Origin of the sequence: Ideonella sp. (assembly GCF_044358605.1) — a bacterium.
Classification (GTDB): Bacteria; Pseudomonadota; Gammaproteobacteria; order Burkholderiales; family Burkholderiaceae_C; genus Ideonella.
In genome coordinates, this window is the sequence record NZ_JBIKNQ010000027.1 from 1 (window position 1) to 55,316 (window position 55,316).

51 protein-coding genes and 1 pseudogene (1 of these 52 running past the window's edge) are annotated in these 55,316 nt (G+C 63.7%); 38 read left to right on the forward strand and 14 right to left on the reverse strand.

Going from position 1 to position 55,316, the window contains the following annotated elements:
• Positions 1-194 precede the first annotated feature (194 nt).
• Positions 195-1,448, reverse strand: a complete 1,254-nt coding sequence (locus tag ACIQ3Q_RS11135; protein WP_396269148.1) for a YcaO-like family protein — start codon at positions 1,446-1,448, stop codon at positions 195-197.
• Positions 1,449-2,523: 1,075 nt separating this feature from the next.
• Here ACIQ3Q_RS11135 and ACIQ3Q_RS11140 point away from each other — a divergent pair.
• The 5 genes from ACIQ3Q_RS11140 (at position 2,524) to ACIQ3Q_RS11160 (ending at position 7,704) form a co-directional block, all read left to right on the forward strand.
• Entirely contained in the window at positions 2,524-3,252 is a 729-nt protein-coding gene (locus ACIQ3Q_RS11140; protein WP_396269149.1) for a response regulator, read from the forward strand.
• The gene (locus tag ACIQ3Q_RS11145; RefSeq protein ID WP_396269150.1) at positions 3,249-4,565 is read left to right on the forward strand and encodes an ATP-binding protein; all 1,317 of its coding nucleotides are present in this window, start codon (positions 3,249-3,251) and stop codon (positions 4,563-4,565) included. Before ACIQ3Q_RS11140 ends, ACIQ3Q_RS11145 begins: the two co-directional genes overlap by 4 nt.
• A gap of 313 nt (positions 4,566-4,878) precedes the next feature.
• Positions 4,879-5,529, forward strand: coding sequence for a hypothetical protein (locus tag ACIQ3Q_RS11150; RefSeq protein WP_396269151.1), 651 nt, complete (start codon positions 4,879-4,881; stop codon positions 5,527-5,529).
• Between the two features lie 45 nt (positions 5,530-5,574).
• Complete coding sequence (locus tag ACIQ3Q_RS11155) at positions 5,575-6,213, forward strand: MBL fold metallo-hydrolase (protein ID WP_396269152.1); 639 nt, start codon at positions 5,575-5,577, stop codon at positions 6,211-6,213.
• 144 nt (positions 6,214-6,357) lie between these two features.
• On the forward strand, positions 6,358-7,704 hold the full coding sequence (locus ACIQ3Q_RS11160) for an aminotransferase class I/II-fold pyridoxal phosphate-dependent enzyme (RefSeq protein ID WP_396269153.1): 1,347 nt from the start codon (positions 6,358-6,360) through the stop codon (positions 7,702-7,704).
• Here the strand turns inward: ACIQ3Q_RS11160 and ACIQ3Q_RS11165 are convergent.
• Together ACIQ3Q_RS11165 and ACIQ3Q_RS11170 are read right to left on the reverse strand one after the other, a co-directional pair.
• Positions 7,667-8,545 (reverse strand): M48 family metallopeptidase, encoded by an 879-nt coding sequence (locus ACIQ3Q_RS11165; protein ID WP_396269200.1) that lies wholly within the window; start codon positions 8,543-8,545, stop codon positions 7,667-7,669. The genes ACIQ3Q_RS11160 and ACIQ3Q_RS11165 overlap by 38 nt on opposite strands.
• Before the next feature lie 156 nt (positions 8,546-8,701).
• Positions 8,702-10,294, reverse strand: a complete 1,593-nt coding sequence (locus ACIQ3Q_RS11170; protein WP_396269154.1) for an AmpG family muropeptide MFS transporter — start codon at positions 10,292-10,294, stop codon at positions 8,702-8,704.
• Between the two features lie 206 nt (positions 10,295-10,500).
• Here ACIQ3Q_RS11170 and ACIQ3Q_RS11175 point away from each other — a divergent pair, with 206 nt between their 5' ends.
• From ACIQ3Q_RS11175 to ACIQ3Q_RS11195, 5 genes are all read left to right on the forward strand, one after another.
• Positions 10,501-11,178, forward strand: a complete 678-nt coding sequence (locus ACIQ3Q_RS11175) for a hypothetical protein (protein ID WP_396269155.1) — start codon at positions 10,501-10,503, stop codon at positions 11,176-11,178.
• 378 nt (positions 11,179-11,556) lie between these two features.
• Positions 11,557-12,489: a LysR family transcriptional regulator gene (locus ACIQ3Q_RS11180; protein WP_396269156.1), complete on the forward strand. Its 933-nt coding sequence runs from the start codon at positions 11,557-11,559 to the stop codon at positions 12,487-12,489.
• 69 nt (positions 12,490-12,558) lie between these two features.
• Entirely contained in the window at positions 12,559-13,032 is a 474-nt protein-coding gene (locus tag ACIQ3Q_RS11185; RefSeq protein ID WP_396269157.1) for a (2Fe-2S)-binding protein, read from the forward strand.
• A complete protein-coding gene (locus ACIQ3Q_RS11190; RefSeq protein WP_396269158.1) occupies positions 13,029-15,323 on the forward strand; it encodes a molybdopterin cofactor-binding domain-containing protein in 2,295 nt (764 codons plus the stop codon). Before ACIQ3Q_RS11185 ends, ACIQ3Q_RS11190 begins: the two co-directional genes overlap by 4 nt.
• Positions 15,324-15,384: 61 nt before the next feature.
• Positions 15,385-16,833 carry a Gfo/Idh/MocA family protein gene (locus ACIQ3Q_RS11195; RefSeq protein ID WP_396269159.1) on the forward strand — a complete coding sequence of 483 codons (1,449 nt, stop codon included), beginning with the start codon at positions 15,385-15,387 and terminating at the stop codon, positions 16,831-16,833.
• On the opposite strand, the gene ACIQ3Q_RS11200 is transcribed toward ACIQ3Q_RS11195, so the two are convergent.
• The 3 genes from ACIQ3Q_RS11200 to purB form a co-directional block, all read right to left on the reverse strand.
• Complete coding sequence (locus tag ACIQ3Q_RS11200) at positions 16,830-19,766, reverse strand: PAS domain S-box protein (protein ID WP_396269160.1); 2,937 nt, start codon at positions 19,764-19,766, stop codon at positions 16,830-16,832. The genes ACIQ3Q_RS11195 and ACIQ3Q_RS11200 overlap by 4 nt on opposite strands.
• A gap of 163 nt (positions 19,767-19,929) precedes the next feature.
• The gene (gene pyrF / locus ACIQ3Q_RS11205; RefSeq protein WP_396269161.1) at positions 19,930-20,754 is read right to left on the reverse strand and encodes an orotidine-5'-phosphate decarboxylase; all 825 of its coding nucleotides are present in this window, start codon (positions 20,752-20,754) and stop codon (positions 19,930-19,932) included.
• Between the two features lie 21 nt (positions 20,755-20,775).
• On the reverse strand, positions 20,776-22,155 hold the full coding sequence (gene purB / locus ACIQ3Q_RS11210) for an adenylosuccinate lyase (protein WP_396269162.1): 1,380 nt from the start codon (positions 22,153-22,155) through the stop codon (positions 20,776-20,778).
• A 268-nt stretch (positions 22,156-22,423) separates the two neighbouring features.
• Between purB and ACIQ3Q_RS11215 the strand changes: the two genes are divergently transcribed.
• Complete coding sequence (locus ACIQ3Q_RS11215; RefSeq protein ID WP_396269163.1) at positions 22,424-23,038, forward strand: glutathione S-transferase family protein; 615 nt, start codon at positions 22,424-22,426, stop codon at positions 23,036-23,038.
• On the opposite strand, the gene ACIQ3Q_RS11220 is transcribed toward ACIQ3Q_RS11215, so the two are convergent.
• A complete protein-coding gene (locus ACIQ3Q_RS11220) occupies positions 22,984-24,702 on the reverse strand; it encodes an FMN-binding glutamate synthase family protein (RefSeq protein WP_396269164.1) in 1,719 nt (572 codons plus the stop codon). The two genes, ACIQ3Q_RS11215 and ACIQ3Q_RS11220, sit on opposite strands and share 55 nt — an antisense overlap.
• A 160-nt stretch (positions 24,703-24,862) precedes the next feature.
• Between ACIQ3Q_RS11220 and ACIQ3Q_RS11225 the strand changes: the two genes are divergently transcribed.
• From ACIQ3Q_RS11225 to ACIQ3Q_RS11235, 3 genes are all read left to right on the forward strand, one after another.
• The gene (locus ACIQ3Q_RS11225) at positions 24,863-27,352 is read left to right on the forward strand and encodes a PBP1A family penicillin-binding protein (RefSeq protein WP_396269165.1); all 2,490 of its coding nucleotides are present in this window, start codon (positions 24,863-24,865) and stop codon (positions 27,350-27,352) included.
• 10 nt (positions 27,353-27,362) lie between these two features.
• Positions 27,363-27,656 (forward strand): YciI family protein, encoded by a 294-nt coding sequence (locus tag ACIQ3Q_RS11230; RefSeq protein WP_396269166.1) that lies wholly within the window; start codon positions 27,363-27,365, stop codon positions 27,654-27,656.
• A gap of 413 nt (positions 27,657-28,069) precedes the next feature.
• Positions 28,070-28,687 carry an HD family hydrolase gene (locus ACIQ3Q_RS11235; RefSeq protein ID WP_396269167.1) on the forward strand — a complete coding sequence of 206 codons (618 nt, stop codon included), beginning with the start codon at positions 28,070-28,072 and terminating at the stop codon, positions 28,685-28,687.
• A gap of 482 nt (positions 28,688-29,169) precedes the next feature.
• Here ACIQ3Q_RS11235 and ACIQ3Q_RS11240 read toward each other — a convergent pair whose 3' ends face one another.
• The 4 genes from ACIQ3Q_RS11240 to ACIQ3Q_RS11255 are packed head-to-tail and all read right to left on the reverse strand — an operon-like array spanning position 29,170 to position 32,483.
• On the reverse strand, positions 29,170-29,625 hold the full coding sequence (locus tag ACIQ3Q_RS11240) for a YciI family protein (protein ID WP_396269168.1): 456 nt from the start codon (positions 29,623-29,625) through the stop codon (positions 29,170-29,172).
• A complete protein-coding gene (locus ACIQ3Q_RS11245; RefSeq protein ID WP_396269169.1) occupies positions 29,622-29,903 on the reverse strand; it encodes a TfoX/Sxy family protein in 282 nt (93 codons plus the stop codon). Before ACIQ3Q_RS11245 ends, ACIQ3Q_RS11240 begins: the two co-directional genes overlap by 4 nt.
• Positions 29,896-30,519 carry a class I SAM-dependent methyltransferase gene (locus ACIQ3Q_RS11250; protein ID WP_396269170.1) on the reverse strand — a complete coding sequence of 208 codons (624 nt, stop codon included), beginning with the start codon at positions 30,517-30,519 and terminating at the stop codon, positions 29,896-29,898. Before ACIQ3Q_RS11250 ends, ACIQ3Q_RS11245 begins: the two co-directional genes overlap by 8 nt.
• 23 nt (positions 30,520-30,542) lie before the next feature.
• Positions 30,543-32,483, reverse strand: coding sequence for an NAD(P)-binding protein (locus tag ACIQ3Q_RS11255; protein WP_396269171.1), 1,941 nt, complete (start codon positions 32,481-32,483; stop codon positions 30,543-30,545).
• Between the two features lie 62 nt (positions 32,484-32,545).
• Here ACIQ3Q_RS11255 and ACIQ3Q_RS11260 point away from each other — a divergent pair, with 62 nt between their 5' ends.
• From ACIQ3Q_RS11260 to ACIQ3Q_RS11270, 3 genes are all read left to right on the forward strand, one after another.
• Positions 32,546-33,103 carry a hemerythrin domain-containing protein gene (locus ACIQ3Q_RS11260; RefSeq protein WP_396269172.1) on the forward strand — a complete coding sequence of 186 codons (558 nt, stop codon included), beginning with the start codon at positions 32,546-32,548 and terminating at the stop codon, positions 33,101-33,103.
• 80 nt (positions 33,104-33,183) lie between these two features.
• Positions 33,184-33,756: a thioredoxin fold domain-containing protein gene (locus ACIQ3Q_RS11265; RefSeq protein ID WP_396269173.1), complete on the forward strand. Its 573-nt coding sequence runs from the start codon at positions 33,184-33,186 to the stop codon at positions 33,754-33,756.
• Positions 33,753-33,926 carry a hypothetical protein gene (locus ACIQ3Q_RS11270; protein ID WP_396269174.1) on the forward strand — a complete coding sequence of 58 codons (174 nt, stop codon included), beginning with the start codon at positions 33,753-33,755 and terminating at the stop codon, positions 33,924-33,926. Before ACIQ3Q_RS11265 ends, ACIQ3Q_RS11270 begins: the two co-directional genes overlap by 4 nt.
• On the opposite strand, the gene mnmA is transcribed toward ACIQ3Q_RS11270, so the two are convergent.
• Positions 33,910-35,025, reverse strand: coding sequence for a tRNA 2-thiouridine(34) synthase MnmA (gene mnmA, locus ACIQ3Q_RS11275; RefSeq protein WP_396269175.1), 1,116 nt, complete (start codon positions 35,023-35,025; stop codon positions 33,910-33,912). The genes ACIQ3Q_RS11270 and mnmA overlap by 17 nt on opposite strands.
• 86 nt (positions 35,026-35,111) lie before the next feature.
• Here mnmA and ACIQ3Q_RS11280 point away from each other — a divergent pair, with 86 nt between their 5' ends.
• Together ACIQ3Q_RS11280 and ACIQ3Q_RS11285 are read left to right on the forward strand one after the other, a co-directional pair.
• Complete coding sequence (locus ACIQ3Q_RS11280) at positions 35,112-36,278, forward strand: FIST signal transduction protein (RefSeq protein WP_396269176.1); 1,167 nt, start codon at positions 35,112-35,114, stop codon at positions 36,276-36,278.
• A complete protein-coding gene (locus tag ACIQ3Q_RS11285) occupies positions 36,278-37,708 on the forward strand; it encodes an ATP-binding protein (RefSeq protein WP_396269177.1) in 1,431 nt (476 codons plus the stop codon). The genes ACIQ3Q_RS11280 and ACIQ3Q_RS11285 overlap by 1 nt, the downstream gene beginning before the upstream one ends.
• Before the next feature lie 49 nt (positions 37,709-37,757).
• Here ACIQ3Q_RS11285 and ACIQ3Q_RS11290 read toward each other — a convergent pair whose 3' ends face one another.
• The gene (locus ACIQ3Q_RS11290; protein ID WP_396269178.1) at positions 37,758-38,246 is read right to left on the reverse strand and encodes an NUDIX hydrolase; all 489 of its coding nucleotides are present in this window, start codon (positions 38,244-38,246) and stop codon (positions 37,758-37,760) included.
• A gap of 161 nt (positions 38,247-38,407) precedes the next feature.
• Between ACIQ3Q_RS11290 and ACIQ3Q_RS11295 the strand changes: the two genes are divergently transcribed.
• The 17 genes and pseudogenes from ACIQ3Q_RS11295 to ACIQ3Q_RS11375 all read left to right on the forward strand — a co-directional run bounded on the left by ACIQ3Q_RS11295 (position 38,408) and on the right by ACIQ3Q_RS11375 (position 53,429).
• Positions 38,408-39,538, forward strand: coding sequence for an NAD(P) transhydrogenase subunit alpha (locus ACIQ3Q_RS11295; RefSeq protein ID WP_396269179.1), 1,131 nt, complete (start codon positions 38,408-38,410; stop codon positions 39,536-39,538).
• Positions 39,539-39,575: 37 nt separating this feature from the next.
• Positions 39,576-39,911, forward strand: coding sequence for an NAD(P) transhydrogenase subunit alpha (locus ACIQ3Q_RS11300; RefSeq protein WP_396269180.1), 336 nt, complete (start codon positions 39,576-39,578; stop codon positions 39,909-39,911).
• Positions 39,911-41,332: an NAD(P)(+) transhydrogenase (Re/Si-specific) subunit beta gene (locus ACIQ3Q_RS11305; protein WP_396269181.1), complete on the forward strand. Its 1,422-nt coding sequence runs from the start codon at positions 39,911-39,913 to the stop codon at positions 41,330-41,332. The genes ACIQ3Q_RS11300 and ACIQ3Q_RS11305 overlap by 1 nt, the downstream gene beginning before the upstream one ends.
• A gap of 40 nt (positions 41,333-41,372) precedes the next feature.
• The gene (locus tag ACIQ3Q_RS11310) at positions 41,373-42,296 is read left to right on the forward strand and encodes a DUF1176 domain-containing protein (RefSeq protein ID WP_396269182.1); all 924 of its coding nucleotides are present in this window, start codon (positions 41,373-41,375) and stop codon (positions 42,294-42,296) included.
• Positions 42,296-43,039: a 5'-methylthioadenosine/adenosylhomocysteine nucleosidase gene (locus ACIQ3Q_RS11315; protein ID WP_396269183.1), complete on the forward strand. Its 744-nt coding sequence runs from the start codon at positions 42,296-42,298 to the stop codon at positions 43,037-43,039. The genes ACIQ3Q_RS11310 and ACIQ3Q_RS11315 overlap by 1 nt, the downstream gene beginning before the upstream one ends.
• Positions 43,040-43,130: 91 nt before the next feature.
• On the forward strand, positions 43,131-44,813 hold the full coding sequence (locus tag ACIQ3Q_RS11320; RefSeq protein ID WP_396269184.1) for a long-chain-fatty-acid--CoA ligase: 1,683 nt from the start codon (positions 43,131-43,133) through the stop codon (positions 44,811-44,813).
• Between the two features lie 65 nt (positions 44,814-44,878).
• Entirely contained in the window at positions 44,879-45,367 is a 489-nt protein-coding gene (locus ACIQ3Q_RS11325; RefSeq protein ID WP_396269185.1) for a hypothetical protein, read from the forward strand.
• A 15-nt stretch (positions 45,368-45,382) separates the two neighbouring features.
• The gene (locus tag ACIQ3Q_RS11330) at positions 45,383-46,120 is read left to right on the forward strand and encodes a 16S rRNA (uracil(1498)-N(3))-methyltransferase (protein ID WP_396269186.1); all 738 of its coding nucleotides are present in this window, start codon (positions 45,383-45,385) and stop codon (positions 46,118-46,120) included.
• A 233-nt stretch (positions 46,121-46,353) separates the two neighbouring features.
• Positions 46,354-46,626, forward strand: coding sequence for a YidB family protein (locus ACIQ3Q_RS11335; protein ID WP_396269187.1), 273 nt, complete (start codon positions 46,354-46,356; stop codon positions 46,624-46,626).
• Positions 46,627-46,786: 160 nt separating this feature from the next.
• The gene (locus tag ACIQ3Q_RS11340; RefSeq protein WP_396269188.1) at positions 46,787-47,962 is read left to right on the forward strand and encodes an amine dehydrogenase large subunit; all 1,176 of its coding nucleotides are present in this window, start codon (positions 46,787-46,789) and stop codon (positions 47,960-47,962) included.
• Positions 47,962-48,504, forward strand: coding sequence for a MauE/DoxX family redox-associated membrane protein (locus tag ACIQ3Q_RS11345; RefSeq protein WP_396269189.1), 543 nt, complete (start codon positions 47,962-47,964; stop codon positions 48,502-48,504). The genes ACIQ3Q_RS11340 and ACIQ3Q_RS11345 overlap by 1 nt, the downstream gene beginning before the upstream one ends.
• Entirely contained in the window at positions 48,504-49,100 is a 597-nt protein-coding gene (mauD, locus tag ACIQ3Q_RS11350) for a methylamine dehydrogenase accessory protein MauD (RefSeq protein ID WP_396269190.1), read from the forward strand. The genes ACIQ3Q_RS11345 and mauD overlap by 1 nt, the downstream gene beginning before the upstream one ends.
• A 10-nt stretch (positions 49,101-49,110) precedes the next feature.
• Positions 49,111-49,665, forward strand: coding sequence for a methylamine dehydrogenase light chain (locus ACIQ3Q_RS11355; RefSeq protein ID WP_396269191.1), 555 nt, complete (start codon positions 49,111-49,113; stop codon positions 49,663-49,665).
• Positions 49,662-50,090 carry a c-type cytochrome gene (locus ACIQ3Q_RS11360; protein ID WP_396269192.1) on the forward strand — a complete coding sequence of 143 codons (429 nt, stop codon included), beginning with the start codon at positions 49,662-49,664 and terminating at the stop codon, positions 50,088-50,090. Before ACIQ3Q_RS11355 ends, ACIQ3Q_RS11360 begins: the two co-directional genes overlap by 4 nt.
• Before the next feature lie 23 nt (positions 50,091-50,113).
• On the forward strand, positions 50,114-50,617 hold the full coding sequence (locus ACIQ3Q_RS11365) for a c-type cytochrome (RefSeq protein ID WP_396269193.1): 504 nt from the start codon (positions 50,114-50,116) through the stop codon (positions 50,615-50,617).
• A gap of 118 nt (positions 50,618-50,735) precedes the next feature.
• A complete protein-coding gene (locus ACIQ3Q_RS11370; RefSeq protein WP_396269194.1) occupies positions 50,736-51,713 on the forward strand; it encodes a helix-turn-helix domain-containing protein in 978 nt (325 codons plus the stop codon).
• Positions 51,714-51,727: 14 nt separating this feature from the next.
• Positions 51,728-53,429 (forward strand): annotated as a pseudogene (locus ACIQ3Q_RS11375) (AMP-binding protein).
• On the opposite strand, the gene ACIQ3Q_RS11380 reads toward ACIQ3Q_RS11375, so the two are convergent.
• The gene (locus ACIQ3Q_RS11380; RefSeq protein WP_396269195.1) at positions 53,430-54,254 is read right to left on the reverse strand and encodes a GAF domain-containing protein; all 825 of its coding nucleotides are present in this window, start codon (positions 54,252-54,254) and stop codon (positions 53,430-53,432) included.
• Between the two features lie 166 nt (positions 54,255-54,420).
• Between ACIQ3Q_RS11380 and ACIQ3Q_RS11385 the strand changes: the two genes are divergently transcribed.
• Positions 54,421-54,813 (forward strand): hypothetical protein, encoded by a 393-nt coding sequence (locus tag ACIQ3Q_RS11385; RefSeq protein ID WP_396269196.1) that lies wholly within the window; start codon positions 54,421-54,423, stop codon positions 54,811-54,813.
• 111 nt (positions 54,814-54,924) lie between these two features.
• Positions 54,925-55,316: the 5' end (the start) of an aldehyde dehydrogenase family protein gene (locus ACIQ3Q_RS11390; protein WP_396269197.1), read on the forward strand. Its footprint extends 1,039 nt past the window's final position; 392 of the gene's 1,431 nt are visible here — the first part of the coding sequence; the start codon lies at positions 54,925-54,927; the stop codon falls past the right edge of the window.

Here is a 55,316-nt window from a genome sequence, read left to right on the forward strand (position 1 = left end):
CCTACAACCATCGAATTCCTCAACGCGCCCTCAACCACCAGACCCCCATCGAGGCCCTGAAAAAATGGCACGCCTCACACCCCAAGCTCTTCACAAAACGTGTGAATGATCTCCCGGGGCTTGACAATTAGCTATCTGCAAGGCCCGCGCTAGCCCGGACCAGCCTGATTTGTGCAGAGCTTCCCAAGCTCTCGCTAGATATGAATTTCAGACCAACTTTTTCTTGGCAAAACAACACCGCCAAAAGCATTCATGTAAAACTGCTCCAGTTTCGGTATCAAAACATGTCCAACTCGGAATTTATCATCGAAATTTATATTCTCTGAAAAATATACTTCGAATCCCTTTCCACTCAGATATTCAGTTAGGAATTTCGCTTGCTCGGCCACACTGCGGCCTGCCTCAAGGGAGGCGATTTCATCATACTCTACGTCAACCCCCCTGGTTCTCAGAATTGGCCCCAAATTGAACCTCACACATTGATTAATGTAGATAGGCTCAGCCCTCAAGAATCCGTCATAATATTGCTTAGTAGTTGATGGCTCATCTTGGCAAATTGCAATAAACTGGGCCAGCTCGGCAACACTGCGTTCAAGTGCATAGTCCTTGTCGGGAGAACATCCAAAACCTTTTATTGTCGGAAACCCTCCCTCACTCCAATCATCCAGATTGATTGCACAAAACACTGGTATCCCGATGCCAGGAGTCGTAAGGTCTATTATTCCTATCGCACTGCCAATGGCAACTTCTAGTGCTTTAACTCTACACTTAATATCGAGAGGCAAGCTGTTTATATTGATTGCCCTGATTGGTTGGTCACCTCTGAGAAACGTCGTCAACAAGAATATTCCGAATGCATCGCGCTCAAGGCATTCATTGATGGAATGAACGAGCACCTCATCTAAGCACGCCCCTATAGATACACCAGTTGAAGATGAATATCTCATGAGTTTAATATAATCGTAAAAATCGCCTTCGCCCCTGGCATAACGATGGTAGAAGGGCGTCGAGTATATCGTGGGATACAGCAAAGCCTTATCTTCTGTTGCATGGTTGTATTGCCTAAAGCTCATAGGGCAGTTCTTATCAGCCAGGATGCTATCCGTGAGTCGCTCGAACCGGACTGGCGTTTGATCCAAAATCGAGTGTGAGTTTAGAATTATTCTGTTGGCGGAAAAATAATCTTCAGTCAGGCTCAGGCACTCTAACGCCTCACACACGGCACCTACAATCGCAGTCTCTCGCGTGCCTTTTCCAGAGCCTTTCGCAATCGCAACTTGGCAGTCTTCCCTGTATATTTCGCAATCAGCTCTATAATAGGTCCCGATCTGGCGACCGCGCGCCTTATAATGAAGCCCTAAGTCTTCGATTAACTTGTATGCACGCGCCGTTGCGGCCTGAATAGAAATCAATCTATCAATCGGTTCCGCTATGTCAAGATTTTTCATTTCACGCATCAAAATTAATGCCGCAGCTACACAAATTTCTACTGTTTTGAGCCTTACTTGGAGTCATGCTGATATAACATTTATATCAGAATTTGGTATGAGTATATATACTGGTCGCCACCCTCTGATTCCATCTCATTATGCACAACTTATAGATTGGATTTAACCCATTTTCGAAGTCCTGCCAATTTATTGATTTACCTAAGTTTGCGTATAATTGGATGCCTTTGAACTGGCTTCATCGTCGAATCCAGCAATTCGGCCTCTGAGTTTTTGGCGAAAATGCGGGCAAGAAGAATTTCTTGCCCGCATTTCTCAATAGGCGCCCTCAGTTGCAAGGCTTCACTTACCTTTACTTCGTCTCTGGATGACCAGTTAAAGCTCCTTCGGCGATTTTTGGAGATACGCCCCCATCAGTCCCGCCATGAAACTTAATCTCCACAGATGAGACGCCAAGTTGCCTAATCTGATCGATCTCGGAACCTGACACCACATCCTCCAAATTGGACGAACTAGTTGAGAGACCAGTAATCGGCCCACAAATACAGCCCATGGTTAATCCTTCAGAATATGCATCTATGCATTGAGTGAATTTTACATTTGAATTAGTCGCAACAGATCCACTAAAACTGGTGCCACATTTACATAACCTGATGCAAGCATGGCATTTCCAACCATCGTCTGCATATTTCAGAAGCCCGTCCGAAATGAATCATCGGGACGTGTCTATGAATTTCATGGGCCAGCCGTCATGAATTTATTGCGTAGGGCTGACTCGTTTTCGAGGTGATTGTTTTTCCTGACGAGGAGTGAACCTCAGCCGAGCCCCGGATAGCACGCTGAGGCAATGCGGACGACCTAATCTCCTCGGCAGTTCGTTCGTGGTTGAGAAACTATTCTTCTGAGCTCGAACACAGTGTGTCAGCAATTCCTTCAGGTTCTCACTCGCCGAGAAGACGTCTAGTGACGTCTTGCGACAGCCCTGTCATACCCGGTCGCAGAACGTCGCAGTACGAGACCATCGAGTAGCATGCTGAGCAGTGAATGCCGCTCAAACTTTCCATTGACCTCTTTGATGACCAAACCCAGGGTGCTCATCGTCGATGACGATGCGGAGTTGTCGGCCATGATCGTTCGCCTTGTGGAGGGTGAAGGCTGGAGCGCCCGGGCGGCCTTAAGCGCTGCGCAGGCCGAGCTTTCTCTCGCGTTGGGCCTGCCGGAAGTGGTCCTGCTGGATGTGATGCTCTCCGATGCCAATGGCATGGACTTATGCCGGCGCTGGCGTCAGTCGCACCCCGAACTGGGCATCTTGATGCTGACCGCGCGAGGCGACCCCATCGACCGCGTACTCGGACTGGAGTTGGGTGCCGACGACTACCTCCCGAAGCCATTTGAGAAGCGCGAACTGGTTGCGCGGCTGCGCGCCTTGATCCGCCGCAGAATGCACACTGCCAGCAGCAGCCCCGTGCAATGGCAGTTTGGTCAGCTGTGCGTGCACCTCATTCGCCGCGAGGTGCTGGCCGGTAGCCAGGTCATCCCGCTGACCAGCATCGAGTTCAAGCTGCTGGTTGAACTGGCACGCGTACCGGGCGAGCCCATTTCACGCCAACAACTCAGCGAGACGGTGCAGGCAGGCGGCTACCGTCCCTTGGATCGGACCGTGGACGTGCAGGTGGGGCGCCTGCGCCGCCGATTGGCGCAAGCCATGCCTGGGTGCGACTGGATCCAAACCGTGCGCGGCGAGGGCTACGCCTTTGTGCCGCGTGATGACGCGGCCACACCCTCTGCTCCAACCACGCCTTGACTATCTTCAGTCGCTTTGACTCGCTGCTCTCGCGTCTGCTGCTGGCGCAGGTGGGGCTGCTGGCTTGCGCATTGATCATTTTTGGCGGGCTGTTGGTGATTGAGCGCAATGATGGACACGTGCAGTTGAACGCCTCCTTTTGGGCCAAGCACATACTGGCCATAGCGCAAGAGCCGCCTAGCACCAGCACTGCGCCCCACCAACCCAATGGCGACATCTCGCGCCATGAAGCACTGCCGCCCGGCTTCAAGCCCAGAGTCACGCTCATGCCGAACGTGGCCTATTTCATCGAAGAGATGGCTCGCTATGGTGTGACTGTCAATGATGTTCGGATCGAGACCACCCAAGGTCAGTTGGTCATATGGGTGCACATCGCCGTGGCCGACAAGCCCCCATTCTGGCTGCGCAGCAACAGCCTCGCAGGACGCCCCCATTGGCCTAGGCGCGTGTTCTATGGCTTTGGACTGCTGTGCCTGTTGGTGGCTGCGGTGAGCTGGCACTTCACGCGTCGCGTCACGCAGCCCTTGAAGGCACTGAGCCTGCACATGCAAGCACATGCAAGCCAGGGCATCCAACCGATTGAGTTGCTTCAGCCCATGCCGGGCCGCAAGGCACCGCCTGAGCTGATCGCCATTGAGACGGCCTACAGGCAGCTGTCTGAGCGACTTCAACGCAATGAGCGTGAGCGCGCATTGCTGTTGGCCGGTGTCTCGCACGACCTGCGCAGCCCACTTGCGCGCATCCGCCTGGCCGCAGAAATGCTGCCTGAGTCACCCGACAACGCCCTGGGTGTGGCATCGATCACTCGTAATGTGGACCTGGCCGATCAGCTCACCGCCAGTTTCCTCGAATTCATCCGCACCGGCTCCGTGGCCCTTGACCAGAGCGTCGACATCGCTGCCGTCGCCCGAGATGCGGTAAATGGGTTTGCACGCCCGCATCACGAACTCAGCTTGCTGGCCCCCCACAGTCTGTGCATGTCGCACGCTCACGGACTGCTGATCGAACGCTTGGTCGTCAACCTCGTGGACAACGCACTCAAACATGGCGGCCCCCCGGTCAAGGTAACTGTCTTTGAACAAGGCGATACAGCAATCTTGAGTGTCTCAGATGCGGGGCCTGGCTTCCCCCAAGGGGCCGAAGCTTCCCTTCTGGAGGCCTTTGCGAGAGGTGATGCCAGCCGCGGAGTACCCGGCTTTGGCCTGGGTCTGACCATCTCTCAGCAGATCGTACTGCGGCTACAAGGCCAGTTGTCCTTCGAACGGGTGGATGGACAGCATAGAGTCAAGGCCTGCCTTCCCTTGCGGCGATGAACACCATTGGCCGAGCACACGCATGCGGCCGCCATCTACAAACAGCAGAAGTTCAGCGACCATGCGCCGCTGACGGTGGAGTACGGTTTTTCGCTGTGAGGTGCCCAAAAAGCTTAGCTCTAGACAACCACGGGGTTTCCTAGGGGTCGGCGATACATCCACACACACCGCCGACATCCTGTGACCTTAAGGGCGTCGTATCCATGACGACTTCACGTTTTGCTACCTGAAGTGGGTCAGAAAGCGCTGCTACATTGGCCTGCAGCGCCCCCACGAGGGCGTTTTTTTTGCCACCCCATCGTTGAGGATCACCATGCAGCCCTTCTCTCGCCTTTGTGTTGCCGCCGCCGCCACACTGGCCCTCTGCGCCACCGCGTCCGCCGCGGAGCCCTATGCCGCCATTGGTGCTCCTGGTGTGATGTTGGGCATCGCCCAACCCCTCTCTGACACCGTGACCCTGCGCGCCGACCTGGCCACAATTGGCACGCGCGACAAGACTGGCACCCAGCAGGGCATCGACTACAAGGGCAACTACAAGTCCAACCGCACCGGCCTGTTTGCCGACTGGTTTGTCTCGGGTGGCTTTCGCCTGACCGGTGGCGTGACCTTGAACGACACCAAGTTCGACCTCACCGCCTTTGGTGATGGCACGCCTATCAAGATCGGTAACACCAGCTACCCCACCACCCCGGCAGACCGCTTTGTGGCCAACATCAAGTTCCCCTCAACCACGCCCTACATCGGCATTGGTTGGGGCCACAAGATGGGCAACAGCGGCTGGGGCTTTGTGGCCGACTTGGGCGCCTCTATCGGCAAAGCCACCGTCACCACCCGGGTTGAAGGGCCGCTGCTGAGCCAAGTCAGCCAAGCTGACATGGACCGCGAAACTCAAGAGTTGCGCGACGGCGTGGGCAAGGTGCGGGCGCTGCCGCAGTTGTCGATCGGGGTAAGCTACCAGTTCTGATCCTTTATCGGCCGCTGCACTTGGGCAGAGGCTGAGCCTTTGCCCATGCTGCGCTACCTCACCATCCCCGTCACCGCCTTTCAACAAAACTGCTCGCTGATCTGGTGCGACCAGACCATGGAGGGCGCCTTGATCGACCCCGGTGGTGAGGGCGAGCGCCTGAAGGCCGAAGCCCAACGCCTGGGCGTCAAGCTCACGGCCTTGTGGCTGACCCACGCGCACATCGACCATGCTGGGGCCACCGGCACGCTGGCGCGCGAATTGGGTCTGCCCATTATTGGGCCGCACCCCGGCGACCAGTTCTGGATCGACGGCCTGCCCCAGCAAAGCAAGATGTTCGGCTTTCCGCAGGCCGAGACCTTCACTCCCACCCGCTGGCTGGCTGATGGCGACAGCGTCACCCTGGGCCACTCGACGGTGGCCGTGCGGCATTGCCCCGGACACACCCCCGGGCATGTGGTCTTCCATTCGGCCGAGATGGCGCGCTGTTTTGTGGGCGATGTGCTGTTCGCGGGCTCGATTGGCCGCACCGACTTTCCCGGTGGCGACCACGACACCCTCATCCGCAGCATCACCGAGCGCCTGTGGCCCATGGGCGATGACACCATCTTCATTCCCGGCCACGGCCCGGAGAGCAGCTTTGGCCGCGAGCGCCGCAGCAACCCCTACGTGGGCAACACCTGAGAGGCCCGCGCCAGCACCTGTGTCATTTGACAGCTTGTGCAAGGGGTATGCCCTTGGCGACACTGGTGTCGCGCCAGATCTGCCAAGCCCCTGCGGCCAACATCTTCTGGCGATTCACACCACAAAACGCCGGGAGAACTCACCATGCCTTTGGATGAACCTGCAGCCCTTGCAGAAGGGTCTTCACGCCTGCCCAACTTGGAATTTGCGCTGACGGGCAGCACCGCTGATTTCTTGACCCAAGCCTCACCCGACCTGCTCAGCAAGGCGCGCGCCTTTGAGCAGTGGGAGTCCACCCGCTTGGCCCATGGCTTGCTGCCCTTTGGCCGCAGCCTGCAATCGCCACCACAGGCCCACACCACCTTGCGGGAGCAAGATGGCCGCGACCTGAGCGGTTTGAACTTTTCGTCGCAGGACTATCTGTCGCTGTCCTCTCATCCTGCGGTGCAAGAAGCGGCCCGAGAGACGCTGGGCCGCTTTGGCGTTCACAGCGCTGGCTCTTGCGTATTGGCTGGCAATGTGGGGGATGGCCTCGCCTTAGAGCAGGCCCTGGCCGAGTTCCTGGGCCTACCGCAGGTGTTGTTGTTTCCCACTGGATGGGCGGCGGGCTTTGGCGTCATCAAGGGCTTGGTCCGCCCAGACGACCATGTGGTGATCGACGTGCTGGCGCACAACTGCCTGCAAGAAGGTGCCCGGGCTGCGACGCGTCATGTTCATTTGCATCGTCATCTGGACGTAGCCCATGCGCGCCGCTTGTTGGCGCGCATCCGCCGCAGCGACAGCCGAAATGGCATCTTGCTGGTCTCCGAAGGCTGCTTCTCCATGGACGCGGACTCGCCCGACCTGGCGGCCTTGCAGGCCCTGGCGCACGAGTTCCAAGCGCTGCTGGTGGTCGACGTGGCCCACGACCTAGGTGCGCTGGGGCCGGGCGGCCAGGGCCAGATCGGTCTGCAGGGGCTGCAAGGGCAGATCGACGTGGTGATCGGCGCCTTCTCCAAAACCTTTGCGTCCAACGGAGGTTTTGTGGCGGGCCGCAGCCGCGCACTCAAAGAATATCTGCGTTACTACGCCGCCACCGCCACCTTCAGCAATGCGTTGTCACCGCTGCAAATTGCCGTGATCCACCAAAGCCTGAAGATCGTGCGCAGCGTCGAAGGCGAGTGGCGGCGCGAGCAGCTGATGCAGACCGTCCAAGCCCTGAGGCTGGCCTTGACGCAACAGGGACTGACCGTGCTGGGCCAAGCCTCACCCATCGTGCCCGTGCTGCTGGGCGAGGAGCGTTGGGCGCGGCTGGCGGTGCGTGAGATGGGCCAGCGTCACCTGCTGGCAAACTTGGTGGAGTTTCCGGCGGTGCCTCGCCACAGCGCCCGCTTGCGCATGCAGGCCATGAGCAGCCACACCCCCGCGCAAGGCCGGCAAGCCGCTGCCACGGTGGCCCAGGCCTTGGCAGACGTCAGGCCGCTGGCGGCCCAAACACCTTCGGTGGCTTAGGGGCTCGGGCGTAGAGCGGGTCAACCTTGCGCAGCACGCGTTGGATGTCTTCAATGCGGCTGTCGCCCGAAGGATGGGTCGAGAGAAACTCGGGGGGCGCCCCCTCGCTGGCCTTCATCATTTTTTGCCACAGCGTGACGCCCGACGCCGGGTTGTAGCCGGCGCGGGCGGCCAAGTCCAGGCCCACCAAGTCGGCCTCACTCTCGTCTTCTCGGCCAAAGCGCAGTGTCAATAGTTGGGCGCCCATGCTGGCCAATTCGCGGCCGGTGCCCTTGAGCCCCAACAGCGCAGCGCCGATCTCCAGGCCAATGCCGGTGGCCGCCGACTTGCCCATGCGCTCGCGGGCATGTTCACGCAAGGCATGGGCCATCTCGTGGCCCATGATCATCGCCACCTCGTCGTCCGTGAGCTGTAGACGCTGCAAGATGCCGTAGTAAAAGGCAATCTTGCCGCCGGGCATGCAAAAGGCATTGAGCTGGCTGGACCCGAACAGGCTGACTTCCCACTTCCATTGGTTGGCTCGGTCATTCCAAGGGGGCGCAAACGGGGTGATGCGGTCGGCAATGGCGCGCAGGCGTTGCACCTGGGGGTGGTCGGCCGGGGCCAGTGCCCGATTGGACGAGGCCTCACGCTGCAGTTGCAGATACTGCTGCTGAGCGGCTCGCTCCACCTGTTCTGCGGGCACCAATTTGGCCATGCGCGAAGTACGCCCTACTTCGCCTCGCACCCCTTCCTCGTCCTGCGCGAACACCGAGGTCGGCAAGACGCTGCCTGCGGCTAACCACCCTGCCACGCGGCGGCGCGCATGCAAGGGGCAGCCGCAGCTGCGCGCGTGAACCATGGCGGGCAAGGGCAGGTCAGCCGTGGTGCAAAACCCAGGTCCTCGAGAGTCGCGTGATGCAGAGGAGGGCATGTCTAGCTCCAGTTTATTTGTAGATGTCATCCCGGCCACCGGGGTCTCAACGGGCGGCATTGTGCAAGTCAACAGTGGCTGCTGTCAGTCCTCTGTGGTGCCCAGCGTGTCAGGGTCCACTTCCAAGGCCTTCACACTGTCGCGCATCGCCCACAACATCAGCAACGCAGGCACGGCCGCCACCGTGGACACGATGAAGAATGTCGGCCAGCCAATGGACTCAGCCAGCACCCCGGCCAGCGGCCCAACCCAAACCCGGCCCACCGAGGCAAAGGCGCTGAGCAAGGCAAACTGCGTGGCGGTGAAGCGCTGGTTGGTGAGGCTCATCAAAAAGGCCACAAAGGCCGCTGTGCCCATGCCGCCTGAGAGGTTCTCAAAGGCGATGACCATCAACAAGCCCCCATCCACCGGGGTGGGGTGGGCCAACTTGACAAAGCCCCAATCAAAAGCCGGTAGCAGCAAGCTGGGCAAGGCGTTCTGGCCATTCACCGCCAGCCACCAAAAGCCCAGGTTGCTGGCCGCTTGCAGCACACCAAACAGCATTAGAGACCGCCACAGCCCTAAGCGCAGCATCAAGGCCCCCCCCAACAAGGCACCCAAGATGGTCAGCCACAGGCCAATGACTTTGTTGACCACGCCGACTTCGGCTGACGCATAGGCCATGCCCTTGAGCAAAAACGGCGTCAGCAGCGAGCCCGCAAACGCATCGCCCAGCTTGTAGAGCACGATGAACAACAAGAAAGCCGCCGCCCCAGGCTGGCTGAAATACTGGCCCAGCCCCGACACCAGGGTTTCAAAACGCGCCTTCCGGGCGGCCCAGGCGGCCAGCGGCAGCGTCAAGCCCAGACCCAGCAGCAGGGTCACCAGATCCATCCAGCGCAGTTGCAGCGTGGCCGTCATGGTGCTGCCTTGCCACAGCGGGGTCATCAGCTCACGCACGACCGGGCTGATGGCCCATTGGGTGGCCATGTAGCCCGACGCCACCGCCAAGAGCACCGCCACAAAGCCGCGTAAGTCATGGCCGACCACCGACTGCGGAACCTGAGGCTTGGGCACCTTGGGCAGCAAGGTGGCGCTGATCACAGCGGCGCCCACCATCAAGGCAGCCATCAGACGATAAACCTCGGGCCAGGTCCAGCCGCCACCCTGGGCCGGGTCGGTCCAGATCATGGCCACCCCGCCCGACAGAATCATGGCCATGCGGTAGCCCATCACATTCAGCGAGGAGCCCAAACCGCGCTCGCGGGCAGGCAGCACTTCGGTGCGATAGGCGTCGTAGGCCACGTCTTGAGACGCAGACAAAAAGGCAATCGCTACGGCGATCAAGGCAAACCACTGCAAATTGCCCTTGGGCGAGGTCGCCGCCAGCAGCATCAAGGCCCCGGCCAGCAGCAATTGCGTCAACACCAACCAGCCCCGGCGACGCCCCAGCCAGGGCAGATCGAAGCGGTCCATCAGCGGTGCCCAGAGGAATTTGAAGGTGTAGGGCAAGCCCACCAGGCTCAAAAAGCCGATGGTGGCCACATCCAGGCCTTCTAAACTGAGCCAGGCCTGCAAGGCTTGGCCCGTCAGCGCCAGCGGCAATCCAGACGCAAAGCCCAGCAGGGTGATCAGCACAAAGCGATGCACACTGGCCAAACCGAAACGGGTGCCTTGCGGCAAAGGAGACTGGGACATGGGCGGATTCTAGGGAAGCCTCGCGACTTGTCCGTCAACGTGACAGACTGTGAACAAATACCAAAGGCTGTGCAGAATGCAAAACGCCCAGCCGTATTCCCTGCTGCGGCTTCCGTGACGCCGGGGCAGGAAAGTCAGACAATGCGCCACAAATCGTCATGGGTTTGGATACCCTATGACCGAACTCAAGGAGGCTGAGCGCGTTGATGGTTGATCTTCCCGGCTGGGCATGGCAGGTAGCCCTCTTCGCAGGCGGAGGTCTGGCCCTTGGCGTGGTGCTGGGCTCGGTGCTGCGGCGCAAGCCCGCCCCACCGCCAGCACCGACTCGGTCCCGAAGTGGCCAGGCCTCAGCGGATCGCGGCCAGCCCACGTCCAAACCCGCTGCGGTGGACATCCCACTTGATGACGCTCCCAGCGCTCCAGCTCCGGCCGCCCCCACAGGCACCCCTCAGCAACGTCTGCTTGAGCGCTTGCGTGAACAAAACCTGCAACTGGACGCTCAAGTCAAGAAGGCGGCCGACCACCATGCCCGCCAGATGAGCGAGCGCCAGCAGGAACAACAGGCGGAAAGCCTGCGGCGCGATCGGCAGGTGGAAGAACTGCGGCAAAACCACTCGGCCGACTTTTCTCATTTGCTGGAAGTCGTGTTTGAGCAGGTTGATCGCATGCAGGTGGCGCACAGCAACCAAGCTCAAGCCCTGTCGACAGAGTTAGAGCGCATGCGCCAGCTGGCGCAGGCTGTCGATCATGGTGGCTTGGCCGACGATGAAACCGGCCCCGACGGCCGTACCGGCCGCGAGCGCCTGGAAATGACCGCACGGGATGTGCGGCAGGCTGAATTTGCGGCGACGCGGACCCTAGAGTCTTTGCGCCAACAACGCTGAGAACAGCCTGCCGACACCGCGCTCGCTCACCGGGGTGACCTGGGAGAGTGAGCAGCCCAAAGCGTATCGGCCGCCCACGCCGCTAGCCCATCCAACGACGTACCCACTCGAGCCAAGCTTGGGCTTCCCGCCGCCTCTGAGCATGCCCTGCCGGGCGCACACGCTGCTCCCGGCGCTCCAGCATGCGCAGCGGCGGCTTGGGTGCCTCGCCGGGCAGGGGCTCCAGGGTGTCGGGGCGAAGACTTGAGCGGACCATGATCTTGGTGAAAACCAGAGAAACAGGAAGAGACGCCACTGTATGAGGCCGCACTCATGCATTCAAGATGAAATTTCGCAGACCAACTTTGCAAATTTGCATACAAGTGGCAGACTGCCGCGATGTCCCCCTTGAACTGGAGTGATCTGCGTATTGCCTTGGCCATCGGCCACACCGGCTCTCTGAGCCTGGCTGCCCGCGAGCTGAGCGTCAACCACAGCACGGTGCTGCGCCGCTTAGACGCACTAGAGGCGCGCCTGGGCACACGCTTGTTTGAGCGCCTGCGCACTGGCTATCTGCCCACCGAGTCCGGCCACGTGCTGCTGGAGCAAGCCCGCCGCATGGCCGACCAGGCCGATGAGATTGAACGCCGGGTGATGGGCCGCGACCGCGAGCTCACGGGCCTGCTGCGAGTCACCACCGCCTTTGTGGTGATGGAGCACCTGCTGCCCCAACCCCTGGCCAGCTTTGCCCGCGCCTACCCGGGCATTGAGGTCGAGGTGATGGAGAACGCCTTTCTGGTGGACCTGGCCCGCCGCCGCGCCGAAGTGGCCCAGGGCCTGCTGCAGCGCGAGGCCGATGTCGCCCTGCGCTTATCCGCCCACGTGGCCGAGCATTTGGTCGGCCGACGCCTGGGGCCTGCCCCGTGCCAGGTGTTTGCACTCAAAGGTGCGCCCGATTTGCCCCAAACCATCACCCCCTTGAGCCAATTGGTGCGCGAAGCGCCTTGGGTCGCCTTTGAGCGCGACGCCCACGCGCGGGTCTATGACCGCTGGATGCGCCAGCACCTGCAAGCCGCCCAAGTGCGCGTGCGGGTGGACATCTTCAACGCGGTGGCGGCCATGCTGCACACCGGCATTGGCGTGGGTCTGCTGCCCAGCTTCATGCAGGCCCGCCACCCGGAGCTGATTCCGGTCTCCGACCCCATCCCTGAGCTGGAAACCCCGGTCTGGATGCTGACCCACCCGGACCTGCGTGACACCGCCCGTGTGCGTGTGTTTTTGCAGCATGTGGGTGACGGGATCGCGACGATGTTGCAAGCTGCACGGCCATAGTAGGGCGCACCCAAACTCGGGGCCTGGCTTCTGCCACACTGCGCCTCACAGATTCTTAGCGAGAGCCTCATGGACCTGATGATCAACGGCCAGCGCCGACCCCTGGACACCAGCCGTGTCCCCGCCGACATGCCCCTGCTGTGGGTGCTGCGCGATGAGTTGGGCCTGACTGGCACCAAGTTTGGCTGCGGGGTGGCCGCCTGTGGGGCCTGCACCGTGCAGGTCGACGGACAAGCCGTGCGCTCTTGTGTCACCCCCGTCAGCAGCACCCAAGGCAAGGCCGTGCGCACCATTGAAGCCCTGGGCAGTGACGACAAGCCGCATGCCCTGCAGCAAGCCTGGATCGAACACCAAGTGCCGCAATGCGGCTACTGCCAAAGCGGCATGCTGATGGCCGCCGAGGCCCTGCTCCGCGCCAAGCCCAACCCCAGTGACGCCGACATCGACGCGGCCATCACCAACCTGTGCCGCTGCGGCACCTACCCGCGCGTGCGGGCCGCCATCCAGTCCGCCGCCAAGGCGCTGCGCGGGGGCAAAGCATGAAGCTCACCCGCCGAACCTTGCTGTGGAGTGGCTTGGGCGCCACCGGCGCCTTGGTGGTCGGCTGGAGCGGCATGCCGCCCCGCAGCCGCATGGGCAAGCCTGACACCCTGCCACCGGCCGAGGGCGAGGTCGGCCTGAACGGCTGGCTGAAGATCGACGCCCAAGGCCACGCGCTGCTGGCCATGCCCTATGCCGAGATGGGCCAAGGCGTGCACACCACCTTGGCCCTGCTGGTGGCTGAAGAGCTGGACCTGCGGCCCGACCAAGTGCGCCTGATTCCGGCTACTCACGATGCGCTGTATGGCAATGTGGCCGTGCTGGCCGCCAGCCTGCCCTTCCATCCCCGCGACACCGAGCCCGGCCGCGAAACCACCTCGGCCCGCCTGGGCCAGTGGATGATCCGCAAGCTCGCTCGCGAGCTGGGCCTGGTGATGACCGGCGGCTCAGCCACGATGGCCGACACCTGGGACGTGCTGCGCCTGGCCGCAGCCACCGCCCGCGCGCAACTGCTGGGGGCGGCGTCGCTGCGTTGGAAGCTGCCGGTGGCCGAGTTCAATGTGGTGCAAGGCGTGATCACCCACCCCGCCGGTGGCCACCATGCGCATTACGGCGAGTTTGCCGCTGCTGCGGCCACCACGCCACCGGGCGAAGTGCGCTTCAAGAAGCGCGATCAATGGACACTGCTGGGCAAGCCGCAAAAGCGCTTGGACATCCCCGCCCGCACCAACGGCCAAGCCCGCTATGGCATAGACACCCGGCTGCCTGGCATGGTGTTTGCCGTGGTGCGCCACGCGCCCATGTTGGGCGGCACCGTGTCCCGCATGAACAGCAATGAAGTGCTCAAGCGCTCGGGCGTAGAGCGCGTGCTGCGCCTGGGCTCGGTGGCCGGCTCGACCGAAGCCGTGGCCGTGGTCGGCATCAGCACCTGGCATGCCAAGCAGGCCAGCTTGGCGCTGGACATCGACTGGGCGGCGCCCGTGAATGGGCGGCTGGACAGCCAAGCCATTCAGCGCGCCCTGGAAGGCCAAGCCCAAGCCGCTGTCGACGCAGACGCGGGCTTCAGCTTTCACCAAGTCGGTGACGCCCCGGCCCAGCTCGCCAGCTCGCCCAAGCGCCTGAATGCCGTCTACAAAGCCCCCTACCTGGCCCATGCCACGCTGGAGCCCATGAACTGCACGGCCCAAGTCACGCCCCAAGGGGTGCTGGTCTGGGCGCCCACCCAAGTGCCGGGCCTGGCCCGCGCCGTGGCGGCACGTGTGGCCCAAGTGCCCGAGGACAAGGTCACCGTTCACATGACGCAGATCGGCGGAGGCTTTGGCCGCCGTCTTGAAGTGGACAGCGTGGCCCAGGCCGTGCGCGTGGCGCAGGAAACCGGTGGCCGCCCGGTGCAACTGGTGTGGCCGCGCGAAGAAGACTTCACCCACGACTTCTACCGCCCGGCGGGCGTGGCCGTGCTGCAAGGCGGCCTGGACGCCCAGGGCCAATTGCAAGCCCTGCGCATTGGCAGCGCGGGTGACGCCATCACCCCGCGCCACCTGGAGCGCAACGCCCCGTGGCTGGCAGGCCCCGTGGACACCCCCGACAAGACCACGGCCGAAGGCTTGTTTGACATCCCTTATGCCATCCCGCACCAATTGATGCGGCATGTGGCCACGCGCAGCGGCGTGCCGGTGGGCTACTGGCGCTCGGTCGGCCACTCTCATAACGCATTCTTCAGCGAGAGTTTCATCGACGAGCTGGCCCATCTGGGCGGGCAAGACCCGGTGGCCTTCCGGCTGGGGCTCTTGAAAGACCGGCCGCGCCATGCCGCCGTGCTCCAGCTCGCCGCCGACAAAGCCGCTTGGGGCCAAGCCCTGCCCAAGGGCCAAGCGCGTGGCGTGGCCCTGCATGAAAGCTTCGACTCCACCGTGGCCATGGTGATGGAGGTCTCGCTACAGAACAAGGTGCTCAAGATCCACCGCGTGGTCTGCGCCGTGGACTGCGGCACGGCCGTCAACCCCGCCGTGATTGCCCAGCAGGTGGAAGGCAGCGTGGTGTTTGGCTTGAGCGCAGCGCTGTATGGCCGCATTGACATCGTCAACAACGAGGTGCGCCAGAAGAACTTCCCAGACTCACCGATCCTCAGTCTGCGCGAGTGCCCCCCCATAGAGACCCACATCGTGCCCAGCACCTTGCCACCCACCGGCATGGGAGAGCCGGCCGTGCCGCCGGTGGCCCCAGCGCTGGCCAATGCCCTGTTTGCCTTGACCGGCCAGCGGCTGCGCGAGCTACCGCTGCAACTGCCGGGGTAAAGCCGGAGGCCTGCGCTGTGCGGAGAGCGGCAGAATCGCCGCTTTCTCTGCGGAGACGCTCATGAGCACAGATGTTCGCCCAGCCCACCCGGCTGCGGTGCCCTCTCCCCAAGATAGGCTGGCGACCCCGGCACGTCGTCAATTCCTAGGTGGCCTGGCCGGTGCAGCAACCGGTCTGTTGAGCACGGGCTGTGCCAGCGCAGGCGCCCTGCAGCGGCCTCTCGGGCAAGGCTCAGCCATGGGCCTGCGCGCGCACAAACTCGACACCGTTCGCTTTGGCGTGATCGGCCTGGGCCAGCGCGGTGCCTTCTTGACCCGCACCTTGATGGAGATTGAGGGCGCGGAAGTGACCGCCATTTGCGACATCGACCCACCCACCATCACCCGGGCCTTGGGCTATGCCGCCAAGGCCAAGCGCGCGGCACCGGCCGTCCATACCGGCTCGCCAGACGCCTGGAAGGCCTTGCTGGACCGCCCGGATGTGGATGCCGTGCTCATCGTCACCCCGTGGGAGCTGCACACGCCCATGGCGCTGGCCGCCATGCGGGCCGGCAAACATGCCTTTGTAGAGATCCCCGCCGCCGTCAGCCTTGAAGAGTGCTGGGCCTTGGTGAACACCGCCGAGGCGACCCAGCGCCACTGCATGATGCTGGAGAACGTCTGCTACGGCCGAGATGAGCTGATGCTGCTGAACATGGTGCGCCAAGGCCTGTTTGGCGAGCTGCTGCACGCCGAGGGCGCCTACATTCATGACCTGCGCTGGCAAATCAAAGAGATCGAGCGCAGCACGGGCTCTTGGCGCACGCTGTGGCACACCCAGCGTGACGGCAACATTTACCCCACGCATGGCCTGGGCCCGATTGCGCAGTACTTCGGCATCAACCGGGGTGACCGCTTTGACTATCTGAACGCCCAAAGCTCTCCGGCCCGCGCGTTTGCCGCCTATTCACAGCGCGAGTTCCCGCCGGACCATCCGCGCAACAAGCTCAAGTACATCAACGGTGATGTGCACACCAGCTTGATCAAGTGCGCCTCGGGCCGCACCATCATGCTGCAACATGACACCGCCACGCCGCGCCCCTACAGCCGGCTCAACACCGTGGTGGGCACCAATGGCAGCTTTGCGGGCTTCCCGAACCGCATTGCGCTGGAGCGGCATGACGGCAAGACCCTGATGCACAAGAGCGGCAAAACCGAGGCCTTTCATGAGTGGGACACGAACATGGAACCTTGGCAAAAGCGTTACGACCACCCTTTGTGGACGCGGCTGGAGGCCGAGGCCCAGCGCAATGGCGGCCACGGCGGCATGGACTATGTGATGCTGTGGCGCATGGTCTGGTGCCTGCGCGAAGGCCTGGCCTTGGACCAAGATGTGTACGACGCCGCCTCGTGGTCTGCGGTGTTCCCGCTGTCTTGCGACTCGGTGGCACAGCGCGGCAACGCCCAGTCCTTCCCCGACTTCACTCGCGGGCAGTGGCAAAGCACGCCCCCGCTGGCTATCGTCGGCTAGGGCCTGTTAACACTACCGGCCCTGATCACGATCTTGTCTTCGCGCGGTGGTGGGCCTCCTTCGCCGCGGTGGGCCAACAGGCGCACCAAGGTGTGGCGCAGGCGCTGCGAATCAATGGGCTTGGTCAGGAAGTCGTTCATGCCGGCCGCCAGTGCTTGGTTGCGCTCCGACACCAGGGCGGCTGCCGTCAAGGCAATGATGGGCAACTGCTCTTTGGAGAAGCGGCGGCGCAACAGCAGCGTCGCCTCATGGCCACCCATGCTGGGCATCTGCACATCCATCAGCACCGCATCAAAGGGGTGGCCATCATCAGCAGCCTGCTCTACCGCCTCGATGGCCGCGCGGCCATCGATGGCTTGCGCCACCTGCACACCCCACTCTTCAAGCATGGCCACCGAGATCATCATGTTGACGGGGTTGTCTTCCACCATCAGCACGCGCGCACCATTGATCGGGTCCACGCCAAAGCCGCTGGTGCCAATGTCCAGGTCATCGGCACAGCCCTGCGGCAGCGGCAGCTCGACCCAGAAGCAACTGCCCTGGTCCGCCGCGCTGCTGACCCCCACCTCACCGCCCATGGCGCGCGCCAACTGACGGCAGATCGACAGCCCCAGGCCTGTGCCACCGACACGGCGGGTGGTGGAGTTATCAGCTTGGGTGAAGGGGTTGAAGAGGCGCTCTTGAATCTCGGGCGCTATGCCGGGCCCGGTGTCGAGCACTTCAAAGCGCAAACGCTCGGCCGTCAGTGATGAGGCGCGCAAGCGGATTTGCCCGTACGAGGTGAACTTCAGCGCGTTGTTCAGGAAGTTGCTCAGGATCTGGCGCAAACGAACTGGGTCGCCCAGGACCACAGCGGGCAGGTCCACCCCGCATTCGCCGGTGAACACCAGGCCTTTGGTGTCGGCCAGCGCGCCATAGGCCTGCTCAAGGTTGCTGAGCAGTTCGTGCAAGTCGAACACGCGATGCTCAATGTGCATCTTGCCGGCTTCGATCTTGGAGAGGTCCAAGATATCGGTCAGGATGCCCGACAGCGTTTCGGCGCTTTCGCTGATCTGCTCGATATACCGCCGCCGACGGGGCTCGTCCAGCTCTGGCGAGCGTGCCAGGCGGGCCAGGCCCAGCAAGGCGTTGAGGGGGGTACGAATCTCATGGCTGGTGTTGGCCAAGAACGCACTCTTGGCGCGGTTGGCACCCTCAGCATCATCACGTGCCTTGGCCAGAGCCTGCTGCACCTGGCGCTGCTCGGTGACATCTTCGGCCAGCCACAGGGTGCCGCTCGCACCCGGCTGCAGGGGGTTGAGTGCCTTGCCAAACAAATGGCACAAGAAGCGGCTGCCATCCCGGCGTTGGAACACGCGCTCAACGTCCACCCGCTCGCCAGCACGCAGCGGCGGCGCCACCACGTGGCTCAAAGCCTCGTAGTCTTCCAGCGACGGTGCCAACACATTGGCATGCTGCCCTAGCAACTCCCCGGCAGGCCAGTTCATCATCTCTTCAAAGCGTGGATTCGCCAGCACGATGCTCTGATTCCGGGTCACAAAAATGCCAATCAACGCGGTCTGCAACACTGCCTCATGCAGCAAGCGCGCCTCCTCGGCGGCGCTGACATCACGCGAATAGATGACGAGGTAGTCACGACCCTCCATCTTGAACATCGCCGCCGACATCAGCATGGCAATGAAGCGGCCGTCCTTGGTGCGAAAGGCTGCTGCCATGCCCTGCACGCTTTGCTGCGCCTTGACCCGCTCGACCAGCAGGTCTCGGTCTTCTGTGCGCGCCCACAATTGCAGGTCTAGCGCCGTGCGTCCCAGCACCTCGTCCTCTCGGTAGCCTGTGAGGCGACAGAAGGTCGGATTCACCATGGTGAAGCGGCCGGTCTGCAAGTCGGTCAGGGTGATGACATCCGGAGCGATTTCCACCAGTTGCGACAGCAGGGCACTGGAGCGTTGCACCGCCATTTCAGCTTGCTGGCGCTGGGTGTCGTCGGTGTAGATGGACAGCGCGGCCGGCCCAGTGGGGGTTTCCACCCGCGCACTGGCCACACGCACGTGCAGTTCGCGGTCGGGGGCGGGCATCAGACGGTACTGCACGGTGGGCAAAACCTGCCCCACTGGGAGCTGCTCCAACGTCGATTGCCGAGCCTGCACCCGTGCGGCTTCTTCCGGGGGATAGGCGTGCAACAAGTGGTGCCGCTGCATGTCCGCCAAGTTGGCATGGCCAAACAGCGCCAGTGCGGCGGGGTTGGCCTCCAAGACTTGGCCACTTTGGTGCAAGACCACGGCACTGGGAATCCAGCGGAACAGGTCTTGGTAGCGCAGTTCGGTGGCATTCAGGGCTTGCCGAGCCTCGACCTCTGCCGAGGCGTCGCGCAGCACACCCCAGAAGCCCAGCACCTTGCCCGTGCCATCGTCCCGCGGCTCAATGCCCAGCATCATGGTGCGGGCCTTGGCTTGGCCGGGCAGGGTCAGGGTCAGAGAGATCTCGCGCACGGGCTCACGGGCCGCCAGCTTGGCTTGCAGGGACTCAGCGCTCTGCGGCGAGAGCTGCAAGCCCGGCCACTGCCACAGGGCGAGCTGCATGGGCACGGTCGCGTCATGAAACTGCCCACGGCTGTCGCGCAGGGCCATGCGCTTGACCAAGCCTTCGCGATCCAACTCCAGATAGCCATCAGCCGCAATGCTCAGCAGGCTGGTGAAACGCTTCTCACGCTCCAGGGCTTGGCTGCGTTGCATCTCCCAGAGTCGGTCCACCAGCACGATGATGATGGCCACGGCCACCGCCGCCACCGCCAAGACGATGACCAAGCGCCACCACCACGCCGTATCCACCGGCACACTCAGCACCAATGCTGCAGCGGCGCTGGCGACCAGCGCCACCGCCGCCTTGGTTTGCCAAGGAGCACTCAGGAAGGGGGGGGACTCGGAGGACGACACAAGCAAACTGACGCAATCGACCCCTGTATTTTGAGGGTCATTCCCCTAGTGTCGTTCAGCACGCCACAAATGGCACAGCCGGGAAACCACGCAATCACACCGCCGTGTGTAAATGCACACCCACACCCCCCAAGATAGGGGGGCCGAGCCTAAGCGCCAAACCCTATGCGAGAACGGGCTTGGCCTGAGCCAACACTTGCCGCGTGCTCAGGGCCACGGCCCTGGCTTGGCTGGCAAAGTCGTCACCACTGCCCGCATACAGCACCGCGCGGGACGAGTTGACGATGATGGGACCATCTTCGCGCCAAGCTGCGGCCACGGTGGCGGCAGCGTCGCCACCCTGGGCGCCAACCCCCGGAATCAGCAGCGGCAAGGTGGGTGCTAACTCACGCACACGGGCCAGCTCTTGAGGGAAGGTCGCGCCCACCACCAAGCCCAGGCGTTGGTCACGGTTCCAAGCGCCTGCGGCCAATTTGGCGACATGTTCGTAGAGCTTGTCGCCATTGGCCAGCACCTGCGCTTGCAGGTCCGACCCGCCCGCATTAGAGGTGCGGCACAGCAGGATCAGGCCTTTGCCGTCGTACTTGAGGTAGGGCTCGATGGAGTCAAAGCCCATGAAGGGCGACAAGGTGACGGCGTCCGCCTGGTAGCGCACAAAGGCCTCGCGGGCATATTGCTCGGCGGTGGAGCCGATGTCACCGCGCTTGGCGTCCAAGATCACAGGCACATCGGGCGCGGTGCGCCGGATATAGGCCATCAGCTCTTCGAGTTGGTCTTCGGCGCGGTGCCCGGCAAAGTAGGCGATCTGGGGCTTGAAGGCGCAGACCACGTCTTTGGTGGCGTCGACGATGCGCGCACAGAACTCAAAAATCTTGCCTGCATCACCCTTCCAGGCGCCGGGGAAGCGGCTGGGTTCAGGGTCCAGACCCACACACAACATCGAAGCGTGGCGGTCGGTGGCTTGGGCCAGCATGCGGGCAAAGTTCATGGCGTCTCTTTCAGGGTTGTGTCAGTCACCAATACGCCGGGCCAAGGCGGCCGCATCACCAATGTAGGCGCCGGGGGTCAGCGCCAGCAGGCGGGCCTTCTCGTCCTCGGGCAGGGCGAGCTTGGGGTCGTTGATAAAGCCTTGCATCAGCTCGCGCGTCATGGGCTTGCCACGGGTGTAGGCCTTGAGCTGCTCATAGGGCTGGGGCAGGCCGTGGCGGCGCATCACCGTCTGGATGGCTTCGGCCAAGACTTCCCAGGCGCCGTCCAAATCAGCCGCCAGGGCGGCCTCGTTCAGCTCCAGTTTGTCGAGGCCGCGCAGCAGCGAGTCATAGCCCAGCAGCGAGTAGCCCAAGGCCACGCCCATATTGCGCAGCACGGTGGAGTCGGTCAGGTCGCGCTGCCAGCGGCTGATGGGCAGTTTTTGGCTGAGGTGGGTCAGCAAGGCGCTGGCCATGCCGAAATTGCCCTCGGCGTTTTCAAAGTCAATCGGGTTGACTTTGTGCGGCATGGCTGAAGAGCCCACTTCGCCGTCCTTGAGCCTTTGCTTGAAAAAGCCCAGCGAGATATAGCCCCAGACATCGCGGGCCCAGTCGATCAAGATGGTGTTGGTGCGGGTCACCGCATCAAACAGCTCGGCCATGTAGTCGTGCGGCTCGATCTGGATGGTGTAGGGGTTAAACGTCAAACCCAGACGCTCCTCGACCACCTTGCGAGAGAAGCTCTCCCAGTCGGTCTCGGGGTAGGCGATGCGGTGCGCGTTGTAGTTGCCCACAGCGCCGTTCATCTTGGCCAGCAGCTTGACGCCGGCGATGCGCTCACGTGCAGGCTTGAGGCGGGCCACCACGTTGGCAATCTCCTTGCCCACGGTGGTGGGGCTGGCGGTTTGGCCATGGGTGCGGGAGAGCATGGGCACGTCGGCCAGCGCCACCGCCATGCTGGTGAGCTTGGCAATGATGCGATCAAGTTGGGGCAAGAGCACATCGTCGCGCGCGCCCTTCAACATCAGCGCATGGCTGGTGTTGTTGATGTCTTCGCTGGTGCACGCAAAGTGCACAAACTCTTGGGCCGCCACCAATTCAGGCTGGCTGGCCAGGCGTGATTTGAGCCAATACTCCACCGCCTTCACGTCATGGTTGGTGGTCTTCTCAATGTCCTTGATGCCCTGGGCGTCGGACTCACTGAAGCGGGCCACCACGCCACGCAGCAGGCCGCGCGAGGCCTCAGAGAAGGGCGCAAAGCCGGGCAAGCCCGCATCCGACAGGGCAATGAACCACTCCACCTCGACCTGCACCCGGCGGTGCATCAGGCCGAACTCAGAGAGCAAGGGGCGCAAGGCAGAAACCTTGGCGGCATAACGCCCGTCCAGGGGGGAGAGGGCCATCAGCGGGGAAAGTGTCATGCGGGGCTAGCAGCAAGAGGGAGGGGCACACCACCGTCGCCGCCAATCAGCAGGGACGATCAGGCCAAAAAACGGCATGCCAGCGGCACCAGCCTTGACGCTGCACCAGACATACCAAGAGGAGGCGCCGTATTTTAGGCCCCGCAAGCGTAGGCCCGATCTCCACGCCGACAGGCGCTTCGATAGAATCGCCGCCAGAATCAAAAAAACTCTTGGTCTTCATCCCCTCTTTGGACACTCGTTGCGGTGAACCCGCGGCGTGCATTGCATGAAACTGATCGCTTCACTCACCAGCCCCTACGTTCGCAAGGTTCGCGTTGTGCTGGCCGAGAAAAAGCTCGACTACCAGTTGGTGCTCGAGGATGTCTGGGCCACGGATGCGGTGCTGACCTCCAACCCGCTGGGCAAGGTGCCTTGCTTGGTGATGGAGGGCGGCGAAGCCATTTTTGATTCGCGCGTGATCGTGGAGTACGTCGACACCCTCTCCCCCGTGGGCAAGCTGCTGCCTGCCAGCGGGCGTGAGCGGGTCGAGGTGCGCACCTGGGAAGCCTTGGCCGACGGCCTGCTGGACGCCGCCATCCTGGCCCGCCTGGAGCAAACCTGGCCCGGCCGCAGCGAGGCCGAGCGCTCGCAAGCCTGGGTTGATCGTCAAATGAGCCGCGTACACAGCGCCTTGAAGGCCATGAGCCATGGCCTGGGCGACAAGGCCTTTTGCGTGGGCATTTACATGTCCCTGGCCGACATCTCGGTGGGTGTGGCGCTGGGCTATCTGGACTTCCGTTTCGCGCACATTGACTGGCGCAGCGACTATCCCAATCTGCAAAAGCTCTACGACAAGCTCTCGGCCAGGCCGAGCTTTGCCGACACTGCACCGCCGGTCTGAGCAACGGGCGGCTCGCCGCCATCGTCGCGCAGGGGCTGGAAGCTGTTGGCTCGAGCCAGCGGCCAGTAGCGCCGATAGACCTCATGCGACCACGGCGTCTCGCCGCGAATGGCCGCCAGCAACTCGCCCGGCTGCAAAAAGTCAAACTGGTCCTGCAGCAGCCGCACTTCGTCGTTGCCGATGCGGCGCACGATATGCCGTGCGCTCAGCTCACCGGGGTGCTTCAAGCCGGCGGCCTGCACCAGCTCTTTGAGCGCATGCAAGGTGTTGTCATGGAAGCGGTAGACCCGCTCGGTCTTGTCGCTCACCACCAGTGCGCGCTGGCGCATCGGGTCTTGGGTGGCCACCCCCGTGGGGCAGGCACCGGTGTGGCAATGCTGAGCCTGGATACAGCCCAGCGCAAACATAAAGCCGCGCGCTGAATTGCACCAGTCAGCCCCCAGCGCCATGGCGCGGGCGATGTCAAAGGCGCTGACGATCTTGCCCGAGGCGCCTAGACGAATTCGGTCTCGCAGGCCCAAACCTACCAGCGTGTTGTGCACCAGCAGCAGGCCTTCTTGCAGCGGCGCACCAATGTGGTCTGCAAACTCTACCGGGGCCGCCCCCGTGCCACCTTCGGCGCCATCCACGACGATGAAATCCGGCGTCTGGCCCGTTTCCAGCATGGCCTTGCAGAGGGCAAACCACTCCCAGGGGTGGCCCACACAGAACTTGAAGCCCACCGGCTTGCCGTTGGATAAGCGCCGCAGTCGCGTCATGAATTCAATCAACTCCAGCGGCGTGGAAAACGCCGTGTGCGCAGCGGGCGACACACAGTCTTCGCCCACCTGCACCCCACGCGCCTCCGCGATCTCTGGCGTCACCTTAGGGCCGGGCAGCACGCCGCCGTGCCCCGGCTTAGCCCCTTGAGAGAGCTTGACCTCAATGAGCTTGACCTGCGGCTCATTGGCATTGCGCACAAAGGCTTCTTCGCTGAAGTGACCTTGCGGGTCGCGACAACCAAAATAGCCCGAGCCGATCTCCCACACCAGGTCGCCGCCTGGGGCACGGTGATGTTGGCTGATCGAGCCCTCGCCCGTGTCATGCATGAAGCCGCCCTTTTTGGCGCCTGCATTGAGCGATCGGATGGCATTGGCCGATAGCGCACCGAAGCTCATGGCAGAGATATTGAACACGCTGGCGCTATAGGGTTGGGCACATGCACCACCAATGGTGATGCGAAAGTCGTGCGAGTCCAGCGTGGTGGGCGCCAACGAGTGATTGATCCACTCATAGCCCTCGCGGTGTACATCCACTTGGGTGCCAAAGGGCCGTTTGTCCGGCTCGCCTTTGGCGCGCTGATAGACCATGGAGCGCTGCTCGCGCGAGAAGGGCGCAGCCTCGTGGTCGCTCTCAATAAAGTACTGGCGAATTTCTGGCCGGATGAATTCCAGCAAATAGCGCATGTGGCCAATGACGGGGTAGTTGCGCAGCACGGCGCGCTTGCTTTGTGCCATATCCCGCAAGCCCAGCCCAAAGCCAGCCACCCCCAGCGCCATGGCCCAAAGCCCTTGGCCCCACACCACCCAGGTCACCGCACCTGCCACGGCCAGAGCGCAGAAGCTCAACATCGTGAGGTAACGGACCGGCAGGTGCCTATCCAATGCAATCAGCCAAGCAGGCATGGCGTCGTCCCCTACAAATGTAGATCGAAGGCCGATACTAGGCGGCCTCTTGTTGGCACGAGCCTTGGAGTTAGGCCCGATTTACCCCGCAAATCTGGCTTCACACCCAGCTCACAGAAGCCCACTACCATAGCGACCATCACCACCTTCAGCCTGCTGGATGCCTGCACCTTCCGCCCCCCCTGCGCCCCTGTGGCGCCGCAAGCTCAACACCCTGCTGCTGGCCGTGGGCCTGTTGGGCTTGCTGACGGTGCTGGCCATTGCCGTGGTGGCCGCCATCTACACGCCGCAACTGCCTGCGCTGGACAAAGTGACGGACTACAACCCGCAACTGCCGCTCAAGGTGCAAACGCGCGACGGTGTGGAGATCGCGCTCTTTGGCGCCGAGAAGCGGGTTTTTGTGCCGATTGCGCAGATTCCCACTCGGCTGCAAGACGCCGTACTGGCCGTCGAAGACAGCCGCTTTCGCGAGCACCGCGGCATTGACTTTCGCGGCGTGGCACGCGCCCTGTTCTCCAACCTGACCGGTGGCCTGCGCCAGGGCGCGTCCACCATCACCCAACAGGTGGCGCGCAACTTCTTTTTGACGAACCGCCGTACTCTGGAGCGCAAAATCAAAGAAGCGCTGCTGGCCTTGAAGATGGAAGAGACGCTGAGCAAGGACCAGATCCTGGAGCTCTACATGAACCAGATCTACCTGGGCCACCGCTCTTACGGCTTTGGGGCGGCCGCTCAGGTGTACTTTGGCAAAACCCTGGATCAGCTCAGCATTGCCGAATGCGCCATGCTGGCCGGACTGCCGCAAAACCCGGCCTTTCACAACCCACGCACCAACTTTGCCAAGGCCCAAAACCGCCAGCGCGTGGTGCTGATGCGCATGCGCGATACCGGCGTGATCACCGAAGAAGAGCACGCCGCCGCCCGCGCCGAGGTGCTGAAGCTGCGCTCGGCGCTAGACGTCCCGGTGCACGCCGAGTACGTGGCCGAGATGGCGCGCTTGGTCGTGGTTGAGCGCTTTGGAGAAGCGGCTTATCAGCGCGGCCTGACCGTCACCACCACCCTGGTGGCCGAAGAGCAGCGAGCGGCCTATGCGGCACTGCGCAAGTCCTTGATGGAGCACGACCGCAAACAAGCCTGGCGCGGCCCCGAGGACAGCGAAGACTTGCCCGAAGACGAAGCCGCCGCCGAGTTAGCCGCCGGCCAGTTGCTCAAAGAGCACCGCGACGACGAAGACCTGCGCGTGGCCATCGTCATGCAAGCCAGCCCGAAGGAAGTGCAAGCCCGCTTGGCCACCGGCGAGTTGCTGCGCCTGAATGGCGACGCCTTGCGCTGGGTGCAACCCGCCCTGGCCGCCAATGCCCCCAAAGCGATTGCGCTCAAGCGCGGCGCCATCATCCGCGTGGCCAAAGCGCCCAAGTCCACCCCTGAGAAGCCCCAATGGCAGGTCAGCCAGTGGCCCGATGTGCAAGGCGCTTTTGTCGCCCTGGAGCCAAACACCGGCCGCATCCGCGCCTTGGTCGGCGGCTTTGACTTTCAGCGCCAGCCCTTTAACCATGTGACCCAGGCTTGGCGTCAGCCCGGCTCCAGCTTCAAACCGCTGCTGTACTCGGCCGCGCTGGAGCAAGGCCTGATGCCGGAGACTTTGCTCAACGACATGCCGCTGGAGAACGTCGGCAACTGGGACCCTCAAAACTCCGACGGCTCCGCCGACGGCCCGGTGACGCTGCGCACTGCGCTGACCAAGTCCAAGAACCTGGTCAGCGCACGCGTGGCACAGCACATGGGCGTGGAGCCGGTGCGGCAATGGGCCGAACGCTTTGGCCTGGACGCCAAGAAGCAGCCCGACAACCTCACGGTGGCCTTGGGCGCAGGCAGCGTGACCCCGCTGCAAATGGCTCAGGCCTATGGTGTGCTGGCTAACGGCGGCTGGCGCGTCACGCCCCGCGTGATCGAGCGCATCACCGACGCCAAAGGGCAGGTGCTGTGGGAGGCCCCGGCCATCGCACCGCTGCTTGACACACCGACGGCGGCAGCTTCCTCCGCACTCTCGACGGACGGCACCGCAGAACCCGCAGCCACGGCCGCCGCCAGCAGCCCCGCCGAGCTCTACCAAGTGCCCATGCCACCGCCACCCGCTGCGGCCACCGCCGCCTCTGGCGCCGAGCAGCCCGCCGTGCGCGTGATCCCGGCCCGCAACGCCTTCATCACCAACAGCCTGCTGCAAGAGGTGACGCGCGTCGGCACCGCCGCCAAAGCCCAAGCCCAACTCAAACGGCCCGATCTCTATGGCAAAACCGGCACCACCAATGACGCGGTGGACGCCTGGTTTGTGGGCTTCCAGCCCAGCATCGCGGCGGCCGTCTGGATTGGCCACGACGAGCCCCGCAGCCTGGGCCAGCGCGAGAGCGGCGGCGGCCTGGCCCTGCCGGTGTGGATCGCCTACATGGAGAAGGCCCTGAAAACCGTGCCTGTGCAAGAGCTGAGCCCACCCGCCGGTGTGATGCGCGCCGACCACGACTGGCGCTATGTCGAGTGGGCCGAGGGCGGCTTTGTGCGCAGCGTGGGCCTGCCACCGCCCGAGCCTGCCGCCTCAGGCGCCTCTGCCCCAGCGCCTGAGGACGCACCGGCCCGCCCCGCCTCTTCCCCTTGAAAGGTCAGCCATGCGATACATGGTCGTGTTTGATGACACCCCTGAGATGGCCGCTGTGCGCCAGCGCTTGGAGCCCGAGCACCTCGCTTTTTTAGAACGTTACCGAAGCGAAATCCCCATGGCGGGCGGCCTGCGCCAAGAGCCCGGTGGCGCCTACACCGGCGGCCTCTGGGTGTTTGAAGTCAGCAGCCGAGAACGCGCCGTCGAACTGATCCAACTTGACCCCTATTACCAAGCTCATGCACGCCGCTATCGCCTGGAGTTTTGGGGCAAGGCCTTTCCTGAGGTCAGCGTGCTGATGTAGATCCGGTTTCACTTCGATTGGCGGCTCTGCTCAACGCTTGATGGCGTTGATGCGTGCAGAGGGGCTTGAGGGTGTGATTCCGCTCATGTCCCCCGGACGCTCACGCGTCCTCCTCCTTAACTTCGCTACATCACACCCCCAAGCCCCTCTGCCATTTGGTACGCTGGCGGCCTATGGTGCGGCAGGCCACAGCCGAATGACGATTGACCTTTCCCGTTCTTCCTTATGAGTGCAGCATTGAATTTGGTTGCCACCCCTTGGAGCGAGTCCGAAGGGATATGTACCTGCTGCGGAAATAGGTCCAAGACGATTTGGGGCGACCTGTCCGTCGACCAGATGGCAGTGGCTGTCTACTATGTTCAATGGACCACCGAATCTACGGAGCACTTTCCAAACTTTGACTTCGTGATCGGGTGTCCGACTTGTCTACCTCATCAAAGATTCATGTGAACGATCGTCTCAATTCAATCGTCGCGTTTCTGACCGACATTGAGCGCCTCAAGCTCGTAGAGCGGCGAGCCCTTGTGAGCAATCTTTCCCGGCGCGAGAACTCTGCGGAGCATAGTTGGCATCTTGCGATCGGGCTGCTGACGGTGGCGCGTGACTTGGGAGTGAGTCTGGATCTCCACAAGGCGCTGATCATGTCCCTGATCCACGATATCTGTGAGATCGACGCCGGGGACACGCCAGCGTATGGAACAACGCGCCCAGATCAACACGAAGCTGAACAGCAGTGCGTTGATCGCCTATCTGGCCATAATTGCACCTTTGCCTCTGAGCTTCGAGACCTGTGGGAGGAGTACGAAGCCCAAGTAACGACTGAGAGTCGATGGGTCAAGGTCCTTGACAGGTTCACGCCATTTGTCGTCAACCTAGCCTGTGGCGGTGCGAACTGGCGCGAGCAAAACGTCTCGCGCTCGCAGCTTCTACGTGTGAACGAGCCCGTGCGCCTTCATGCGCCGGAGATCTACGATTGGATGCTTCACCGGATTGAGCAATGCGTTAGAGATGGCTGGCTGCGTGATGAATAGGCCGTCAAGCTCGCAATCAAATGAGCATCGCATGGAGTGTCCGGGTCAGTCGACGGTCGTCATCATCTGAAACGTATGCGGCTCTATTTCCGGTCTCTTGCTGGTGCCAAAACCCAACTCAGTGATTGGGAATACCACTGAGTCATGGCCTTAGCGTGCCACCTCACCACCCGCCCTGGCGCGGGGTAGGCCCCGGGGCGATTTGAGAGGCGCTGAGGCGCGCAGGGATGGCCTGGGGCGCGCGCAGCGCGCATCAATGTCTAGCTTGCCGCGCTTGTTTGAGTGCAGTGAGCGCAAGCGAACGGAGCGAGTTGTGCGGCACCCAGCCCAGCGCGAGCACCGCAAGGGAGTCGGCGCAGCCGACCGCCTCTCGCATGAGCCCTGGGGCCTACCCCGCGACAGGGCCAGCCAGCACCAACCTGAAGACGTGGAAGGAAGACGCGCTCACACCGAGTCCCCTGCCGACGGACTACACCAAGGCCTCAACGCTTCAACGCCACCGCATACGGATGCAGCGTGGCCAGCATCACCCCCGCTTTGACCGCCGGATCACCCTCCATGAAGCGGCGCGCGGCGGCTTCGTCGTCGGCCTCGAAGATCACCAAGCCAAAGGTCTTGTCCAAGGGCTCGTTGGTGCGACCGGCCTGCAGCACTTGGCCCGCTTCGGTGGCTGCCTTCAGGTATTGAAAATGTGCGCCCACCAGGCCGCGCTCGCGGTCGGTCCACGCGCTGTCTTGTTGCAGGTTCAGGGCGAGGCGCAGTACATAGAGGAATGTGGGTCGGGTCATGGTTTTGGCGGGGCTGGGCGCGGTGGTGGTTGTGGACGCGGGCGCAGGCGATGTGGCTGATTGCGCTTGCACCGCGCTGGCGTACGAGAATGCCGCCGCACTCAAAACCAGCAGGGTGAGGCAGCGCAGGCGCGTTGGGGTGAGGGTCATGTAGAAGACTCTTTGGTAGACCGATATTCATGCTCTTCCAGCGCCATCAACAAGCTGGTGCGGTGCTCCCGGGCCACCTGCTGCCAGGGCAAGCCGGTGAGGGCGCCCTCCAAGGCCCACAACAAATTCAAGCTGGCTTGGGGCTGGCTTCGGCGCACTTGTGCAAAGGCGCGCACGGCCCCCAAGGCGCGCAGTTGTGCCACGTCGCTGAGGCCTGCGGCGCGCAGCATCTGTGCTGAGGCGGGGCCGAGGTTGGGGAGGCTGGCGAGATCAGGCATCGCTGGCGGCGTGCAAGACCAAACCTTGCTCTTGGTGGATGAGGTGCACATGGCTGAACCCAGCGTCACGCAGAGCCTGCGCCTGCTCGTCCACCGTCATATAGAGCTGATCATTCTGCTGCCCGCCCGGGCCGCAAAAGTGGTCGCAGACCAGGTAGACACCACGGCCGCCCAGCAAGGCGCGCACCCGCTGATGCAAGCCCAGGGCATGGCGCTTGTGCCGCAACTCATGCACAGCCTGATGCGTCAGCACCGCATCGATGCGCCCCAGGCCACTCAGTGCGTCGGCCTGGCCCATGTCGCGCAGCACAAACTCTGCACGCGCCGCCAAGGTGCCCAAGCGCTCCCGCGCCAGCTCGTGCATGGCGGAGGAGTTGTCCAGCAGCACCATCTGAAGGTCGGGGAGGGCGTTCAACACATGCTGGGCCAAGAAACCTGGGCCGCTGGCCAGCTCTAACACGCGGCAGCGGCCCGGGAAGCGCTGCCTCAAAGCCTGTGCGTGAGCCTCAAAAAACACCGGCCTGGCCGGTCGACGTTCAAGGGCCGCTGCGGCCCATTCGCGGGCGGTCTGGGGGTCTTTCAGGTCGATGGGGCTGGGGACATCAAGCGGGGTCATGGTTCATCCCATACAGGCATTGTTCAGGGGCGGTACGGCCCCGGGCGCTGGGTCCAGCGTGGCAGTTCTGCCTCGGGCAGCAGCTCGCTGATGGCGCGGGTGGCTTGATCGATGGCGCTGTGGGCGTAAGCATAGGCGCCGGCGTCGCTGTTGGCGATGGCCACGCGGCCCCAGCCCTGGCGGGCCTGTTCGCAGGGCAGCGGGCCCTGGGGCCAGAAGGCGTCGGCGCCATGCATGTATTCATAAGCATAGCCGTGAGCCCAGCGGTTGAAGGTCACCGCTTCGACATCGCTGTCCTGGAAGCCATAAGGCCCCAGGGCGCTGCGCAGCAAGTGCATGGCGGGCGCGAGCAGGTCCTCAGTGCGCCAAGCTTGCAATTGCTGGCGGCCCTGGCTGGCTTGTTGGCGCGGCGGCAGGCCTTGGGCCTCCACGGGCAACACCACTTTGGCCAGGTGCAACAAGATGGGGTGGTCCGGCCCGGGCGAGGCGCGGGCTGAGCCCAGGTTGACCGGAAAGTCCAGGCTGGCCTCGGGCCAGAAGCCGCCCACCGAGCGCAGGCCGCTCCAGCCCGCGCGGGCAAAGGGGCGCCAGTTCGACAGCAACACATTGGCATAGATCAGCGGCGTTTTGACCTGGTCCGACAGGGCTTGGCGCTGGGCTTGGGGCAGCTCATCGCACATGCGCGCCACAGCGCGGTGCCAGCAGGCCAGCACCACGCGGCGCGCCCGCACTTGGCGCCGCTGGCCTTGGGCATCGAGCATGTCTAACTGCACGGTCTGAGCGGTGGGGACCGGGCCCTCGTGCTGGACCTTCACCACGGTGTGTCGCAAACGCAGGCGCACGGCGGCAGCGGGGTCGCTCAACGCGGCCCCATTGATGGGCGTGTCCACCAAGCTCTCCAACCCTTGCCCCGGCAAGACCGCCGGGTTCAGGCTGCGCAGCAAGGCCCGGGCCACACCGTGGTTGCCATCGGGGAAGTGATAGATGTAGCGATCGCTGCTTTGCTGCAGTTGCTGCGCGCTGGGCGAGAGGCGCGGCTCGGGCTGTTCGCCCAGCGCCAGCCCGGCAAAGCCGGGCAAGCCTGCGGCCCAAGCGTCCAGGGCATTGACGCGGTCGATGCCCACGCCGAAGTAGGCCTCGGTGTCTCGCTGAAAGTACTGGGCCACTTGCGGGTGCAGGCGCCAGACGCGCAGCAAGAAGTGGCGATAGCTGATGCGCGCCAAGGTGTCGCGGCGCTGGCGGGGGCTGCGCGCTTGGGGCAGCAGGTCTTCCACACTGTTGAGCAGGCGCAGCAAGTCGGACTGGGCCTGCGGCGCCATGGGCAAGGCAGCGGCCCATAAACGCTGGGCTTGGGTGCGGCGCGGCGGCAGCACCACGGGCTGGCTGGCCACCGGCCACACGCCGGGCTCAAACACCAGGGCTTGGCCCTTCAAACCGTGGCGCTCGTGCCAGCCGTGGTCGAAAAACTCGCTATCAAAGCGCGTCAGGTCAATGCCCACCCCTTGCAGCACCGCATGCACCGCCGGTGAAAAGAGGCTCGGGCTGTCCAAGGATTGCGAGCCGCCATAGCCCACCAAACGCTGGCCGCTGCGGCTGGTGAATTCATTGCGGTGGGCATGGCCGCCCAGGTGCTCGCCGGCCTCCAGCAGCAAGATGCGCGGCTCGCGCCCTTGGCGGCGCTCATGCTGCTGGAACCACCAAGCAGCCGCCAAGCCAGACAGCCCCGCACCCACCACCACCAAGTCTTCGACGGCCTCGACGCCCGCGTCGCCCTGCTGTATCGGCTGCTGCTGGTAGGCGCTGGGGTGGTCGCGCCAGTGGTGGGCGGTAGCGCGAGCGTCGTTGGTTTGTCCTTCTTCGCGCAGCAGCGGCGCATGGGCCCCTGTGGCAGCCAGCCCTGTCGAGACGCCGCTCAGGGCCAAACCTTCCAGAAAATCTCGACGAGTGATGTGGGGCCAGCGCATGTGAGATTGTGGGCATGTTTCGGCGCAAGGCTCGCGCTGCTATTTGGGGGTATCGTGAGCACATGAGTGCCGCTCTTGACGCCCTGCAATCCAGCCCAGGCGCGGGCTTTGACCAGCCCCTGGACATGCTGGAGGCCTGCCACGAGCGCTTGCGGCGCAGCTTGGCGCTGCTCGAGCGGCTCAGCGCCCATGTCAACACCCAAGGCGCCGATCGCCCCGCCCAAGACGCCGCTCGCGATGTGCTCCGCTACTTCGACCTGGCCGCCCCTCACCACCACCGCGACGAAGAGTTGCACCTGCTGCCCCTGCTGCAAGCCGACCCAGCCACCCAGGCCTGGGCGCAGCAAGTGCTGAGTGACCATGCCCAACTGGCGCAAGCCTGGGCTGCGGCGCGCCCGGCCTTGGCGGGCCTGAGCCAAGGGCATTGGCCACCCGCCCAAGGGGCCGCTTGCGCACAAGCCCAATGGGCGCAGTGGTCGCAGGCCCTGCTGGCCCATGCTGCCTGGGAAGACGCCGTGATCTACCCTTGGGTGCGCCAGCAGGTCGGCCCCGCGGACCTGCACACCATAGGCCAGGAGATGGCACAGCGCCGTGGCGTCTCGCACGCCTCCCCAGTGTGATGGCCCACGCGCCCACCAAGGCTGATAAAGCTTGGCTACCATTGCGGTCTCGTTCCCTTGAATCCATTGAAAGCCCGCTCATGCTGCGTCGCTCCCTTGCCCTGACCTTCTTGGTGGGTCTACCCTTGATGGCCTGCTCTGACGCGGCCAACACCGCCCCCGTCGCCGCGACCGGCTCAGCGGCAGACATCGAGGCCTACCAAAAGGCCGCCAAAGCCCATGGCTTTGCCACCGGGCCTGTGATGGCCTCGCAAACCATTTATGTGTTTTTTGACCCGGCTTGCCCGCACTGCGCACAGTTGTGGATGAACGCCAAACCGCTGGTGAAGAAGCTGCGCATCGTCTGGATCCCTGTCGGCTGGCTGCGGCCCAAGTCCATCGAGGTGGGGGCTGCCATCCTCGCCGCGCCTACACCCGCCGTCGCCATGGAAGAGCACGAGAGCAAGATGCTGGCCCGCACCGGCGCGCTGGCCGTGCCCGAGAACCTGCCGGAAGACGCCAAGGCCAAAGTCAAGGCCAACACCGAGCTCTTCCTGAGCCTGCGCACAGAGAGTGTGCCGCTGACCCTTTATCGCAATGGCAAAACCGGCGCCCATGGGCGCACCGAGGGCGCCATCAGCGCCGATGAAATCTCTAACTTGGTGGGCTTATGAGACGCAATGGTGGTGTAGGTCGGGGTGCTGCGCGTGGCGCTGCACGGGGTGGGCTTAATGGCGCCCTGCGCGGCGCCATCGGCAACAAAGGCCTGGTGCAAGGCCTGTTGATGGGCGTGGTGATGGGCCTGATCCGAGGCGCCATCCGCGCCTTCATGCGGCGGCGCTGATCACCCCGCCGCCCAGGCACACCTCGCCGTCATAGAGCACGGCGGATTGGCCGGGTGTGACCGCCCATTGCGCCTGCGCAAAGTCCAGCCGGAAGTGCGGGCCAGCCGCTGCACTCAGCAGGCCCGGCGAGTCCGCCTGGCGGTAGCGGCTCTTGGTGCCGTAGCTGCCCGCCGTGGGCGGAACGCCCGCCACCCAACTGGCGTTGTCCGCCTCCAGCCATTGGTATTGCAGCGCCGGGTGGTCATGGCCTTGCACCACCACCAAGGCGTTGCGCTCTAAGTCTTTGCGCGCCACAAACCAGGGCTGGTGCTCGCCCCCGCCGCGCGGCGCTTTCTTCTCTTTGACGCCGCCAATGCCCAGGCCCTGGCGCTGGCCCAGGGTATAGAAGCTCAGGCCCACATGCTGGCCGAGTTGGCGGCCCCGCTCGTCAACGATAGGCCCCGGTTGGTGCTTGAGATAGCGGTTCAGGAACTCTCTGAAGGGCCGCTCGCCGATGAAGCAGATACCGGTCGAGTCCTTCTTCTTGGCATTGGGCAGGCCAATCTCTTCGGCCAGGCGCCGCACCTCGGTCTTGGGCAACTCGCCCACCGGAAAGAGGGTGCGCGCCAGTTGCGCCTGGTTCAGGCGGTGCAAGAAGTAGCTTTGGTCTTTCAGCGGGTCCAGGCCTTTGAGCAACTGAAACGCGCCGTCGTGCTGCCGCACCCGCGCATAGTGGCCGGTGGCAATTTTGTCGGCACCGCGTGCAAACGCATGGTCCAAAAAGGCTTTGAACTTGATCTCGGCATTGCACAGCACATCGGGGTTGGGGGTACGCCCCGCCTCGTATTCGCGCAAGAATTCCGCAAATACCCGATCTTTGTAGTCGGCTGCGAAGTTCACATGTTCGATCTCAATGCCGATGACATCTGCAACGGCTGCGGCGTCTACGAAATCGATGTTGGACGAGCAGAACTCGCTGTCGTCGTCGTCTTCCCAGTTTTTCATGAAGATGCCGACCACCTCGTGCCCCTGCTGCTTGAGCAGCCAGGCTGAGACAGCCGAGTCGACACCGCCGGAGAGTCCGACCACGACGCGTTGGTGAGAGATTTTTGGGTTCATGTAACCCGCATTTTAGGAATGCTTGACCGGCTCCCCTCTGCTAGAGTGATCATGCGGCATTGAGGGCAAAGTGCAGAGGAGTATTGATGCAAGTCGCCCAACTCAACATTTCGCCCCAAGACAGGCCAGACCCCGCCCTCTTGCGCGGGCTCATGGCAGCGCCCCCCGATCTGCTGCTGCTCTTCGGCGACGCCGCGCTGCTGCATGATGCGGCTTGGCTCGCTGCCTTGCGCGAGACCTGGCCCACCGCATCCCTGGCGGGGTGTTCTACCGCCGGGCAGATTCAGGGTGAAACCGTCCACTCTCACGGCGGCGTCTTGACCGCAGTGCGCTTTGAGCATGCCCAAGTCCAGGTCGTGCGCGTGCCGCTGAACGGCCTAGAAGGCTCTCAGGAAGCCGGCAAGGCACTGGCGCGCGCCCTCACGGCGCAGGCCGATACCTCACCCCGTGGCGTCATCGTGCTGGCACAGGGCGTCAACATCAATGGCAGTTGCTTGATCGACGGCCTGCAGTCGGGCTTGCCACCTCAGGTGGTGGTCGCCGGTGGCTTGGCGGGGGATGATGGCGCCTTTGCCCGCACCTGGGTTTTGAGCGACGAGGGCCCCAGCGCCGAGCATGTGGTGGGCATCGGCCTCTATGGCGACCAGCTCTGCTTCGGTCAGGCCGCTTACGGGGGCTGGAAGCCCTTTGGCATGGCGCGGCGGGCCACCCGCGTTGAAGGCTCGCGCCTGTATGAGCTGGATGGTGAACCGGCCTTGGAGCTGTATCGCCGCTACCTCGGCGACCATGCCAAAGACCTCCCCGCCTCGGGACTGCTGTTTCCCTTTGAAGTGCTGGACGAGCAGTTGCAGCCCACTGGCCTGGTGCGCACCATTTTGGGCATCGACGCAGACAGTGGCTCGCTGACTCTGGCCGGCGACTTGCCCCACCACAGCATGTTGCGGCTGATGTATGCCAGCACCGACGCGCTGGTGGACGGCGCACAAACCGCGGCTGAACACGTGCACCAAGCCTTGCCCGCCCCGGCTGAATTGGCCTTGCTGGTGAGCTGCGTGGGCCGCAAGCTGGTGATGGGCGAGCGGGTCGAAGAGGAGTTGGAAGCGGTGAAGGGCAGCCTCGGCGCTCATGCAGCGTTGATGGGCTTTTACTCCTATGGCGAGATCGCCCCCTTGGGCCATGACCAAGCCAGCATCTGCAGCCTGAACAACCAGACCATGACGATTCTGGGACTGTGTGAGCGCTCTGCGTCCTGATGTCTGACCCCAGCAAGACCTCCAAACTGTTGGCACGGCAGCTGCGCGCCACCCTGGGCGCGCCAAGCCGCGACGCCCTGGGCGCACAGTTTGGGCCCGAGGCCAGCGTGGACGAGTTGCGCCATTTGGCCGCGCGGCTACCCGCGCTGCTCGAAAGAGTGGACACGGCCTACCTGGACATGGAGCGCGACTTGGCCCTGGTACAGCGCAGCTTGGAACTCAGCTCCGCCGAGTTAAACGCCGCGCGTGATGTGGCGGAGCAAGCCAACCAGGCGAAGTCCCGCTTTCTGGCCAATGTCAGCCACGAGCTGCGCACACCGGTCAATGGCTTGGCCGGCATGACCCAGCTCATGCTGATGGGCTCGTCCTTGAGTGAGGCGGACCGCGCGCGCCTGGAAGTGATGGACCGCTCGACCCGCGCCCTGCAAGCCATCATCAGCGACCTGCTGGACTGGGCCCAGGCCGATGCCCGCCGCGTGCGTCTGGAAAGCGAGCCCTTCTCGGTGCATGAGTTGCTGCGCGACGTGATGGTGCTGCTTCAAGGCGATGCCGACCGCAAGGGCCTGCAACTGCGCAGCCATTTGGCGCCCGATCTGCCACCCCGCTTGATGGGGGATGCGGGGCGCCTGCGGCAAATTTTGTTGAATTTGATCGGCAATGCGGTCAAGTTCACCGACCACGGCCAAGTGACAGTGACATTGGCAGGCGCCCCAATAGGCGACGGCATGGACGCGCCCTTTTTGCTGCGTGGCAGCGTGCGCGACACCGGCCCCGGCATCCCAGATGCCGACCGCGACCGCATTTTCCAGCCCTTCCAGCAAGCCGACGCGTCCATCACCCGGCGCCACGGCGGCACCGGCTTGGGCTTGGCCATCAGCGCCAACTTGGTGCAATTGATGGAAGGCACCATGTGCCTGGACTCCCACTTGGGCGAGGGCAGCGAGTTCAGCTTCACGGTGCGGCTGGGGCAGGTGGCGGCCCACGCTGAGCCGCAGGCTCAGCCCAGCGCCCACCTGCCTTCCGCCGGCGACACCCCTCGCAGCGGCCTGCGGGTTTTGGTGGTTGAAGACAACCCGGTCAATCAAGTGGTCGCCCGCGCCCAGTTAGAGCATTTGGGGTGTGAGGTGTCGGTGGTGGAAGACGGTGAATCCGCCCTGGCGCTGCCCGTGCCCCTGGACTATGACCTGGTGCTGATGGACTTGAACATGCCCGGTCTCAGCGGCCTGAGCGTAGCCGAAGGCCTGCGCCGCCGCGAAGCCGCCTTGCCCGAGCCGCACCGCGTCTTCATCTGCGCCCTGACGGCCTGCGCCTCCGACGAAGACCGCCAAATGGCCCTGGCCAGCGGCATGGACGAGCACATTGCCAAACCCGTGCGCCTAGAGACCTTGGACGCGCTGTTGCAGCGCCTAAGCCACCCCCCGGCAGACTGACGCGGCATGGAGGCGCATTCCGGATTGCAAAACGCAAACCGGCCATTGCCTACTTTTGCAGCAGCCCCACACTAGGGTGAGTACTCAAAAGTGCCAAGGGGAAGCGCTTTCCGGCGTGGTGGTCTTCAATGCTTTGCAAGACCAAGGGGCTGCGGTGTCGGTCCACGCTCGCACGCACTTCGGCCAGGCTCATCCACAGCGTTCGCACCACGGGGTGGTCTAAGGCCTGCCCCGCAATGCGGTCGCCTACATCGCCGCAAAAGGCGAAGCGCAAATAGGTGATGTCTTCGTTGGATTGAGCCCGGTGCAGGCGCGCCAAGTACACCCCCACCAGGGCCTCTGGCACGAAGGGGCAGGCGGTTTCTTCCAGCGTTTCTCGGCAGGCCCCGGCGAGCAAAGACTCGCCCGGGTCCAAATGCCCCGCCGGGTTGTTCAGTTTCAGGCCGTCGGAGGTCATCTCCTCGACCAATAGATAGTGCCCCGCGCGGTGAACAACCGCCGCCACGGTGACGCTTGGTTTCCAGCGTTCTTCTCCCATGGTTGCGAATGTTACGCCTGTTGAAACACGCTGAATGCAGCCCTGGCGCAACGCGACCGGGCACGGTGCCTGCTTTAACGGGCTTTGCAGTTAAGCTTTGTCAAGCATCGGCGCAATCTGAACCAGGCCCAACCGCCCGATGTACCAAGAGGAGACAGTCCATGTTGATAGGTGTTCCGCTGGAGACAGCGGCGGGTGAAACGCGCGTTGCCGTCACCCCAGAGACGGCCAAGAAGTATGTGGCCCAGGGTCACAGCGTGCAGGTGCAATCAGGTGCGGGCGTGGCCGCCAGCATCACCGATGCGGCCTTTGAGGCCGTCGGGGCCACCATCGTTGACCGCAACGCCGCCCTGGGGGCCGAGCTGGTGCTCAAGGTGCAGCGGCCCTCGGCAGATGAGCTGGCCCTGATGAAGTCGGGCGCCGTGCTGGTGGGCATGCTCAACCCCTTTGATAAAGACGGTTTGAGCCAGATGGCCACTGCCGGGCTGACCAGCTTTGCCCTCGAAGCTGCGCCGCGCACCACCCGCGCGCAAAGCATGGACGTGCTGTCCAGCCAGGCCAATATCGCGGGCTACAAGGCGGTGATCATGGCCGCCGATCGCTATCAAAAATTCTTCCCCATGCTGATGACGGCGGCGGGCACGGTCAAGGCCGCGCGCGTGGTCATTCTGGGCGTGGGCGTAGCGGGCTTGCAGGCCATTGCCACCGCCAAGCGCTTGGGCGCTGTGATTGAGGCCTCGGACGTTCGTCCTTCCGTCAAGGAGCAGGTCGAGTCCTTGGGTGGCAAATTCATCGACGTGCCCTACGAGACCGCCGAAGAGAAAGAAGCCGCCGAGGGCGTGGGCGGCTATGCCCGACCCATGCCGCAAAGCTGGCTGGACCGCCAGAAGGTGGAAGTGGCCAAGCGCGTAGCCGCCGCCGATGTGGTCATCTCTACCGCGCTGATCCCGGGCCGCGCAGCACCGGTGCTGATCACCGAGGACATGGTCAAAGCCATGAAGCCGGGCTCGGTCATCATCGACATTGCGGCGGGCAAAGGCCCCGATGGCGTGGGCGGCAACTGCCCGCTGACGGAGGCTGGCAAGACCGTGACCAAGCATGGCGTTCACCTCGTGGGCGAGACCAACTTGCCTGGCCTGGTGGCGGCAGATGCCTCGGCCCTATACGCCCGCAATGTGCTGGACTTCCTCAAGCTGGTGTTGACCAAAGACGCCCGCTTTGAGATGCCCGCCGACGACGACATCGTGACCGCCTGCCTGATGACGCAAGGCGGCCAAGTCAAGCGCGCCTGATTCACCACAGCCCGCGCCCAAGACCGAGGAGACCGATATGGATGCTGTATCCCCCACCCTGATCAACCTGATCATTTTTGTGCTGGCCATCTACGTGGGCTACCACGTAGTCTGGACGGTGACCCCCGCCCTGCACACCCCGCTGATGGCCGTGACCAACGCCATCTCCGCCATCGTCATCATCGGCGCCATGCTGGCCGCCGCGCTGACCGAAACCACCTTTGCGCGCACCTTCGGCGTGCTGGCCGTGGCCCTGGCCGCCGTGAATGTGTTCGGGGGCTTTTTGGTGACCCGGCGCATGCTGGAGATGTTCAAGAAGAAAGACAAGAAGCCCGCCGCTGACAAGCCCACGGCCGGGACAGGAGCCGCATGATGTCCATGAACCTTGTTGTCCTGCTGTACCTCGTTGCGAGCGTCTGCTTCATCCAGGCCTTGAAGGGCCTGTCCCATCCCACCACCTCGATTCGCGGCAATGTGTTCGGCATGGTCGGCATGACCATCGCCGTGCTCACCACCACCGCGCTGATCATCAAGCTCTCGGGCAGCGCCAGCGGCCTGTCTTGGGTGCTGCTGGGCTTGGTCGTCGGCGGCGGTGCTGGGGCCGTGATGGCCCAGCGCGTCGAGATGACCAAGATGCCCGAACTCGTGGCCTTCATGCACAGCATGATCGGCTTGGCGGCGGTCTTCATCGCCGTGGCCGCCGTGGCCGAACCCTGGGCCTTCCAAATCTCGCCCAAGGGCGGTGAGATCCCTGCGGGCAACCGCTTGGAGCTGGCGCTGGGCGCCTTCATTGGCGCAGTGACCTTCTCGGGCTCGGTGATCGCCTTCGGCAAGCTCAGTGGCAAGTACAAGTTCCGCTTGTTCCAGGGCGCGCCGGTGGTGTTCCCCGGCCAGCATAAGCTCAATGCTGTCTTGGGACTGGCCTCCTTGTACTGTGTCGTGGCCTTCATGTTCACCGAGTCCCCCACCCAATTTGCCTTGGTCTGCGCCCTGGGTTTTGTGATGGGCGTGCTCATCATCATTCCCATCGGCGGCGCCGACATGCCGGTGGTGGTGTCCATGCTCAACAGCTATTCGGGCTGGGCGGCGGCGGGCATTGGCTTCTCGCTGAACAACAGCATGTTGATCATTGCCGGCTCGCTGGTGGGCAGCTCGGGGGCCATCCTGAGCTACATCATGTGCAAGGCCATGAACCGCAGCTTCTTCAACGTCATCTTGGGTGGCTTTGGTGGTGATGCGGCTGCGGCCACCGGCGGCAAGGCCGAAGCCCGGCCCGTCAAGAGCGGCAGCGCCGACGATGCGGCCTTCATCTTGGGCAATGCTGAAACCGTGGTCATCGTTCCCGGCTATGGCCTGGCCGTGGCACGCGCTCAACACGCGGTGAAGGAACTGGCCGAGAAGCTCACGCACAAGGGCATCACCGTCAAGTACGCCATCCACCCGGTGGCGGGCCGCATGCCCGGCCACATGAACGTGCTGCTGGCCGAAGCCGAAGTGCCCTATGACCAGGTCTTCGAGATGGAAGACATCAACGGCGAGTTCGGCCAGGCCGATGTGGCCATCATCTTGGGCGCCAATGACGTGGTCAACCCCGCTGCGCTGACCAAGGGCAGCCCCATCTACGGCATGCCCATCTTGGAGGCCTACAAGGCCAAGACCATCATCGTCAACAAGCGCTCCATGGCCGCAGGCTATGCCGGCCTGGATAACGAGCTGTTCTACATGGACAAGACCATGATGGTGTTCGGCGACGCCAAGAAGGTGGTCGAGGACATGGTCAAGGCCATCGAGTAAGCCCGGCCAAAGAGGCCCGCGCCGGTGGCATCATCGGCGCATGACCTCTTGCTTGTTCACGATGCGCCCTTGGGCGGCGCTGGCCTTGCTGGCCAGCGCCGCTGGCGCCCAGGCCCAGCTCAGTTGGGCTCATGGCGACTGGCAACTGGTGTGTGACAACACCCGCACCTGCCGGGCTGCCGGTTACACCGCCGAGTCTCAAACCATTCGCTCCAGCGTGCTGATCGAGCGCGCCGCCGGCCCCGGCACGCCCCTGACCCTGAGCTGGAAGGTGGAAGTGGGTGAATCAGCGGCCGAAGAAGTCCGCCCGCCCGTCCAACTCAAGGTGGGCGCGTTGAGCCTCAAAGCGGGCCAGCCCACGCTGAGTGCCGAAGATTCCGCCAAACTGGTGGCCTCCATGCTCAATGCCCCCCACCTGGGCTTTGAGAAAGCGGGCAACCGCGCCGAGGCCGAGGTGGCGCCCGCCCTGCCGGCACCCCGGCCGCGTGTGCTGGCCGCATTGAGCACCCAGGCCGCTGATGCCAGCCTGCACAAGCTGATGTGGGCCGCGGTGCGCGAACGCAGTTGCTGGGAGAGCCTGCCGGACAGCGAAAGCCCCAGCCAAACGGCCATGCGCCTGGACAGCCGCACCTGGCTCTTGGTGCGCGAATGCTCTCGCGCCGCCTACCAAGGAGGATCTATGGCCTGGCTGGTGTCCACCACGCCGCCCTACCGGCCCAAGCCGGTCAGCTTTCCGACCAGCCAAAAGAGCGAGGCCGTGCACGAGCTGGTCGGGCTGGAGCTGATGGACGGCATCGTCAGCAGCGCCGCCAAAGGCCGCAGCGTGGGCGACTGCTGGTCGTCGGCCGAATGGGGCTGGACGGGTGAGCGCTTAGAGCTGCTGAGCGAGAACAGCCGCGGCCGGTGCCGAGGCTTTGCGGGCGGCGCCTGGGACTTGCCCACTTATGTGACGGAGCGCCGCTGATGCTGGCGATTGTCTCGGCCATGCCGCCGGAGTTGGCGGCCCTCAAGGCCCTCATGCCCACCGACCAGATCACGACCGTTGCCGGGCGCCGCTTTCACCAAGGTCAGCTCGCCGGGCAAGACGTGGTGCTGGCGCTCACCGGCATTGGCAAGGTGGCCGCTGCGGCCACGGCCGCCGTGCTGTGCCAGCACTTTCAGGCCTGCGCCTTACTGTTCACCGGCGTGGCGGGCGGCCTCGGGGAGGGTGTGACGGTGGGCGATGTGGTGGTGGCCGACGCCCTGCTGCAGCATGATCTGGATGTCTCCCCCTTGTTCCCGCGATGGGTGGTACCGGGAAAGGGCAAAGACCGCTTCGCCCCAAACCCGCACTGGAGCGAACGCCTGCGGCGCGCTGCACACGCCGTGCTGGCGCAGCCCGAGCCTGAGTTGGCCCAAGGCCTGGCGGCTTTTGGCCTGCACGCGCCACGCTGCCACCAAGGTTTGATCATCAGCGGTGACCGCTTTGTCTCCACCACGGCGGAGAGCCAAGCCTTGCGCAACCTGTTGCCTGACGCGCTGGCGGTGGAGATGGAGGGTGCCGCAGTGGCCCAGGTCTGTGCCGACTTTGACCGCCCCTTTGCAGTGCTGCGCACGGTGTCCGACCGCGCAGACGATCAAGCCCATGTGGATTTTGAGCGCTTTTTGGCCGAGGTCGCCGCCGAGATGGCCCGCGACATCGTGCTCAAAGCCCTCCTCAACCCTTAGGGGTATTCCCCCAAAACTCGCTATCGAATCCCCTGATGCTGACGGCCCATCGCAGCAGGGAGAATCGGGCCTCCGTTCTGGGAGAGGATCCATGGAAAAGATTTGGCTGAAGCGATATCCCGATGGCGTGCCGGCAGAGGTGCAGACGGATGTCTACCACTCTTTGGTGGCCTTGTTGGAAGAGAGCTTCCGCAAGCACCAGGGCCTGCCGGCTTACCGGTTCATGGGCAAGTCCTTCAACTTTGAGTTGATCGACGACCTGTCGCGCGCCTTTGCCGCCTACCTGCAAAGCCTGGGACTGGTCAAGGGCGACCGGGTCGCGGTGATGCTGCCCAATGTGCCGCAGTACCCGGTGGCTGTGGCCGGCATCTTGCGTGCGGGCTTGGTGGTGGTCAACGTCAACCCGCTCTACACCCCGCGTGAGCTGGAGCATCAACTCAAGGACTCTGGCGCCAAGGCCATTGTGATCCTGGAGAACTTTGCCACCACCCTGCAACAAGTGGCCGACGCCGTACCCACCAAGCATGTGGTGCTGGCCGCCATGGGCGACATGATGGGCTTCCTCAAGGGCGCCATCATCAACCATGTGGTGCGCAAAGTGAAGAAGATGGTGCCGGCCTACACGCTGGCCTCACCGGTGCGCTTCAACGATGCCGTCTCAATCGGCCGCCGCAAGCCCTTTACCGCCCCGGTGGTCGGCTCCGACGACATTGCCGTGCTGCAGTACACCGGCGGCACCACCGGCGTCAGCAAGGGCGCCGTGCTGCTGCACCGCAACCTCGTGGCCAATGTGTTGCAGTCTGAGGCCTGGTACCAGCCCGCCCTCAAGAAGATCCCCAAGGGCGAGCAGATCACCACCATCTGCGCGCTGCCGATTTATCACATCTTCGGCTTTAACACGAACATGATGCTGGGCCTGCGCATGGGCGGCTGCAACATCTTGATCGCCAACCCACGCGACCTGCCCGCCCTGTTCAAGGAGCTGAGTCGCGAGCGCTTCCACAGCCTGCCGGCGGTGAACACCTTGTTCAATGCCATGGCCAATCACCCCGAGTTCGACAAGGTGGACTGGAGCCACCTGAAGATCTCGGTGGGTGGTGGCATGGCCGTACAACAAGCCACAGCGCGGCTGTGGCTGGAGAAAACCGGCTGTCCCATCTGCGAGGGCTATGGCCTGTCAGAAACCTCGCCGGTGGCCTCGTGCAACCGCGTCGACACCGACGCCTACAGCGGCACCATCGGCATTCCCGTCTCCAATACCGAGATGAAGCTGCTGGACGACGACGGCAATCTGGTCGCGATGGGCCAAGCTGGCGAGATCGCCATCAAAGGCCCGCAGGTGATGGCGGGTTATTGGCAGCGGCCGGATGAGACCGCCAAGGTCATGACGGCCGACGGCTTCTTCCGCACCGGTGACATCGGCATCATGGACGAACGCGGCTTCTTCAAGATCGTGGACCGCAAGAAGGACATGATCTTGGTCTCGGGCTTCAATGTGTATCCCAACGAAGTCGAAGACGTGCTCACCCAATTGCCGGGCGTGCTGGAATGCGCCGCCGTGGGCGTGCCCGACGACAACGCGGGCGAAGCCGTGAAGGTGGTCATCGTCAAGAAAGATCCGGCGTTGACCGAGCAAGACGTGCGCGCCTGGTGCGAAGCCAACTTGACCGGCTACAAGCGGCCCAAGGTGGTGGAGTTCCGCGCAGAGTTGCCCAAAACGCCGGTTGGCAAGGTGCTGCGCCGGGAACTGCGCGACAAGCCCAGTCTCCATTGAGCTGATGGTCGGCGCCTGCTGACCACAGGCCCCGGGTTGTAGCGCTGGCAGTTCGAGGCGCCCAGATGGTTGATGTTGGATTGTCCGCGCACTATGTGCGCACCGCCGCAGGCCAAGCCGAGATTGGCGCGCGAGCCCTGGGCTTGTCTCGGGCTGCCCGCAATTTGCTGCTGGTCATCAACGCCAGCAAGACGGCGCAGGAATGGCTGCAAGCCCTGCAAGGGGTGAGCAGTGAGGACTTGGCCTATTTGCTGGAGTTGGGCCTGCTCACCCCCGACGCAACGCCCTCCTCCCCCGCCGCCAACCCAGAGCAAATGGCTTGGCAGGCCCTGAGCAAACGCATCAACGCGGCCACTTATGACCAGCTCTACACGGCCTTGACCGCCCAAGCCAAAGCTCAGCTCGGCGTGATGAAGGGCTACCGGATCGTGCTGGACTTGGAAAAGGCCGACGGCGTGGAGGGCCTGCGCAAGGTTGCCCTGGTGTTTGCCGAGGAGGTCAGGGCCAGCCGAGGCATGGGTGCGGTCCAAGAGCTTTACCGTCTGCTGGCCTGAGGCACACTCTCGCCCATGCCGCCTCGTTTGTACCTGGATGCGCCGCTGCATAACGGCGCCGAACTCACCCTCCCCGCTGACGCCTCGCGCCACATTCAAGTGCTGCGCCTGCAGCCCGGCGATGCGCTGACTCTGTTCAATGGCCAAGGTGGCGAATGGGCCGCCAGCGTGACCCGCATGGGCCGGCAAGACGCCGATGTCCGAGTCGAGGCCCACCACGCTTGCAGCCGCGAGCTGCCAGTGGCCGTGAGCTTGGCGCTGGGCATGCCGGCCAACGAACGCATGGATGCCTTGGTCGAAAAGGCCGCCGAATTGGGCGCGGTCGCCATCCAGCCCTTGCACAGCGCACGCTCGGTATTGCGCCTGCACGGTGAGCGTGCCGAGCGCCGCCGCAGCCACTGGCAAGGCGTGGCCCAGGCCGCCGCCGAGCAAAGCGGCCGGACCACCGTCCCCCACATCGCGCCGGTGCAAAACCTGGCCGACTGGCTGGCCAGCTTGAGCCCAGAAGCCGCTGACGGTGAACGCCTGCTGTTGAGCTTTGCGCCTGATGCGCGCCCGCTGTCGGCCTGGGCCGGCCGCCTGGCAGCACACATCACCTTGCTCAGCGGCCCCGAGGGTGGTCTGGACGCCAAGGAAGAAGCACTGGCCCGCAGCCGCGGCTTTGTGCCCTTGAGCCTGGGCCCGCGCGTGCTGCGTGCAGACACCGCTCCACTCGCTACCTTGGCCGGTATCTCCGCACTCTGCACCCTTTGATCTCTGAACACGGCCCGCAAGCCTGTGACGGCTTTGCGACGCTGGCTTTAAGCAATGCACGTTCGTCTTGCTAAACCTAGCGAGATTGGGCGCGGCTCAGGCATGCTGCGAGCCTTCGCTGTCACACGTTTTCTGAGGAGAAATGCCATGGGTTTGCTGGATTCTGTTGTCGGGATGTTGGGCCAAGGAGGCCAGGGCGGCGGTCAAGCTGCGTTGTCAATGTCGTCACCAGCTTGCTGAGCCAAGGCGGCCTGGGCGGCGGCTTGGCCGGTCTGGTGCAACAGTTCCAGCAAGGCAGCCTGGGTGACGTGGTCTCGTCCTGGGTTTCTACAGGCCAGAATCTGCCGATCTCAGCCGAGCAAACCGGGCTCAGCCAAGGCGACCTGATGGGCCAGCTCTCGCAACTGCTGCCGCAAGTCATCGACCAGATGACCCCCAATGGCCAATTGCCGACGGCGGGTGCTCAGCCTGATTTGGGCAGTCTGCTGGGCTCCTTGCTGAAGTGACCCTCACTGGGGTTTCCCCTCGACCGGGGAGACCCCAGGGCCGGTTTGCCGAATCGTGATATTCGGCTTCGACTCACTTTCCCAGAATCGGCTCCCATGATGCTGATGAGGCTGCGCAACGTTTGCGCCCAGTCCATCTTGGCATCGCGAGGAGAGCTCTATGCATTCTGCGACGGTGCGTCCAACCCTGCTGCTTGGCCTAATGCTGAGCTGCGGCCTGACCCTGGCGGCGCCAGCCAAAGCCCCGCCCCCTGAATTACCTGCTGAGACCTTAGCCCCCAGCACCCTGGCCGGCACGTCTGCGGCGCGTGTGTATGTGGCCGATGTGGCCATCAGCCACATTTCAGATGGCCGCATCCGCGTTTATGACGCCGAGAAGGGCCGCTTTCTGGGGATGATCTCCACCGGCTATGCGGGCAACTTTGCGGTCAATCCGGCGGCTAACGAGTTGTATGTGGCCACCAGCTATCTGGCCCGCGGCTCTCGCGGTGAGCGCAGCGACGTGCTGGAAGTACACGACACCCAAAACCTGGGTTTCAAGTATGAAGTCACGCTGCCGCCCAATCGCGCCCAAGCCCTGAACTACCGCGGCTTGGTCAGCATCACTGGTAACGGCCAATTTGTGCTGGTGATGAACGCCACGCCGGGCACGTCCGTGACGGTGGTCAACCTGCAAACCCGGAAGGTCGTCAGCGAGGTCCAAACCCCCGGCTGCTGGGGCAGCATGCCAGCGGCCGAAGGCGCGCGCTTTTCCATGCTTTGCGGAGATGGCAAGGTCGCCACCATCACGCTCAATGAACAAGGCCAGGTGGCCGAACGGCAGCTCAGCGACAAGCTCTTTGATGCCGACCAAGACGCCTGGTTCCACCATGCCGAGCGGGTCGGTGATCGCTACTGGTTCATGTCCTTCCAAGGCCAGGTCACCGAGTTGAACCTGGGCGGCCCAGTGGCTCAGCGTGTGAGCCAGTTGTCTCTGGTCCGAGGCAAAGACAAGAAGAGCGGCTGGCGCCCCGGTGGCTACCAAAACTTTGCAGTCGACCCGACAGGCAGCCGCTTGGTGGCGGCCATGCACAGCAAGGGCGCTGAAGGCTCGCACAAGCGGCCGGCCGAGCAGCTCTGGGTGGTCGATCTGGCCAGCGGTAAACGTCTGGCCACCCATCCCGGCAAGGGCACCGCCTCGCTGACTTTCTCTCGCAACGGCGAGCGCCTGCATGCGCTGGATGGCATGACTGGAGGCATGAACGTTTGGCGCGTCGTCGCTAACAGCGGCCTTAAGCCTCTGGTCTCGGTGGTCAGGGTCGGCGAAGCCGCCTTGCACCTTGAGAGCAACGACTGATGGCCGCCCCAACCCTGGAGACGGTGGACCCCTTGTTGGTGTGGATCCCCGCCGCTTGGCTGGCCGCCTTGTTCGCCCACGCCGCACTCAGCAAGCTGCTGGACAGCGCCTTGTTTTTGCAGCACCTGGGCGCCTACCGCGTGCCGGACCGGTGGCTTGGCCTGCTGCAACACGGCTTGCCCTTGGCCGAGTTGGCCGTGACCGTCTTGCTGCTCTCGCCTTGGCGGGCGCTGGGGGCACTGGGGGCGGCAGGCCTGCTCGCAGCCTATGCCGGCGCCATGGCCACTCATCTGCGCGCTGGGCGGCGGCCCGATTGCGGCTGCGGCGGCGAGCCCCTGCCCCTGAGTTGGGTCTTGGTGGGCCGCAATCTCGGCCTGATGGCGCTGGCGCTTGCCGCCAGCCTCACCCCTGCTGATCGCACCATGACCCTGGCCGACCATGCCGTCACCGCCGCTGCCGTGCTGCTGGGCAGCCTGCTGTGGGCTGCTTTTCACCAAGTGCTGCGCCAGCAGCGCCCTACCCGTTTTGTGGAGAAACACTGATGGACGCTTTGACAATCTCTGTGATCCTGCTGTGGGCCGCTGTGCTGGCCTTGGGGCTGATGCTGTGGGCCTTGTCGCGCCAGGTCGGCGTGCTGTTCGAGCGCGTGGCCCCCATGGGTGCCTTGGTCACCGATGCGGGCCCTGCTGTCGGCGCCCCTTCACCCATCCTGGCCCTGACCGGCTTGCAGTCTGAGCATGTGCCCATCGGCGGCCCGCAGGCCCAGCCCACGCTGCTGTTCTTCTTGGCGCCGACCTGCCCGGCCTGCAAGAAGCTGATCCCCATCCTCAAGGCCCTGGCCCGCGATGAGGACAAAGCCCTGCGCGTGGTGTTGGCCAGCGATGGCGACGCCGACCACCTGCTGTTCATCCGCGAGCAAGGGCTGACGCACCTGCCCTATGTGCTGTCCACGGAGCTGGGCATGAGCTACCGCGTCTCGCGCTTGCCCTATGCCGTGCTGATGGATCGCCAGGGCACCGTCACCGCCAAGGGCCTGGTCAATTCCCGCGAGCAGCTCGACAGCCTGCTCAATGCCCAGGACATGGGCACCCCCACCATCCAACAGTACCTGGGCGACCCCGCCCAGCACGCCCACTGAGGAGCCGCTCATGAACTGGTTACTCTCCCTGATCGATCGCGTCACCGAGCGCCGGGTGCGCCAGGCGGCCCATGTGCATGGTCGGCGCAGCTTTGTCACCCGGCTGGGCACAGCCCTGGTGGGAGGCGCCATTTTGCCCATGCTGCCCTTCGACCGTAGCGGCCAGTTTGGTAGCGCGATGGCTGCCGGCGCCAGTGGCGGCAGCAAGACCAAGACACCGGACAACAGCCCCGACGCGACCCAGTGCGAATACTGGCGCTACTGCGCCATTGATGGCTTTCTGTGTACTTGCTGCGGCGGTACGCTGACCCAATGCCCCCCGGGCACCGAAGCATCCAAGGTGAGCTGGGTTGGTACCTGTCTGAACCCGCAGGATGGCCGCCACTATTTGATCTCGTACAACGACTGCTGCGGCAAGGGCTCTTGTGGCGAGTGCTTGTGCAACAACAACGAACGCGAGCGCCCTGGCTACCGTCTGGGTGTACACAACGACATCAACTGGTGCATGGCCAACACCAGCTCCATGTTCCATTGCACCACCGCCCTGATCGTGGGGGTTGCATGAGGGGACGGCTTGCCGCGTCGATGCTGCTGTGCGCCACCGCTCAGGCGGCCCCCGACGGCGCCGCCTTGTATGGCCAGCACTGCGCGTCTTGTCATCAGGCCGATGGCAGCGGCACTGTGGGCTTGGCACCCGCCTTGAAAGGCGAGCACTGGGCACGGCTGGGGGCAGACCGCAGCTACCTAGCGGCGGTCTTGCAGCATGGCCTGTCTGGTCCCATCGTGGTGAACGGACAGCGCTTTGTGGGCAGCATGCCGGCCTTCAGTGGCGCACTGAGCGACGAGCAGTTGGCGGCCATATCCACGCATGTCGCCCATCTGCAGGGCCGCAGCGGCGAGCCCTACAGCGTTGGCGAGCTCAAGGCCGCTCGCGACGCAGGGGGCAGCCCGCCGCAGTCGCGCGAGCGCCGCGCTCAATTGCTGAAGTGAGCTTGAACACCATGCGCCGCCCCATGACCTTGCTGGTAGGCGTCCTGCTGGGCACCCTGGCCTGGGCCGGTGGAGGCGTGCATGGCGACACCCAGACGGTGACCGGTCGCCAGATCGTGCTACGCCCAGACGCCCCCGCCATCGCGCCCCTCCAAGGCGGTGCCCGCAGCATCTATGTGCTGCATTGCGCGGGCTGCCACGGCATGGACGCCAGCGGCTCCGCCCTAGGCCGGGTGCCTGATATGCGCCGGGTCGGCGATTTCTTGCAACTGCCCGGCGGGCGCGAGTTCATCATCAAGGTCCCCGGCGTGATGGGCTCCGGCTTGGACGATGCCCAAGTGGCCGCCGTCACCAACTGGGTGCTAGCCACCTTGGCCGCGCCCTCCCAACCCCCGGGCCACCGGCCCTACGACGCCACCGAGATCCAACGGGCTCGCGCCAGCCCGCTGCTGGATGTGGCGGGGGAGCGCCACCGCTTGGTGGGCGAGGCCCGCCAGCGTGGCCTGCAGCTCGCCACCACCCCCTAACCCGCGATGACTCAAGCAGGGCAAGTCTGCATGGCGCTTGGGCCCTGGATGCCCGCACACTGGCCGTCGCGTCCGCCACCGGCCCCCGCACGCTGGCGTGGCCCCAAAAGGTTTGAACATGGTCAAGATTGTTGAGCACCAGTCACGCGATGTGGACGACCAAGCCCAGGCGCTGGACGGCTGGCAGCAGCGCTATGAACAACTCAGCGCCGGTCGCTTTGAAGGCCATGCCTGGCAGTTGGTGATGAACGAAGGCACGCTGCTGCGTGAGCACACCAACCGCCACCTGCGCGAACAAATCACCCCACCGCCCGGCCATTTGGTGTTGGCCGTGCCCCTGGCGGTGATGCCCGGCTCCACCTTTGGGGGCCGCCCGCTGGACCGCGAATCGCTGCTGATTTTTGGCGCGGATGACGAATACGATTTGGTGTCGGCCGGTGAGTTGGATCTGATCGGCTTGTCAGTGCACCGCGATGTGCTGGCAGGCCTGGCACCGTCCAAGGTGGAGTGGCTGGAGCGGGCCCAGCAAGAGCGCAATCTGGGTCTGTCGCCCGATTCCGCCAGCGCCATCCGGCAGATGTTGATGGCGGTCACTGCGCAGACCGAGGAGGACGGCGCACTGGATCGGCTGGAAGGCCGTGGCCAAGCCGAGGAGCTGCTGACAGCCACGCTCACTCAAACGGTGATCCTGGCCATGCACAGCGAGGAGAGCCATCAGGCTCAGACTATCCCGCGCCGCGCCGACACGCGGCTCAAGGTGGTCAAGCGCGCCATTGAGTACATGCGCGCGCATCTGCACGAGGACATCGGCGTGCCTGAAATCTGCGCAGCCGCTTTTGCCAGCCGCCGCAGTCTGCAGTACTGCTTTGAAGAGTTCATGCAAACCACGCCGCAGGCTTACCTGCGTGCACTGCGCTTGAATGAAGCGCGACGTGCGCTCAAGCTGCGCACCGACCTGCCCATCACCGTCATTGCCAGTGACCTGGGTTTTTCCAGCGCCAGCCACTTCACGCGGCATTACAAGCTGATGTTCGACGAGCTGCCCTCTGAAACCCTGAAGGCCTGCGGTCTGGGCTCCAGCACCTCTCTGTTTTGATGGAGGCCAAGCACATGCGTGATCTCCCCTCGCTTCTCCCCCAACAAGGGCTGTCGCTGGTGCGCGGCACCCGCGACCAAGCCCTGAGCGACGCCACCGTCTTTGCGGTGCTGGCGCGCAGCGCACAACGCTACCCACACCGCGATGCGGCCATCTTCACCCAGGCGGGCTGGCGCTGCGCTGCACCTGGATGGAGCTGCTGCAAGAGGGCAACGTCTGCGCTGCGGGCCTGCAAGCGCTGGGTGTGCAACAGGGCGACCGGGTGGGCATTTGGGCCCCCAACCGGCCGGAGTGGCTAATCACGCAATTCGCCACCGCGCGCCTGGGTGCGATTCTGGTCAACATCAACCCCGCTTACCGTTTGGCCGAGTTGGAGTACGCGCTCAACAAATCGGGGGTCAGTGTGCTCATCACGGCAGCCGCCTTCAAGAGCAGCAACTATCTGGGCATGTTGCAGAACCTGGGGGTGGGCCACCCCGAAGCCACCCAGCGCTTGCCCCAATTGCAGCGGGTGATTCGCATGGGGCACGAGCACACCAGCGGCATGCTGAATTGGGACGCCGTGATGGCCCAAGGCCGCGCGGCCTTGTCCGCAGGCCAAACCCTGCCGTCGCCCGAGGCGCTGCACTGCCATCAGGCCATCAACATCCAGTTCACCAGCGGCACCACCGGCGCCCCCAAGGGGGCGACGCTGACGCACCACAACATCGCCAATAACGCCATGGCTGTGGCCGACTGCATGCGCTTGACGGAGCTGGATAGGCTGTGCATTCCGGTGCCGCTCTACCACTGCTTTGGCATGGTGCTGGCGGTGCTGGCCTGCACGGTGCGCGGCTCGGCCATGGTCTTCCCCGGCGAAGGCTTTGAGCCCCGCGAGACCCTGGCCGCCGTACAAGCCGAGCGCTGCACCGCCCTGCATGGCGTGCCCACCATGTTCATTGCCGAGCTGGACCACCCCGACTTCAGCCAGTTTGACCTGAGCACCCTGCGCACCGGCATCATGGCCGGCGCGCCTTGCCCCATCGAAGTGATGCGCCGTGTGCAAGCCGAGATGCACATGACGGAGGTCACGATTGCCTACGGCATGACGGAGACCAGCCCGGTGTCCTTCCAGAGTGCCACCGACGACCCGCTGGACAAACGCGTCACCACCGTCGGGCGGGTGCTGCCGCACCTGGAGGTCAAAATCGTGGACGATCAGGGCCGCATCGTGCCCGTGGGCCAGAAGGGCGAGCTGTGCACCAAAGACTATTCGGTGATGAAGGGCTATTGGGACGACCCCGAGCGCACGGCAGACGCGGTGCGCGAGGGCTGGATGCACACCGGCGACCTGGCCACGCTGGATGAGCAGGGCTATTGCAATATCGTGGGTCGGGTCAAAGACATGGTGATCCGCGGCGGCGAAAACATCTACCCGCGCGAGGTCGAAGAGTTCCTGTTCCGCCACCCCAAGGTGGCCGCCGTGCAGGTGTTTGGCGTGCCCGACGAGCGCTACGGCGAAGAGCTGTGCACCTGGATCATCACCAAACCCGGAGCGGCCTGCACCGAGGACGAGATCCGCGCCTTTTGCCGCGAGAACATCGCCCACTACAAAGTGGCGCGCTACATCCGCTTTGTCGACGAGCTGCCCATCACCGTGGCGGGCAGGCCGCAGAAGTTTGTGTGCGCGAGCTGATGATGCGCGAGCTGGGCTTGAGCGTGATGGTGACGGCCTGATCAGTGGCACCCGCCGTGATCGGTGAGTACGCGGATCAGCCGAGCGGTGGTGGGCACGCCGAGTTTTTCGCGGACGCGGCGCAGCTGATGATCCACGGTGGAGACTGAACGCTTGAGCTGCCGAGCGACCTCCTTGTAACTCAAGCCCTGCGCCACCAGTTCTGCAACCCGCCGCTCAGCCTCCGTCAGTGTGGCCAATCCGGGCGGACCTTCAGCCTCGAGGTTCGTGCGCGCCCCATGCTGAGCCAAGGCCAGAATCGGCCCCAGAACCTGCTCCGCCAAGGTGCCGAGTTCATTGCAAACATCTGGATGCCACTGGGCAGCTGTGGACTGCCAATCGGCACAGATCAAACCCACCGGCTCCGTGCCATTGTGCAGAGGAATGGCCAGCTTGGACGCCGTTTGCATGGCCGACAAACGATGGCGCAGCGATGGCGTAAATCGCCTCTCTTGCAGAACATCCTGGACTGCAAAAATGCCGCTACCACGCCACACAGCCAGCAGGCCCGGGTTGACGGCGCTGAACGCTTGCCCCAACACCGAGGGCAGGGTCAGTCCATTGCGTTGCGCCTCGGCAAGCGCCACGTAATCGTGCGTGCCGCTGCAGGGGTTCAGGAATCCGCCATAGCCACCGTCCACGCGGTCGGCGTCCAAGGTCTCTCGCAGCCAATCAGTGGTGAGCCGCCAGCAGCTTTGCGGGTCATCCAGATACAGCAACAACTCAGCCGCCAACTCGCGGCCAGGCCGCCAGCGCAAAGCGTTCTCTCCCTCGAAGAGCCGTTCGCGCCACTGGCGCTGGAGATGAAGCAAGTGCTGTTCTGACATGGTCAAAGTACCTCTCTGATTGTGCGATGCGCTCAGAGTCCCGCTGTATCCGGATCTGTACTATGCCCTGCGATATTGGCCCAATCCTATCGTTGTTGAAGGATTGAGCCACTGGTCATAGGCGAACGGTCGATCCAAGATGGCGGCTGTCTTTCAAGAGGTTCCCATGAACACCAAGATCCTAAACATCTCGCTGATGGCCGGCGTCGCCTATTTCTGCTGCATGGCAGTGGCCCACTTCTTCGGGCTCAAGTACCCCTTGGTTTTCGTCTACTACGACGTGCCGTTTCAGGCCTACCAGGACAAGATCATCTCCTTTGCCGTGGTGGCCTACATCTGCCTTTTCTACACCGCGGCCACCATCCGCGCTGCCGTCCCTGCAGTCTTGCTGGCCTTGGCAGTGACGGTGCTGGGGCTTTCTGCGGTCAACCTGTCAGACGCCTTGCAACTGGTCTTGGCAGGCCGGTCGACCGCCATGTACTGGGCTCAAACAGGACTGATCGCGGCGTACTGGCTGTGGCTGGTGGCGTTTTACCTCAGGGCCAGAGCAGAGGATTGAGCGCGCGGGTTTTCCCGCTGCGAACCTTCGCGATGCGCACTGAGGCCTGCCCTTCCATACTGGCGTCGCTGCCCCATCAGTGGTGGCAAGACCGCGTCTTATGGAGCTTCAATGAACATCTACGACAACATCATCAACGGTCTGCGCGTCGGCTCAGACCGTTACTTTGATTCTCACAACCCAGCCACCGGCGAGACATTGGGCCGCGTTGCACATTGCAGCCGTGAGCAGGTCGACATGGCTGTTGCTGCGGCCAAGGCTGCTCAGCCTGCCTGGGCCGCACTTCCTGATGCACAGCGCAAAGCGCTGTGCATGCAGTTGGCCGAAGTCATCAAGACCAACGCAGAGTATCTGGCTGAGTGGGTGACCCGTGAGCAAGGCAAGCCGCTGGGGGGCATAGGCCCTGATCAAGTACCCGGGGCCCGCTTTGAGCTGTGGGGGTGCGAGGTCTGGACCCAAGTCCCTGCCAGCCTCGAACTGTCTGTAGAGGTGGTGTTCGAAGA

Coding starts and splice junctions, on each gene's coding strand:
- ACIQ3Q_RS11380 (WP_396269195.1), bottom strand. CDS start 54,254: ATGTCAGAACAGCACTTGCTTCATCTCCAGCGCCAGTGGCGCGAACGG.
- ACIQ3Q_RS11160 (WP_396269153.1), top strand. CDS start 6,358: ATGCCTTTGGATGAACCTGCAGCCCTTGCAGAAGGGTCTTCACGCCTG.
- ACIQ3Q_RS11170 (WP_396269154.1), bottom strand. CDS start 10,294: ATGTCCCAGTCTCCTTTGCCGCAAGGCACCCGTTTCGGTTTGGCCAGT.
- ACIQ3Q_RS11290 (WP_396269178.1), bottom strand. CDS start 38,246: ATGGGAGAAGAACGCTGGAAACCAAGCGTCACCGTGGCGGCGGTTGTT.
- ACIQ3Q_RS11260 (WP_396269172.1), top strand. CDS start 32,546: ATGAGTGCCGCTCTTGACGCCCTGCAATCCAGCCCAGGCGCGGGCTTT.
- ACIQ3Q_RS11330 (WP_396269186.1), top strand. CDS start 45,383: ATGCCGCCTCGTTTGTACCTGGATGCGCCGCTGCATAACGGCGCCGAA.
- mnmA (WP_396269175.1), bottom strand. CDS start 35,025: ATGAACCCAAAAATCTCTCACCAACGCGTCGTGGTCGGACTCTCCGGC.
- ACIQ3Q_RS11180 (WP_396269156.1), top strand. CDS start 11,557: ATGTCCCCCTTGAACTGGAGTGATCTGCGTATTGCCTTGGCCATCGGC.
- mauD (WP_396269190.1), top strand. CDS start 48,504: ATGGACGCTTTGACAATCTCTGTGATCCTGCTGTGGGCCGCTGTGCTG.
- ACIQ3Q_RS11195 (WP_396269159.1), top strand. CDS start 15,385: ATGAGCACAGATGTTCGCCCAGCCCACCCGGCTGCGGTGCCCTCTCCC.
- ACIQ3Q_RS11135 (WP_396269148.1), bottom strand. CDS start 1,448: ATGAAAAATCTTGACATAGCGGAACCGATTGATAGATTGATTTCTATT.
- ACIQ3Q_RS11345 (WP_396269189.1), top strand. CDS start 47,962: ATGGCCGCCCCAACCCTGGAGACGGTGGACCCCTTGTTGGTGTGGATC.
- ACIQ3Q_RS11165 (WP_396269200.1), bottom strand. CDS start 8,545: ATGGTTCACGCGCGCAGCTGCGGCTGCCCCTTGCATGCGCGCCGCCGC.
- ACIQ3Q_RS11355 (WP_396269191.1), top strand. CDS start 49,111: ATGAACTGGTTACTCTCCCTGATCGATCGCGTCACCGAGCGCCGGGTG.
- ACIQ3Q_RS11385 (WP_396269196.1), top strand. CDS start 54,421: ATGAACACCAAGATCCTAAACATCTCGCTGATGGCCGGCGTCGCCTAT.
- ACIQ3Q_RS11225 (WP_396269165.1), top strand. CDS start 24,863: ATGCCTGCACCTTCCGCCCCCCCTGCGCCCCTGTGGCGCCGCAAGCTC.
- ACIQ3Q_RS11140 (WP_396269149.1), top strand. CDS start 2,524: ATGACCAAACCCAGGGTGCTCATCGTCGATGACGATGCGGAGTTGTCG.
- ACIQ3Q_RS11250 (WP_396269170.1), bottom strand. CDS start 30,519: ATGACCCCGCTTGATGTCCCCAGCCCCATCGACCTGAAAGACCCCCAG.
- pyrF (WP_396269161.1), bottom strand. CDS start 20,754: ATGAACTTTGCCCGCATGCTGGCCCAAGCCACCGACCGCCACGCTTCG.
- ACIQ3Q_RS11265 (WP_396269173.1), top strand. CDS start 33,184: ATGCTGCGTCGCTCCCTTGCCCTGACCTTCTTGGTGGGTCTACCCTTG.
- ACIQ3Q_RS11340 (WP_396269188.1), top strand. CDS start 46,787: ATGCATTCTGCGACGGTGCGTCCAACCCTGCTGCTTGGCCTAATGCTG.
- ACIQ3Q_RS11185 (WP_396269157.1), top strand. CDS start 12,559: ATGGACCTGATGATCAACGGCCAGCGCCGACCCCTGGACACCAGCCGT.
- ACIQ3Q_RS11255 (WP_396269171.1), bottom strand. CDS start 32,483: ATGCGCTGGCCCCACATCACTCGTCGAGATTTTCTGGAAGGTTTGGCC.
- ACIQ3Q_RS11220 (WP_396269164.1), bottom strand. CDS start 24,702: ATGCCTGCTTGGCTGATTGCATTGGATAGGCACCTGCCGGTCCGTTAC.
- ACIQ3Q_RS11310 (WP_396269182.1), top strand. CDS start 41,373: ATGACCTCTTGCTTGTTCACGATGCGCCCTTGGGCGGCGCTGGCCTTG.
- ACIQ3Q_RS11295 (WP_396269179.1), top strand. CDS start 38,408: ATGTTGATAGGTGTTCCGCTGGAGACAGCGGCGGGTGAAACGCGCGTT.
- ACIQ3Q_RS11245 (WP_396269169.1), bottom strand. CDS start 29,903: ATGCCTGATCTCGCCAGCCTCCCCAACCTCGGCCCCGCCTCAGCACAG.
- ACIQ3Q_RS11320 (WP_396269184.1), top strand. CDS start 43,131: ATGGAAAAGATTTGGCTGAAGCGATATCCCGATGGCGTGCCGGCAGAG.
- ACIQ3Q_RS11240 (WP_396269168.1), bottom strand. CDS start 29,625: ATGACCCTCACCCCAACGCGCCTGCGCTGCCTCACCCTGCTGGTTTTG.
- ACIQ3Q_RS11365 (WP_396269193.1), top strand. CDS start 50,114: ATGACCTTGCTGGTAGGCGTCCTGCTGGGCACCCTGGCCTGGGCCGGT.
- ACIQ3Q_RS11325 (WP_396269185.1), top strand. CDS start 44,879: ATGGTTGATGTTGGATTGTCCGCGCACTATGTGCGCACCGCCGCAGGC.
- ACIQ3Q_RS11370 (WP_396269194.1), top strand. CDS start 50,736: ATGGTCAAGATTGTTGAGCACCAGTCACGCGATGTGGACGACCAAGCC.
- ACIQ3Q_RS11155 (WP_396269152.1), top strand. CDS start 5,575: ATGCTGCGCTACCTCACCATCCCCGTCACCGCCTTTCAACAAAACTGC.
- ACIQ3Q_RS11150 (WP_396269151.1), top strand. CDS start 4,879: ATGCAGCCCTTCTCTCGCCTTTGTGTTGCCGCCGCCGCCACACTGGCC.
- ACIQ3Q_RS11305 (WP_396269181.1), top strand. CDS start 39,911: ATGTCCATGAACCTTGTTGTCCTGCTGTACCTCGTTGCGAGCGTCTGC.
- ACIQ3Q_RS11230 (WP_396269166.1), top strand. CDS start 27,363: ATGCGATACATGGTCGTGTTTGATGACACCCCTGAGATGGCCGCTGTG.
- ACIQ3Q_RS11360 (WP_396269192.1), top strand. CDS start 49,662: ATGAGGGGACGGCTTGCCGCGTCGATGCTGCTGTGCGCCACCGCTCAG.
- ACIQ3Q_RS11280 (WP_396269176.1), top strand. CDS start 35,112: ATGCAAGTCGCCCAACTCAACATTTCGCCCCAAGACAGGCCAGACCCC.
- ACIQ3Q_RS11270 (WP_396269174.1), top strand. CDS start 33,753: ATGAGACGCAATGGTGGTGTAGGTCGGGGTGCTGCGCGTGGCGCTGCA.
- ACIQ3Q_RS11300 (WP_396269180.1), top strand. CDS start 39,576: ATGGATGCTGTATCCCCCACCCTGATCAACCTGATCATTTTTGTGCTG.
- ACIQ3Q_RS11215 (WP_396269163.1), top strand. CDS start 22,424: ATGAAACTGATCGCTTCACTCACCAGCCCCTACGTTCGCAAGGTTCGC.
- purB (WP_396269162.1), bottom strand. CDS start 22,155: ATGACACTTTCCCCGCTGATGGCCCTCTCCCCCCTGGACGGGCGTTAT.
- ACIQ3Q_RS11190 (WP_396269158.1), top strand. CDS start 13,029: ATGAAGCTCACCCGCCGAACCTTGCTGTGGAGTGGCTTGGGCGCCACC.
- ACIQ3Q_RS11175 (WP_396269155.1), top strand. CDS start 10,501: ATGGTTGATCTTCCCGGCTGGGCATGGCAGGTAGCCCTCTTCGCAGGC.
- ACIQ3Q_RS11285 (WP_396269177.1), top strand. CDS start 36,278: ATGTCTGACCCCAGCAAGACCTCCAAACTGTTGGCACGGCAGCTGCGC.
- ACIQ3Q_RS11315 (WP_396269183.1), top strand. CDS start 42,296: ATGCTGGCGATTGTCTCGGCCATGCCGCCGGAGTTGGCGGCCCTCAAG.